Origin of the sequence: Candidatus Enterococcus moelleringii (assembly GCF_017377575.1) — a bacterium.
In the GTDB taxonomy this organism is placed as follows: domain Bacteria; phylum Bacillota; class Bacilli; order Lactobacillales; family Enterococcaceae; genus Enterococcus_A; species Enterococcus_A moelleringii.
On the sequence record NZ_JAFREM010000001.1, the window covers coordinates 1 to 56,620 of the forward strand.

The 56,620-nt window shown below is 43.3% G+C and carries 61 protein-coding genes and 2 pseudogenes (1 of these 63 cut by a window edge); 23 read left to right on the forward strand and 40 right to left on the reverse strand.

Annotated elements, in window-relative coordinates:
* Both JZO70_RS00005 and JZO70_RS00010 read left to right on the forward strand, forming a co-directional pair.
* A partial coding sequence (locus tag JZO70_RS00005) for a hypothetical protein (RefSeq protein WP_207671472.1) occupies window positions 1-567 on the forward strand: 567 nt, incomplete at its 5' end.
* Between the two features lie 469 nt (window positions 568-1,036).
* Window positions 1,037-2,230, forward strand: a complete 1,194-nt coding sequence (locus tag JZO70_RS00010) for a multidrug effflux MFS transporter (protein WP_207671473.1) — start codon at window positions 1,037-1,039, stop codon at window positions 2,228-2,230.
* Window positions 2,231-2,382: 152 nt separating this feature from the next.
* Here JZO70_RS00010 and JZO70_RS00015 read toward each other — a convergent pair whose 3' ends face one another.
* The 3 genes and pseudogenes from JZO70_RS00015 to JZO70_RS22725 all read right to left on the reverse strand — a co-directional run.
* Complete coding sequence (locus tag JZO70_RS00015) at window positions 2,383-2,646, reverse strand: Txe/YoeB family addiction module toxin (protein ID WP_207671474.1); 264 nt, start codon at window positions 2,644-2,646, stop codon at window positions 2,383-2,385.
* A gap of 1 nt (window position 2,647) precedes the next feature.
* Window positions 2,648-2,902, reverse strand: coding sequence for a type II toxin-antitoxin system Phd/YefM family antitoxin (locus JZO70_RS00020; protein ID WP_207671475.1), 255 nt, complete (start codon window positions 2,900-2,902; stop codon window positions 2,648-2,650).
* 225 nt (window positions 2,903-3,127) lie between these two features.
* Window positions 3,128-3,268: pseudogene (locus JZO70_RS22725) on the reverse strand (homing endonuclease associated repeat-containing protein); the annotation flags it as partial.
* Between the two features lie 321 nt (window positions 3,269-3,589).
* Between JZO70_RS22725 and JZO70_RS00025 the strand changes: the two are divergent.
* The gene (locus tag JZO70_RS00025; protein WP_207671476.1) at window positions 3,590-4,093 is read left to right on the forward strand and encodes a helix-turn-helix domain-containing protein; all 504 of its coding nucleotides are present in this window, start codon (window positions 3,590-3,592) and stop codon (window positions 4,091-4,093) included.
* A 145-nt stretch (window positions 4,094-4,238) separates the two neighbouring features.
* Here the strand turns inward: JZO70_RS00025 and citF are convergent, their stop codons facing one another.
* Genes citF through citD form a run of 3 tightly spaced genes read right to left on the reverse strand, consistent with a single transcriptional unit; the run spans window position 4,239 to window position 7,020 of the window.
* Window positions 4,239-5,795, reverse strand: coding sequence for a citrate lyase subunit alpha (gene citF / locus JZO70_RS00030; protein ID WP_207671477.1), 1,557 nt, complete (start codon window positions 5,793-5,795; stop codon window positions 4,239-4,241).
* A 16-nt stretch (window positions 5,796-5,811) separates the two neighbouring features.
* Window positions 5,812-6,723 carry an aldolase/citrate lyase family protein gene (locus JZO70_RS00035; RefSeq protein WP_207671478.1) on the reverse strand — a complete coding sequence of 304 codons (912 nt, stop codon included), beginning with the start codon at window positions 6,721-6,723 and terminating at the stop codon, window positions 5,812-5,814.
* The gene (gene citD, locus JZO70_RS00040; RefSeq protein ID WP_207671479.1) at window positions 6,724-7,020 is read right to left on the reverse strand and encodes a citrate lyase acyl carrier protein; all 297 of its coding nucleotides are present in this window, start codon (window positions 7,018-7,020) and stop codon (window positions 6,724-6,726) included.
* A gap of 258 nt (window positions 7,021-7,278) precedes the next feature.
* Between citD and JZO70_RS00045 the strand changes: the two genes are divergently transcribed.
* Complete coding sequence (locus JZO70_RS00045) at window positions 7,279-8,136, forward strand: LysR family transcriptional regulator (RefSeq protein WP_207671480.1); 858 nt, start codon at window positions 7,279-7,281, stop codon at window positions 8,134-8,136.
* Between the two features lie 17 nt (window positions 8,137-8,153).
* Window positions 8,154-9,200: a [citrate (pro-3S)-lyase] ligase gene (gene citC, locus JZO70_RS00050; RefSeq protein WP_207671481.1), complete on the forward strand. Its 1,047-nt coding sequence runs from the start codon at window positions 8,154-8,156 to the stop codon at window positions 9,198-9,200.
* Window positions 9,201-9,395: 195 nt separating this feature from the next.
* On the opposite strand, the pseudogene JZO70_RS22730 reads toward citC, so the two are convergent.
* The 3 genes and pseudogenes from JZO70_RS22730 to JZO70_RS00065 form a co-directional block, all read right to left on the reverse strand.
* Window positions 9,396-9,539 (reverse strand): annotated as a pseudogene (locus tag JZO70_RS22730) (homing endonuclease associated repeat-containing protein); the annotation flags it as partial.
* A gap of 15 nt (window positions 9,540-9,554) precedes the next feature.
* Window positions 9,555-12,347 carry a homing endonuclease associated repeat-containing protein gene (locus JZO70_RS00060; RefSeq protein WP_207671482.1) on the reverse strand — a complete coding sequence of 931 codons (2,793 nt, stop codon included), beginning with the start codon at window positions 12,345-12,347 and terminating at the stop codon, window positions 9,555-9,557.
* A gap of 399 nt (window positions 12,348-12,746) precedes the next feature.
* Window positions 12,747-14,420: an NlpC/P60 family protein gene (locus JZO70_RS00065; RefSeq protein WP_207671483.1), complete on the reverse strand. Its 1,674-nt coding sequence runs from the start codon at window positions 14,418-14,420 to the stop codon at window positions 12,747-12,749.
* 267 nt (window positions 14,421-14,687) lie between these two features.
* On the opposite strand from JZO70_RS00065, the gene JZO70_RS00070 reads away from it, so the two are divergent.
* Window positions 14,688-15,659 carry a GIY-YIG nuclease family protein gene (locus JZO70_RS00070; RefSeq protein ID WP_207671484.1) on the forward strand — a complete coding sequence of 324 codons (972 nt, stop codon included), beginning with the start codon at window positions 14,688-14,690 and terminating at the stop codon, window positions 15,657-15,659.
* 68 nt (window positions 15,660-15,727) lie between these two features.
* Entirely contained in the window at window positions 15,728-16,222 is a 495-nt protein-coding gene (locus JZO70_RS00075; RefSeq protein WP_207671485.1) for a GyrI-like domain-containing protein, read from the forward strand.
* A 43-nt stretch (window positions 16,223-16,265) separates the two neighbouring features.
* On the opposite strand, the gene JZO70_RS00080 is transcribed toward JZO70_RS00075, so the two are convergent.
* From JZO70_RS00080 to pnuC, 6 genes are all read right to left on the reverse strand, one after another.
* Window positions 16,266-16,688, reverse strand: a complete 423-nt coding sequence (locus JZO70_RS00080) for a methylglyoxal synthase (RefSeq protein WP_207671486.1) — start codon at window positions 16,686-16,688, stop codon at window positions 16,266-16,268.
* A gap of 19 nt (window positions 16,689-16,707) precedes the next feature.
* Entirely contained in the window at window positions 16,708-17,322 is a 615-nt protein-coding gene (locus tag JZO70_RS00085) for a histidine phosphatase family protein (protein WP_207671487.1), read from the reverse strand.
* A 394-nt stretch (window positions 17,323-17,716) separates the two neighbouring features.
* Entirely contained in the window at window positions 17,717-18,739 is a 1,023-nt protein-coding gene (locus tag JZO70_RS00090) for a hypothetical protein (protein ID WP_207671573.1), read from the reverse strand.
* A 31-nt stretch (window positions 18,740-18,770) separates the two neighbouring features.
* Window positions 18,771-20,336: a hypothetical protein gene (locus JZO70_RS00095; protein ID WP_207671488.1), complete on the reverse strand. Its 1,566-nt coding sequence runs from the start codon at window positions 20,334-20,336 to the stop codon at window positions 18,771-18,773.
* Window positions 20,306-20,575: a YkgJ family cysteine cluster protein gene (locus JZO70_RS22735; RefSeq protein ID WP_430748875.1), complete on the reverse strand. Its 270-nt coding sequence runs from the start codon at window positions 20,573-20,575 to the stop codon at window positions 20,306-20,308. Before JZO70_RS22735 ends, JZO70_RS00095 begins: the two co-directional genes overlap by 31 nt.
* A gap of 486 nt (window positions 20,576-21,061) precedes the next feature.
* Complete coding sequence (pnuC, locus tag JZO70_RS00100; RefSeq protein ID WP_207671489.1) at window positions 21,062-21,805, reverse strand: nicotinamide riboside transporter PnuC; 744 nt, start codon at window positions 21,803-21,805, stop codon at window positions 21,062-21,064.
* A 174-nt stretch (window positions 21,806-21,979) separates the two neighbouring features.
* On the opposite strand from pnuC, the gene JZO70_RS00105 reads away from it, so the two are divergent.
* The 3 genes from JZO70_RS00105 to JZO70_RS00115 all read left to right on the forward strand — a co-directional run bounded on the left by JZO70_RS00105 (window position 21,980) and on the right by JZO70_RS00115 (window position 24,488).
* Entirely contained in the window at window positions 21,980-23,239 is a 1,260-nt protein-coding gene (locus tag JZO70_RS00105; protein WP_207671490.1) for a cytochrome P450, read from the forward strand.
* 154 nt (window positions 23,240-23,393) lie between these two features.
* Window positions 23,394-24,077: a YoaK family protein gene (locus tag JZO70_RS00110; RefSeq protein ID WP_207671491.1), complete on the forward strand. Its 684-nt coding sequence runs from the start codon at window positions 23,394-23,396 to the stop codon at window positions 24,075-24,077.
* A 147-nt stretch (window positions 24,078-24,224) separates the two neighbouring features.
* A complete protein-coding gene (locus JZO70_RS00115) occupies window positions 24,225-24,488 on the forward strand; it encodes a hypothetical protein (protein ID WP_207671492.1) in 264 nt (87 codons plus the stop codon).
* 55 nt (window positions 24,489-24,543) lie between these two features.
* Here the strand turns inward: JZO70_RS00115 and JZO70_RS00120 are convergent, their stop codons facing one another.
* Together JZO70_RS00120 and JZO70_RS00125 are read right to left on the reverse strand one after the other, a co-directional pair.
* Entirely contained in the window at window positions 24,544-24,957 is a 414-nt protein-coding gene (locus tag JZO70_RS00120) for a YybH family protein (protein WP_207671493.1), read from the reverse strand.
* A gap of 73 nt (window positions 24,958-25,030) precedes the next feature.
* Window positions 25,031-25,324: a rhodanese-like domain-containing protein gene (locus JZO70_RS00125; RefSeq protein WP_207671494.1), complete on the reverse strand. Its 294-nt coding sequence runs from the start codon at window positions 25,322-25,324 to the stop codon at window positions 25,031-25,033.
* Window positions 25,325-25,397: 73 nt separating this feature from the next.
* Between JZO70_RS00125 and JZO70_RS00130 the strand changes: the two genes are divergently transcribed.
* Complete coding sequence (locus tag JZO70_RS00130) at window positions 25,398-26,144, forward strand: YdcF family protein (protein ID WP_207671495.1); 747 nt, start codon at window positions 25,398-25,400, stop codon at window positions 26,142-26,144.
* A 54-nt stretch (window positions 26,145-26,198) separates the two neighbouring features.
* Here the strand turns inward: JZO70_RS00130 and emtC are convergent, their stop codons facing one another.
* The 4 genes from emtC to JZO70_RS00150 form a co-directional block, all read right to left on the reverse strand.
* Window positions 26,199-27,017 carry a metal family ABC transporter substrate-binding protein EmtC gene (gene emtC / locus JZO70_RS00135; protein WP_207671496.1) on the reverse strand — a complete coding sequence of 273 codons (819 nt, stop codon included), beginning with the start codon at window positions 27,015-27,017 and terminating at the stop codon, window positions 26,199-26,201.
* Between the two features lie 30 nt (window positions 27,018-27,047).
* A complete protein-coding gene (gene emtB, locus JZO70_RS00140; protein ID WP_207671497.1) occupies window positions 27,048-27,719 on the reverse strand; it encodes a metal ABC transporter permease EmtB in 672 nt (223 codons plus the stop codon).
* On the reverse strand, window positions 27,716-28,438 hold the full coding sequence (gene emtA / locus JZO70_RS00145) for a metal ABC transporter ATP-binding protein EmtA (protein WP_207671498.1): 723 nt from the start codon (window positions 28,436-28,438) through the stop codon (window positions 27,716-27,718). Before emtA ends, emtB begins: the two co-directional genes overlap by 4 nt.
* A 404-nt stretch (window positions 28,439-28,842) precedes the next feature.
* Window positions 28,843-29,088: a hypothetical protein gene (locus JZO70_RS00150; protein WP_207671499.1), complete on the reverse strand. Its 246-nt coding sequence runs from the start codon at window positions 29,086-29,088 to the stop codon at window positions 28,843-28,845.
* Between the two features lie 205 nt (window positions 29,089-29,293).
* Here JZO70_RS00150 and JZO70_RS00155 point away from each other — a divergent pair, with 205 nt between their 5' ends.
* From JZO70_RS00155 to JZO70_RS00180, 6 genes are all read left to right on the forward strand, one after another.
* Window positions 29,294-29,725, forward strand: a complete 432-nt coding sequence (locus JZO70_RS00155; RefSeq protein WP_207671500.1) for a GNAT family N-acetyltransferase — start codon at window positions 29,294-29,296, stop codon at window positions 29,723-29,725.
* Between the two features lie 128 nt (window positions 29,726-29,853).
* Complete coding sequence (gene aspD / locus JZO70_RS00160; RefSeq protein WP_207671501.1) at window positions 29,854-31,452, forward strand: aspartate 4-decarboxylase; 1,599 nt, start codon at window positions 29,854-29,856, stop codon at window positions 31,450-31,452.
* Window positions 31,453-31,599: 147 nt separating this feature from the next.
* The gene (gene thiD / locus JZO70_RS00165) at window positions 31,600-32,427 is read left to right on the forward strand and encodes a bifunctional hydroxymethylpyrimidine kinase/phosphomethylpyrimidine kinase (RefSeq protein WP_207671502.1); all 828 of its coding nucleotides are present in this window, start codon (window positions 31,600-31,602) and stop codon (window positions 32,425-32,427) included.
* On the forward strand, window positions 32,414-32,974 hold the full coding sequence (locus tag JZO70_RS00170; protein WP_207671503.1) for an ECF transporter S component: 561 nt from the start codon (window positions 32,414-32,416) through the stop codon (window positions 32,972-32,974). Before thiD ends, JZO70_RS00170 begins: the two co-directional genes overlap by 14 nt.
* Before the next feature lie 59 nt (window positions 32,975-33,033).
* Window positions 33,034-33,702: an HAD family hydrolase gene (locus JZO70_RS00175; protein ID WP_207671504.1), complete on the forward strand. Its 669-nt coding sequence runs from the start codon at window positions 33,034-33,036 to the stop codon at window positions 33,700-33,702.
* A 75-nt stretch (window positions 33,703-33,777) separates the two neighbouring features.
* Window positions 33,778-34,551, forward strand: a complete 774-nt coding sequence (locus tag JZO70_RS00180) for a DeoR family transcriptional regulator (RefSeq protein ID WP_207671505.1) — start codon at window positions 33,778-33,780, stop codon at window positions 34,549-34,551.
* Between the two features lie 95 nt (window positions 34,552-34,646).
* Here JZO70_RS00180 and JZO70_RS00185 read toward each other — a convergent pair whose 3' ends face one another.
* Window positions 34,647-35,363, reverse strand: a complete 717-nt coding sequence (locus JZO70_RS00185; protein WP_207671506.1) for a DUF5131 family protein — start codon at window positions 35,361-35,363, stop codon at window positions 34,647-34,649.
* A 4-nt stretch (window positions 35,364-35,367) separates the two neighbouring features.
* On the reverse strand, window positions 35,368-35,946 hold the full coding sequence (locus JZO70_RS00190; RefSeq protein ID WP_207671507.1) for a DUF6434 domain-containing protein: 579 nt from the start codon (window positions 35,944-35,946) through the stop codon (window positions 35,368-35,370).
* Between the two features lie 155 nt (window positions 35,947-36,101).
* Between JZO70_RS00190 and JZO70_RS00195 the strand changes: the two genes are divergently transcribed.
* The 5 genes from JZO70_RS00195 to JZO70_RS00215 all read left to right on the forward strand — a co-directional run bounded on the left by JZO70_RS00195 (window position 36,102) and on the right by JZO70_RS00215 (window position 39,370).
* Window positions 36,102-36,590: a prolyl-tRNA synthetase associated domain-containing protein gene (locus JZO70_RS00195; RefSeq protein WP_207671508.1), complete on the forward strand. Its 489-nt coding sequence runs from the start codon at window positions 36,102-36,104 to the stop codon at window positions 36,588-36,590.
* A 167-nt stretch (window positions 36,591-36,757) separates the two neighbouring features.
* Complete coding sequence (locus JZO70_RS00200) at window positions 36,758-37,081, forward strand: PadR family transcriptional regulator (protein WP_207671509.1); 324 nt, start codon at window positions 36,758-36,760, stop codon at window positions 37,079-37,081.
* Window positions 37,068-37,652 carry a DUF1700 domain-containing protein gene (locus tag JZO70_RS00205; RefSeq protein WP_207671510.1) on the forward strand — a complete coding sequence of 195 codons (585 nt, stop codon included), beginning with the start codon at window positions 37,068-37,070 and terminating at the stop codon, window positions 37,650-37,652. The genes JZO70_RS00200 and JZO70_RS00205 overlap by 14 nt, the downstream gene beginning before the upstream one ends.
* A complete protein-coding gene (locus JZO70_RS00210) occupies window positions 37,649-37,807 on the forward strand; it encodes a hypothetical protein (RefSeq protein WP_207671511.1) in 159 nt (52 codons plus the stop codon). Before JZO70_RS00205 ends, JZO70_RS00210 begins: the two co-directional genes overlap by 4 nt.
* Before the next feature lie 219 nt (window positions 37,808-38,026).
* Window positions 38,027-39,370 carry a TerB N-terminal domain-containing protein gene (locus tag JZO70_RS00215; protein WP_207671512.1) on the forward strand — a complete coding sequence of 448 codons (1,344 nt, stop codon included), beginning with the start codon at window positions 38,027-38,029 and terminating at the stop codon, window positions 39,368-39,370.
* 30 nt (window positions 39,371-39,400) lie between these two features.
* Here JZO70_RS00215 and JZO70_RS00220 read toward each other — a convergent pair whose 3' ends face one another.
* Both JZO70_RS00220 and JZO70_RS00225 read right to left on the reverse strand, forming a co-directional pair.
* Window positions 39,401-40,357 carry a Gfo/Idh/MocA family protein gene (locus tag JZO70_RS00220; protein ID WP_207671513.1) on the reverse strand — a complete coding sequence of 319 codons (957 nt, stop codon included), beginning with the start codon at window positions 40,355-40,357 and terminating at the stop codon, window positions 39,401-39,403.
* A gap of 11 nt (window positions 40,358-40,368) precedes the next feature.
* Window positions 40,369-41,394: a Gfo/Idh/MocA family oxidoreductase gene (locus JZO70_RS00225; protein ID WP_207671514.1), complete on the reverse strand. Its 1,026-nt coding sequence runs from the start codon at window positions 41,392-41,394 to the stop codon at window positions 40,369-40,371.
* Window positions 41,395-41,560: 166 nt separating this feature from the next.
* Here JZO70_RS00225 and JZO70_RS00230 point away from each other — a divergent pair, with 166 nt between their 5' ends.
* Window positions 41,561-42,430: a MurR/RpiR family transcriptional regulator gene (locus tag JZO70_RS00230; RefSeq protein ID WP_207671515.1), complete on the forward strand. Its 870-nt coding sequence runs from the start codon at window positions 41,561-41,563 to the stop codon at window positions 42,428-42,430.
* A 104-nt stretch (window positions 42,431-42,534) separates the two neighbouring features.
* Here the strand turns inward: JZO70_RS00230 and JZO70_RS00235 are convergent, their stop codons facing one another.
* From JZO70_RS00235 to JZO70_RS00305, 15 genes are all read right to left on the reverse strand, one after another.
* The gene (locus JZO70_RS00235; RefSeq protein WP_207671516.1) at window positions 42,535-43,470 is read right to left on the reverse strand and encodes an ABC transporter substrate-binding protein; all 936 of its coding nucleotides are present in this window, start codon (window positions 43,468-43,470) and stop codon (window positions 42,535-42,537) included.
* Between the two features lie 12 nt (window positions 43,471-43,482).
* Complete coding sequence (locus JZO70_RS00240) at window positions 43,483-44,271, reverse strand: ABC transporter ATP-binding protein (protein WP_207671517.1); 789 nt, start codon at window positions 44,269-44,271, stop codon at window positions 43,483-43,485.
* Between the two features lie 10 nt (window positions 44,272-44,281).
* The gene (locus JZO70_RS00245) at window positions 44,282-45,364 is read right to left on the reverse strand and encodes a FecCD family ABC transporter permease (protein WP_207671518.1); all 1,083 of its coding nucleotides are present in this window, start codon (window positions 45,362-45,364) and stop codon (window positions 44,282-44,284) included.
* Window positions 45,365-45,370: 6 nt separating this feature from the next.
* Window positions 45,371-46,285, reverse strand: a complete 915-nt coding sequence (locus JZO70_RS00250; protein ID WP_207671519.1) for an urea transporter — start codon at window positions 46,283-46,285, stop codon at window positions 45,371-45,373.
* 13 nt (window positions 46,286-46,298) lie between these two features.
* Window positions 46,299-47,123 carry an urease accessory protein UreD gene (locus JZO70_RS00255; RefSeq protein ID WP_207671520.1) on the reverse strand — a complete coding sequence of 275 codons (825 nt, stop codon included), beginning with the start codon at window positions 47,121-47,123 and terminating at the stop codon, window positions 46,299-46,301.
* A gap of 2 nt (window positions 47,124-47,125) precedes the next feature.
* The gene (ureG, locus tag JZO70_RS00260) at window positions 47,126-47,731 is read right to left on the reverse strand and encodes an urease accessory protein UreG (protein WP_207671521.1); all 606 of its coding nucleotides are present in this window, start codon (window positions 47,729-47,731) and stop codon (window positions 47,126-47,128) included.
* A gap of 20 nt (window positions 47,732-47,751) precedes the next feature.
* Window positions 47,752-48,435: an urease accessory protein UreF gene (locus tag JZO70_RS00265; RefSeq protein ID WP_207671522.1), complete on the reverse strand. Its 684-nt coding sequence runs from the start codon at window positions 48,433-48,435 to the stop codon at window positions 47,752-47,754.
* Window positions 48,425-48,874, reverse strand: coding sequence for an urease accessory protein UreE (locus JZO70_RS00270; protein WP_207671523.1), 450 nt, complete (start codon window positions 48,872-48,874; stop codon window positions 48,425-48,427). The genes JZO70_RS00265 and JZO70_RS00270 overlap by 11 nt, the downstream gene beginning before the upstream one ends.
* A 29-nt stretch (window positions 48,875-48,903) precedes the next feature.
* Entirely contained in the window at window positions 48,904-50,613 is a 1,710-nt protein-coding gene (ureC, locus tag JZO70_RS00275; protein ID WP_207671524.1) for an urease subunit alpha, read from the reverse strand.
* Window positions 50,614-50,934: an urease subunit beta gene (locus tag JZO70_RS00280; protein WP_207671525.1), complete on the reverse strand. Its 321-nt coding sequence runs from the start codon at window positions 50,932-50,934 to the stop codon at window positions 50,614-50,616. It lies immediately after the preceding gene.
* 51 nt (window positions 50,935-50,985) lie between these two features.
* Window positions 50,986-51,288: an urease subunit gamma gene (locus tag JZO70_RS00285; RefSeq protein WP_207671526.1), complete on the reverse strand. Its 303-nt coding sequence runs from the start codon at window positions 51,286-51,288 to the stop codon at window positions 50,986-50,988.
* A 301-nt stretch (window positions 51,289-51,589) separates the two neighbouring features.
* Window positions 51,590-53,086 (reverse strand): ribosomal protection-like ABC-F family protein, encoded by a 1,497-nt coding sequence (abc-f, locus tag JZO70_RS00290; protein ID WP_207671527.1) that lies wholly within the window; start codon window positions 53,084-53,086, stop codon window positions 51,590-51,592.
* Window positions 53,087-53,788: 702 nt separating this feature from the next.
* A complete protein-coding gene (locus JZO70_RS00295; protein ID WP_207671528.1) occupies window positions 53,789-54,475 on the reverse strand; it encodes a hydrolase in 687 nt (228 codons plus the stop codon).
* Between the two features lie 162 nt (window positions 54,476-54,637).
* A complete protein-coding gene (locus JZO70_RS00300; RefSeq protein WP_207671529.1) occupies window positions 54,638-55,663 on the reverse strand; it encodes a LacI family DNA-binding transcriptional regulator in 1,026 nt (341 codons plus the stop codon).
* A gap of 97 nt (window positions 55,664-55,760) precedes the next feature.
* On the reverse strand, window positions 55,761-56,620 hold the 3' portion of the coding sequence (locus tag JZO70_RS00305) for an MFS transporter (protein ID WP_207671530.1). 346 nt of this gene lie beyond the right edge of the window; only the last 860 of its 1,206 coding nucleotides appear in the window; its start codon lies beyond the right edge, outside the window; its stop codon occupies window positions 55,761-55,763.

A 56,620-nucleotide genomic window follows, 5' to 3' on the forward strand; every position in this document is an offset into this window, starting at 1 on the left:
GAGGCCTTTCGCAGTACGCTGGGTAATCAAGAGATGGCGGATTTTATCAATAGCAACAATTTTTCCGCCCTGCGTCCGGCTTACGGAATTAATATCCTGGATTTCCACTTGTTCGAAAAAGATGGGCCAGCGATTCGCAAGTTCGGCATACTGGATTTGGACACCTTTAAGTTAATGCGCTCCCACAATGGGGAGGAAATTATTATTCTTTGCTTCATGAGTTTAAAGAATAAGAATATTGACCGAAATAGCGCAGCCTATCTTTGGCAGCAGTTTTTCAAGACTGGTGAAGTGCCCGATGACGCCCCGGATTATTTGAAGGAAGCTCAGAAGAAAACCGATTTTTATTCGTTAGCAGAGGAGGAACAGAAATTGATTATGGATATGAATAAAGCGAAGATGGTGAATGATGCGGTGATTTCTACGGTGGATAGAAAGGCTAGAGAAGAAGGAAAAATAGAGGTAGCTTTAAACATGCTGGAGGAAAATGAACCCATTGATAAAATTTTAAAATACACAGGTCTGACTGTTGAGCAGATCGAAGAGATACAGGATCGTTTACTGTAGCAACTAAGAGACCCTTTATGAACTAATATCTTCTTTTTCGTACTGTTAAGGAGGTTTGAGTGGTTATGGATACGAACAAGGCGAAGAAAAAATTGCGGAATAAATAATATTAGGATAAAAGAGCATCTGGTAGTTTTCGTTCAGGGTAACTTACTGAACAGAAAATTCTGATGTTCTTTTTTCTTGAGAACTCCTGCCCGGCTTCACATTAGCAATGACTTTTCAATCTTTTATGGCCGCTTCCCTCTCGGCTCTTTATCTTTTGGTACGAATATTGTAGAATGGAGAACGATTCAGCATTTATTCAGAGCTGGTTGCGATTGATAAACCAGTATTTGTTCGATTCTATAAATCAAGTACAGAAAGAGGTGACCTCGTGAATTTTTACAATTGGATAAAGATCATGATCCCACCGTTTCCCGGCCAAGGATGTTTTTTTCCCAGATTTTAACTAATTAGGAGCATTTACATGGAGAAAAACATCGCATCAACCGAAAACAAAAAAATTAATCTAGCCTTGCTGGTTTGTCTTGTGGGCTTTCCACAAATTAGCGAGACTATTTATACACCTTCTTTAACCGAAATTGCCAGCAGCTATCACATCACGCTGAACCTGGCGCAAATGACGTTGAGTATCTATTTCCTGGCCTTTGCTTTGGGCGTGTTCTTTTGGGGAATTAGTTCGGATTATATCGGACGTCGCAAAGCGATGAACTTTGGCATCGGGATTTATATCCTTGGTTCTTTTCTTTGCTTCAGTTCCAGCAGCGTGGCGCTGCTATTTGTCGGGAGGTTCATCCAGGCGTTTGGTGCGAGTACCGGTTCAGTTACCACTCAAACGATTTTGCGGGATAACTATCAAGGGACGGAGCGGCATCAGCTGTTCGCCAAAATTTCGGCAGCCTTGGCTTTTTCACCAGCCATTGGACCTTTGATTGGCGGCTTCTTGGGACAATATCAAGGATTCCGTGCAGTCTTTCTGTTTTTAGTCTTGATGGGCTTGGTGTTGCTGTTTTGGAGTTTGAAAAGTTTGCCGGAAACTGGTGCCATTAAGTCTGGTGCGTTTGCGGCGAAAAGAATCTTGATGATTGGCAGAAGTATGTTAACGGATCGTTATACGATTGCTTTTGGCATGCTGATTGGGATTTTTAACGGGATTCTTTTCAGTTATCATGCCGAAGCGCCGACTATTTTTATCCAGCAATTTGGTTTTAGCCAAAGTCAGTATGGCTTTATGGGCTGCGTGGTTGCTTTGGCGGCTATTTTAGGCGCATGGCTTTCTAATCGAGCACTGAAGCAAAAATCACCGAATAAAATTATCGAGCAAGGGATTAGATTGGCCTTGCTGGGTACGCTGCTGTTAAGTGGCATTTCGTTCTTAGCTTTGCCTTTATCCTTGCAGGTGATCTTTTATACCCTTGGGATTTTTGTTGTCTTGGCAGGAATAGGAATGGCTTTGCCCAATTGCTTAAGCTTGGCGTTGGCGAAGTTTTCTGACGCGGCTGGTACAGCGGGGGCATTTTTGAGCTTAGGGTATTACATCATCGTGAGTATCTGTACCTTTTTGATCGGCCTGCTTCACACGGGTTCAATTATGGTCTTTCCCCTGTTTTGTATCGTCCTGCTATCGCTAGCCTTTGGTTGCATTCGAGTGGCAAAATAATCATTAGAATAAAAAACTCATCTGACAGAAGTTTTATATCTGTTAGATGAGTTTTTCTTCTACTGTTGTATGTTAGAAAAAGAACCAAAAATCTATTTGCTTTTGTTGGGTAAAATGAATACTAGCGGGGATAATCCTGACTAGGATTCGAGTTAATCCTTGTTATAGTGGAAGCGACACGCTGCAATTTCAATGTATTGGTCAGTATATTTATAGATTAATCTATGTTCGCTGTTAATTCTTCTAGACCAGTAACCACTCCATTGAAATTTTAAGGGCTCTGGTTTACCAATTCCTTCATAAGGTGTTTCCATTATATTTTCTATAAGTTTTTTTATGCGCTTCACTTTCGTAACATCATTTTTCTTCCAATAATTTAGATCTTCAATTGCTTTTGGCGACCATCTAAGCTCCATATTAGAGATCCTCTAACGATAAGGTTGTATAGTTACCTTCTTCCAGTTGTTTTATGGATGCATCTAGATGTTCTCTATTAGATTCGCTTGACAAGAGATACATGGTTTCCATAAGATTCTCATAATCTGATAATGACATAACGACAATATCCTTTTTGTTTTGTGAGGTAACAATTAGGGAATCCGAATCATCATTGACTTGTTCCATATAACCTTTCAGATTTTTTCTGAAGTTTGTGTAACTTACTGCTTCCATAATAAAACCCCGCTTTCCACATTTATTGTACAACTTCAAGTACACAAATTCAAGTGAACGTGCTGTTTATAAAATAGTTGCTTTTTTGAAATTCGAGGTAAGGCTTCCATTCTTGTACTAATCATTGATAAAAAATCGAAATCAGCTAGGTGATTTTTTTCCCGTTGAACTTTTTTCGATGGTTAGAAACGATAACACTCATTTGTTCCGTCCAGTTCAGGAAGATTATCTAGACTTTCGCCCGGCTTTTTCTAGAAACTTGTTCCAGCTGCCATAATGCTTGTCTGATGCCGCCTGTTCAAACTTTGCATTAACCAGTGAACGCTCCAATTCCACGGCTTGTTTTTGGATGAGTGAAAACAGCGGCTCGTTGCTGAACTAATTCGATCAGTTGTTCGTCGCTAATAAATAGACAATATCGCTGTGACTCAAGATCGGCGCTTTCGGAAAAATTTGCCTTCTTTTGCCTATCATAAGTTACAAGCACATTTTGAAGTCGGTTATGCTGCCGTGATATACTAATGGGGAAAAATTCTCTAGCCACTGAAGGTAGAGAAAATGGTATTTAATCAACATTTATTTACTAGACACAGGATGTCTAACATAGAAATCGCGGCATTTCTCGCTTTGTGTCGTGTTTTTATGTCTGGATATCCAGTAATCTGAATTTGAAAGGAGGGCGACTGAGTGGATCAAGCAAAGATTGGCAAATTTTTTAAAGTTCTTCGTATGGAGAAGCAGCTGACGCAGGAACAGTTTGCTGAAATTATGTCGGTATCTAATCGAACGGTTTCGAGATGGGAGACCGGGGCTAATATGCCTGATCTAGATGTTCTTATTCAAATTGCCGATTACTACGAAGTGGAAATTGCAGAAATTATTGATGGAGAAAGGAAGAGCGAGAAAATGAATGAAGAATTAAAAGAAACCACACTCAAGGTGGCGGATTACAGTAATGAGGAAAGAAAAAAGCTGACGAAAAGAATGCATATTCTGTTTTTATTGGGCGCAATCGCCTCTGCTTTGTTTATTATTCTTGACCTGATGGGTGTTGCTGATACTGGTTTTACAGAAACGATTGCTAGTTTTGCTCTAGGCTTTTCGTTTGGCATGTTGGTTGTTGGCGTAATAGTCACCAGTCAATATATGATAAAAATCCGCAAGTTTAAACAGAGATTGTTGAATCGGTGAACGCACATCGGACTGTAACGCAGCCATCACCCAGATCAGTAAGTGAGCTGGGTGATGGCTGTATTAATGAAAAACTGGTTTGTCTTCGGTCCGAATTATTTTACGATAGGAATGGTTTTTTCAACACAAACTCCTTGTTCAAACATTAAAAACTAAAGGGTTTGACTTGTTTCACAACATCCAAAATAGTTCCATCTCTTGATTCAACAACCGCAATCACCTTATCTTCCCAATCAAGCTTATCTGGTACGCCCACCAGTTCATAGGCTTTTTCCTTCAGTTCTTGGATGGTTACATGGGGAATTCCCGCCTCATCCAGGTTTGCGATTAAATCTTGTCTTAACGGGTTCACCGCAATGCCATAATCGGTGACAAGAACATCGACGCAATCCCCTGGTGTCGCCACGGTTACTACTTCATCACAGACTGTTGCCATGCGGCCGCGGGTTAATGGGGTAACAATGATGCAGCATTTACTGCCGGCGGCTGTGTCGGGATGCCCACCGGGAGCGCCCCGAAGAACACCATCAGAGCCTGTGATGACATTTACGTTAAAGCTGGTGTCAATTTCCAGCGCTGAAAGAACCACAAAGTCCAAATTATTTACATAGGCACCTTTATTAGCAGGGTTTGCATACTCGCTTAGATCAATTTCGTGATGATTAGGATGCTTGAAAATATGATTAATCGCCCCTTGATCAAAATCCTGCGTATCTAAAATGTGGTCAACTAAGCCTTTGTCTTGCAGTTCGCAAATGGCGCTGCTGGTTCCACCTAAAGCAAAGCTCATTCGAATGTTGCGATCCACCATGTATTTTTCCAAGAAACGATTCACAGCTAGTGACGGTCCGCCTACTCCCGTTTGGAATGAAAAACCGTCCTTGAAATAAGGTGTCGCAGCAATTACTTTCGCCACATTTTCAGCCATCATCAGTTCCCTAGGATTATCAGTCATGCGGGCTTCTTTGGTGGAAATTTTCGCCGCATCGCCAATATTGTCCACTACACATACACAATCCACGTCGATGGCAGAAATCGAGGATGGCAGGTTAGGAAAGCCTACTAACGTATCGGTAATCACTACCGTATGATCGGCGTAATGGGAGTCATGCACCGCAAAGCCCATTGATCCGCAATTGTTTTTACCGCCTACTCCCTTGGCATTGCCAAAAATATCTGAAGTGGAGGCTGCGAGAAAGGCAATATCAATATGAACCTCCCCTGCTTCTACAGCTCTCGGTCTTCCGCCGTGGCTGCGAATGATTGCAGGGCTCGCCAGCTTTCCAGCAGAGATCACTTCCCCGATCTTCCCACGGACGCCAGAGGTTTGAACCCCAATTATTTTTCCTTCTTCAATGTAAGTGGCGATGACTTCCTGGGCATTCCCTAAGGATGTAGCTGCCACAGTAATATCTTTTAGTCCCATTTCTTCAACTAAGACTTTGGCCACCATACTTGCAACATAATCCCCATCACGAAATTCAGTATGGAAAGAAAACGTCATGCCGTCATGGGCACCGCATCGTTCGCAGGCCTCGCGAATACTTTGGCAAAGTTTGGTTTCCTGCGGCTTCACCTGGCGTTTGCTTTTCGGTGAATCCTTTTTGACGTATTTTCCATCCATATAATATTTACCTTGATAAACTTCTTTGCCGTTTTTCAGCAGTTCATCTAGAATGTCTCGATTTACAGCATTTTTCATTGCTTCTTTCCCCCTCTTATAGGTCACCTTGGTAGACGCCGGTTGCTTTAGCTAAATCCAGTACCCGTCGTGCATCTTCAAAAAATGGAATATCCACCATTTTTCCGTCAACGGTATAAACACCTACCCCTGAATCGGCTTGTTCATTAAAGGAACGGATTAACTTTTCGGCATAGGCAATTTCTTTAGCCGTCGGAGCAAAGGTGTCATGGACAAATTGAATCTGCTTAGGATTCACGATACTCTTGCCATCAAAGCCCATTCTTCTATTTTGTATTACTTCTGCTTTGAAGGTTTCCATGTCATCAATATTCGGGAACATGGTATCAAAACACTGGACGCCGGCTGCTCGAGCGGCTAACAGCATTTGACCGCGGGCCGTCAGCATCTCAATGCCGTCTTTTTCAATTTGAACATGCATGCTTTTGCGGAAATCACCGCCGGATATGGCACAGCCAAACATGCGATCCGATGCGGTAACAATTTCGTAGGCATTCATGATGCCCAGCGGACTTTCTAGGGCAGCCATCAGCAACGTACGGCCCACTTCAACCCCGAATTCCTTTTCCGCTTTTTCTACATGTTCTTCAACCAGTTTTACATCTACGGCACTTTCACATTTGGCTATCCGAATACCGTCTGCTCCGCCAGCCACCACACAGCGAATATCTTCTTCCCAATGAGGGGTATCCAGACCGTTGATTCGCACCAACACTTCTGTCTTACCATAATCGATATTTTTCAAGGCTTGGTATAAAGAAAAACGGGCGGCATCCTTTTGGTTTTCTGCCACAGCATCTTCTAAATCTAAAATAATGCTGTCGCTCCCGTAAATATAGGCATCTTTGATTAAGCCTGGCTTTTGGGCATTCATAAACATCATGGTTCTGCGCAAACGGAATTTTTGCGGTGCTGGTCGTTGTCCCATTTATAATACCTCCCAAGAAACGTTTTTATGTGAAGCATCCCCACTGCGAAATACCGCGCACTCTACTCTGGCTTTAAGCGTGCACTCCAGCGCACCTTTATCAATCACAATTACTGCCGCATCCTTCACCTGCAAGTTCTCTAAAGTTTCCAAGACTACTTTTTGAATTTGCCGACCATATTGGTTCATTACACTACTTTGGATCGTCAGCTCTAATCCATTAGTTGAAGGTTCAATCGTTACCTGTGCATCACTGGACTCCAGCGTTCCGGCCACGGCGCTTTTTTTAATTTCCATCTGCTCTCATTCCTTCCTTGTCTTTACACTCTTAAGTAAACAGCAATCTCCCCATCCTGTAAAAGTCCGATTTTTCCTAGTAAGACATTCCCAAAATGAATCGATAGATGGTCTCTATTTTTCCAGCTTTACTGTATAATCAAAGCAAAGAGAGCGTTTATTATCTACTTTCTCAACCATATCCAAAAGGAATGGTCTGAAGTATTTTTGATACTGTCTAAGAATAATACAATCAAATTTAGGAGGGAGAGTTGTTCTATGGATGAGAGAGACTTTGAAGTCTTGCTGGCTTTAGATAAGACCCGAAACATTACCCATGCGGCTAAATTATTGTATGTTTCTCAATCCTCACTTTCAAAAAGGATCAATGCAATTGAGAGTGAACTTCAGATAAAAATCCTCATTCGCTCACGAAAAGGCGTCTATTTTACGCCAGAGGGGGAAGAAGTTTTAACGAGCATTCGTCAAGTTTCCAAGGAGCTTCAGACTATGCGGGAGAAGCTTGATTTATCCAAAAATATAGTATCAGGGCATTTAAAGGCTGGAATTTCATTAAACTTTTCCCTATTCAAACTGCCGGAAGTCTTATCAGAATACAGAAAACAGTTTCCTCATGTAAACATGCATGTCATAACGGACCATAGCCGGAAATTGTACAACCAATTACTGGAAGGAACGATTGATATTGCGGTGGTTCGGGGCGATTATCCTTGGAAGGGTGAGAAAATATTGCTGGACCGGGAAAATATTTGCGCCATCAAGAGTAAGAATAATCAGGGAAAGTCCTTTAGCGAGCTGCCTTATATAGGAAGAAAAACCGATCTGGCCTTTGAAAGAGAGCTGCTGCAATGGATGCATGAAAATGGTTATTCCGATCAAAGTAACGGACTTTATGTCGATAACATCACCACCTGTGTCGAGATGGTTAAGCTGGATGGCGGTTGGGCAATCGTGCCGGAAATCTGCTTGAAAGACTTCGAAGGAGATATTGTCCCGCTAAAATTTGCCAACGGTGAGCCCTTCGTTCGTCCCACCTATCTAATGTTTTCAGATATTGTACTGGAATTACCACAAATAAAAGCCTTTATCGACCAGCTTCGCAGCGGCCCGCTATAAATTTCAAGGAGGAACTTATGACCGAATATTCAGTCAGCACCATTTATGCTTCGGACAAAATTGCCCAGGAAGAGGTCAACCGTCTGCTTAAGCAAGAAGGCATTCGCAGAGATGACAATCTTGATTATACGTGCGGAATTTATGACTCAAACAATAAACTTGTTGGCACAGGTAGTTGCTTCAAAAGTACTCTGCGCTGTTTGGCAATCGACAAGGAGTACCAAGGCGAAGGATTAATGAATCTGCTGGTGACCCATCTAATTGATTACCAGCAAGGCCGGGGAAATGCTCACCTGTTTGTCTATACAAAAACCGAATCTGTGCGCTTTTTTACTGATCTAGGCTTTTTTGAAATTGCCAGAGTCGGCGAAACATTAGTTTTTATGGAGAATCGGCCCAATGGATTCCGCAAATACTTGAACAATTTGGAGAAAGGCTCTGCCCAGCATTCCAACATTGCCAGTGTAGTAATCAATGCCAATCCATTTACTTTGGGCCATCGTCATTTGATTGAAGAAGCTAGCCGGAGCAGCGATCTTCTTCACTTGTTCATGGTTAGCGAGGATGCCAGCCTGTTCCCCTTTTCGGTCAGGAAAAAGCTGATTCAAGAAGGAACCGCTGATTTCAGCAACATTATTTATCACGAAACTGGCCCTTATATGATCAGCACCTCCACGTTTCCCAGCTATTTCTTAAAAGATGACCAAACGGTGATTGAGACGCAGGCTTTATTGGATATCGAAATATTCACGAAAATAGCCGAAGAACTAGCGATTACCAGCCGTTTTGTAGGGGAAGAACCCTTCAGTACCGTGACAAATATTTACAATACTGTGATGAAAAACCGATTACCCTTTTCTGGAATATCCTGTTTTGAAATCCCGCGTTTTACTATCGATGGCGAGATCATTAGTGCTTCAAAAATTAGACAACTCATTCAAAGGGATCAATTGAACTTGGTGAAAGAACTAGTACCTTCCAGCACCTTTGAGTTTTTACATTCTGCCGAAGGAAAAGAAATTATCGCAAGAATACGGGATAGTGACAATGTTATCCATTATTAGAAGGTTGAGCTCACACAAAATGCATGGTGGTTGAATTTTTATGAACTGCTTTATTTTGTCTTTAGAATCTTAGTCGCGAATTCAAAGGAAGAACCAAAAATTGCCTTTAAATCCTAGGCAATTTTTGGTTCTTTAACCCTTTTCTTCGAAGGTAAGAGGATATGCCTCTCCTAAACTCCATACAGTTTAGGAAGACTATCTAATCTCTAGCCCTGCTTGTTCTAAAAACTGATTCCTGTTGCCATAGCGGATAGCCGCTCTTTGACTCTGTTTGAACTCTCTGGCACTAGGTGTGTGACCTAATTCAAGGGTTCGTTTGCGGACTTTTTCAATTAAATATTCGTCACTGACGAGTTACACTGATTTGCGCTTTCGCGGCTCTAAACCCGCTTGTTCTAAAAATTTATTCCAACTGCCAAAGTGGGCTACCGCTTGTGAATGGTAATCGAACTCTTTAGTCTTCGGCGTTTGGCCCAGTGCTGCGGCTTGTTCTTGGATTGCTTCAATCAGCTCTTCACCGCTAAGTTGCCGTTTTCTTTTGCGTTTCGTTTTATTTCTTGGCTCTAAGCCAGCACTTTCTAAAAATCGGTTCCAACTGCCATAGCGATACGTGGCTAATGCGGCATGTTCAAATTCTGTATTAATCGGTGAACGGCCCAATTCTGCGGCTTGTTTTTGGACCAAGGAAAACAGCATCTCCTCACTGATGGGTCCGAGTTTTCGTGGCGGTAACTCTAGGCCGGCACTGTTTATAAATTGCTTCCAATTACCAAAGCGTCTGGATGCAGGGGCACGATGTCTAAACTCTTCCCTAGTCGGTGTACGACCTAGTTCTGCGGCTTGTTGCTGAACTAATTCGATCAGCTCTTCGTCACTAATAAATAGACGGTATCGCTGAGGATCAAGACCCGCGTTTTCTAAAAACTGGTTCCAGCTGCCAAAACGCCAAGCCGCAATCCCACCATATTCAAACTCGTGAATACTCGGCGGAGAGCCTAATTGAGCTGCATGTTCTTGAACTTTTTGAAACAACTCTTCGTCAGTGATTGGGTTTTTCGATCCAGTCGGTTCCAAGCCGGCTAGTTTCAAAAACTTTACCCAGCCGCCAAAACGTTTGATCACAAGCTCATTATTTGTGAACTCAGCGAAAACCGGTGTACGGCCCAGCTCTGCGGCTAGTTTTTGAACCTGTTCAATCAGCTCTTCGTCACTGAAATGTATGACGATACGCTCTAGTTCTAACTCTGCACTTTGCAAAAAGGCTTCCCAGCTGCCATACATGATTCTGGCCAGTTCACCATACTTAAATTCTTTTTTCAACGGCGTTCGTTCTAGTTCAGCCGCCTGCTCTTGGACTAACTTGATCAACTCTTCCTTGCTTATCTCTTGTTCACTCTCGTCAAAGCCTAAGCCTACATGCTGCAAAAACTTGAGCCACGTACCATAGCGATAAACTGCCGCCGTGCTATGCTGAAATTCATTTCGAGTTGGTATACAGGCTAATTCTGCTGTTTTTTCCTGAAACGCTTTGATTAATTCTTCATCACTAATAATTGGTTTGCGTCGGCCTGGCTCTAAGCCGGCATAGTTCAAAAATTTCTTCCAACCGCCATAACGCTTGGCGGCAATATCACTATATCTAAACTCTTTCATAATCGGCGTTCGACCCAGCTCTTCAGCCCGTTCACGAACCCAATCGGTCAGCTGTTCACCGGTTATCCAATCACTAGGTTTGGTGCGGACCCCCGATTTGAGCGGTTTTAACCCGACCGTCTTCAGAAAATTAGTCCAGGTACCATAGCGATAAATAGCTATACCCTCATATTCAAATTCCCTTCTTGCTGGTGAGCGCTTTAATTTTAAGGCTAGTTTAACGACTGAATTCTTTAACTCTTCATCGGTGATCGCATCCTTATGTTCCCCCACCGCTCTTGGCTCTAATTTGGCACTGGATAGAAACTGTCCCCAGCCGCCAAATCGACTGATGGCAAGTGGACTATACTTGAACTCTCGGATGATTGGTGACCGACCTAATTCAGCCGCTTTTTCTTGTACTAGTTTGATTAACTCTTCATTGCTAATCGAATGCATAGGCACGCTGGATTTTCCCGGATCTAGACCGGCTTCTATAAGAAATTTTTTCCATGTACCTATTCGGCCTCTTGCTATATGAGCATATTCGAATTCATCTACCGTAGGAGGGCGGCCCAATTCAGCGGCTTTTTCCTGCACTCGTTTCACCAGCTCTTCATTGGTTATCGCGATTTTGTATCTTTTCGCTTTCGTTAAGCCAGCACTTTTTAAAAATTCCTCCCAGCTGTCAAAGCGATAGCTGACTAATGAAGCATATTCAAACTCATCTTTTAAAGGGGTGTGGCCTAATTCGTCCGCTCTTTTTTGCACAGATTGGATTAACTCTTCATTGGTGATTGTGCTTCTGCGCATCGCAAGTGAGGCTGGCTCCAGACCTGCACGCTGTAAAAAGTTACCCCAGTTACCGAATCTGGTCTGTATTAATATGCCATGCTCAAATTCTTTTTTGAAAGGTGTACGACCTAGTTCAGCTGCCTGCTTCCGGATTAATGCGATTAACTCTTCGTTGGTAATGCTCTTTTTATGTAGCGTCAGCTCCAAGCCAGCATTTTTTATAAATGCTCCCCAGCTGCCAAACCGATTCTTGGCTAAAAAATGATGCTGGAACTCCTGTGTTTTCGGCACTCGGCCTAGTTTTTTGGTCTCCAGCTTGATTAATTCGATCAGCTCTTGGTTGGTGATCGCTTTTTGGCTCCGTTTATTTTCCGCTGGCTTTAGCCCGGCACTTTTTAAGAAGATGCTCCATTTACCAAATCGTAGTTTTGCAAGAAAACCCTGCTGGAACTCGATCATTCCTGGGGTTCGGCCTAATTCACCCGCTCTTTCTTGGACTAATTTGATCAGCTCTTCATTGGTTATTTCTTTTTTGCGGCTAGTCGGCTTTAGACCGGCGCTTGCCAAAAAGCCCTCCCAACTTCCAAATCTTTTGTAGGCTAAATCTCCATACTGAAACGCTCTTTTTGTTGGGGTCCGACCTAACTTGGCGGCCTCCTGCTGGATTAGTGCGATTAACTCTTCGTTGCTTGGTTTGTCTTTATTGGGATTTCTGCTCACCTATTCACGCTCCTTGCTGCGTAAGTATTGTCGTTGTAAGTTTTCTATTTGTCAGATAGATAGTTGTTCGTTTCATTAGAAAGGACTCATTGAATCGGCCGCCGTCCTTTGAAGGCGGATACACGAACGTTTCAAGATATTTTCTCATTCATAAAGCGAAGTGTTCGAGCCTTTTTTACCTCTGGAGGAGATTAAGGAATCTTCAATTATTATACTGAATAGCTGGAGTTGAGAAAATAGTAAAATACATGATTGCTCTATTTTCTTGAAATTTATCCTCATTTGATAAAAAATATAGCTTCGGTAGTTAAGATCGTAACGAAGAAAAGCTTATTCTCAATAGGCAAAAAAACAGCCAAGAAGCGCGCAATTGCGTTTCTTGGCTGTATCTCTGTTAGATTAGTATACTTGAACACCGAAGTCTGGTGTGTAGTATTGAGTTGAACCGTATTTCACGTCTTCGCCTGGTTGAGAGGCATGGATATAGCCGTCTCCGCCGGTTGAGATTGCTACATGGTAAGTCGCTCCTTGGTCGCCCCAGAATAATAGGTCCCCTTGGCGTGCTTGGTCAACAGAAATCTGGGTACCGGCTGATTCTTGCGGTACCGTCCAAGCGCCGATGTCTTCACCGGTTACTTGTTTGTATACATATTGAGTGAAGCCTGAGCAGTCAAAGCCATCTGGCGTTCTGCCGCCCCATTCGTAAGGCGTACCCAAATATTTTTCTGCTTCTTGAACAATCGCTTCACCAGTTGCATTGGTTTGCCCTTGGTCAGTTGCTGGTTGCTCTGGCGCAGGTGTTGTTTCAGTCGGAGCTGGAGCCGGTGTTTCTGGCTGCGGCGTTTCCGCTGGTGTCTCCGGTTGAACAACTTCTGGCGTTGTTGGTGCTGGCGCTTTATCGGCCGTATCGTCAGCTGCTGGTGTTTCGATTGGATCTGCGGCTGGCGTGTCTGCTTCTTTATTTTCTTCCGGTGCTGGTTTTACAACATCCGGTGTTACTGTATTATCAACGACCGGTGCTGGATCTGGCTGAGCCGGTGTTTCTGGCACTGCTGGTGTGTCCACGACAACAGGTGCTTCCGGTGTTGCCGTATCTTCCACGACTGGTGCTGCTTCTGGTTCAGCTGGTGCTACCGTGTAAACAACGGGTGCAGGCGCTGGTGTTGGTGTAACGGCTTCTGCTCCTGTGCCTACGATCACCGTTTGACCTGAATAGATCACGTTGTCTTGCAGGCCATTCCATTCTGAAAATTGCTGCGGCGTGATGCCGAAGTTTTCAGTGATGGATGCTACAGTGTCCCCTGATTGAACCACGTATTGGGTTACTTGTTCAGGTGCTTGGGCCACTGGTGCTGCCGCTGCAACGGGTGCAGGTGTTTGTTGAACAGCTGGTGTCGCTGCCACTGCCGTTTGGTCATATTTGATTAACTCATTTTCTTCGATCGTGTTAATTAGCGCTTGGGCATAATCCGGCTGTTGATTGAAACGGCCTTCTAATGCTTTGGCAGCTGTTTGGTAATCGCCGGCATTGCTCTTCCAGCTATTAGCGAAATACAAGTCTTGACCATCTTTTTCAGTGGTCTTCATGATTTCTACGTAGTCTTGGGCTGCTTCTTTGTAGGAATTGTAGATCTTTAATTCTTTCTTGGAAGTAACAGAAGCCCCGTTTGAAAAGTCTTCTTTGTCCAGCATAGCTGATTGGCCTTGATATTGGCCTTCGAAACCGAACAAGTTATTGTATGGTGCTTGCGCGAAACTATTTTGTCCCCAATTACTTTCTACAATTGCTTGAGCCATCATTACTGAGGCGAATAAGTCATTTTTGTCTGCTAAAGGTTCAACAACCTTAGCAATTTCGTTGATAAACGCTGCTTTGTCAACATTGGATGCGGAGACTGTATTGTCGTTACTTACAGCTTCTACTTGATTCACTCCAAATAACGGCGCTGCCACCGAACAAGTTACTAATGCGGTTCCGACTACTGCCGACCCCTTTTTCAAGTATTGATAATTATTAGTAAACCGTCGCTTTTGCTGGCGCAGTTCTCTACGAGTGAGTACTTTCTTCTCCATTAACACCTCTCCATTCATATAAATATTCCTACGTTTCCAATTATAGCATATTTGGTGAAACAAGGTTACCAAAAGCTTAGATTTTTTTCAACTTTTCTGAGTATAATTGTCAATTCCTGGCAGTTTCATGAATTAATTCTTCAGCCAAAACGATGTTTTATTCTTCAAATTAATAAATCATAAAGTTAACGGATTAATTCTTTTTAGGACTTCTCCATCGAATTTTTACCTCCAAACGTTTACAATAGACATAGATGGGAGGTTATTATGTCAACACTTAAAGAAAAAGTGAAGCAGCTTCCGGAAACTCCAGGAATTTATTACATGAAAAATACGCAAAAACAAGTGATCTATGTGGGAAAAGCAAAAAAACTTAAGCAGCGAGTGAGTTCCTATTTCGTAAATAGTAAAGCACATGCCAACAAGACAAAGCAAATGATCCGCTTGATCGCTGATTTTGATTTCCAGCTGGTGGACACCGAATTCGATGCGTTGGTTTTGGAATGTGAAACGATCCATGAGCTGCGTCCGCCTTATAATCGCTTGATGAATCACTATGAAGAATACGGCTATTTCCAGTTCTTAGATCAGCCGCCTTATTTTCGCGTCCTAGATGATTGGTCGGATAACGGCTTTGTCATAGGCCCCTTCTATCGCAAAAGTAAAATGATTGATTTCAAGGATACGATGAACAGTGTCTATCATTTGGATGGACCTTTGCGTTACGCAAAAGGGATTGTCGCAGATTATCAGGATGTTCAGCCTGAGGAAGAATTTCTTCAGCGCTTGGAGGAGATCAAGCAAACCTTGCTGGGGCGTTCTACCCAGGTGCTGAATCGGATCGAAGAACGGGTGGAAGCAGCCAGCGATCGCAAGGATTTCGAAACAGCCCAACGCTGGTGGGGCAATTATTTATTAGTGGAACGCTTTTTGCGACGTAATCGCCAGCTGCTGCAGGCTACTAATGATTCGGTTTTTGTGGGGATTTTGCCGGAAGATAAAAAGTACTACTGCTACTTGTACGCCAAAGGTCAATTGATTGGACGAACAGTCTATCAAAGAAAGCCGCAGCCGGATCAAGCTTATCGTCGATTATTGAAGCAGGTGCCTGCTAAAAAGTGGCAAAGCTTGCAGGAAAAAAAGTATTTGGATAAGCAGGATGTCGATCTTTTCCCGATTTTCTTCAATTATTTACAGCGCCATGGTCAAGTACTGCGTTTTTCTTGGCCGGAGGAGTGAAAAGAATTTGTATTCGCTTTCGAAGATTGCTACAATAAACTCACAACACCTCAGATTGGAGCCCTTACATGCAGATTGAACAGATTCTAAAGCCTGAACAATGGGTGGTCACCATGTCTACCCATATCTCTTATGAACATTTGCCCCAATATATCGGCAATGCCTTCGCGGAGCTGTCAAATTATCTTCTAAAAAACGATGCTCAGCTAGTGGGGACGCCTTTTATTTCTTATATGAATTTAGACGAAAATGGTCAGGCCAAGGATGAGCTGCAGTTTGTCGAAATTGGTTTTCCAGTGGAGCGTCTGCTGCCGTCAACACCTAAATTCCAAGCGTATCTGCAGGAACCTTACCATGCGGTACGCACTGTTTTTATCGGAGATTATGATGTCCTGACGGAGCCTTACCAGGAATTATTGAAGGCAATTAAAGAAATTAATGGCGTCTTTGGTCAACGCAGCTATGAGTATTTCCTGACGGATACCAGCGTGCCTTTAGAGCAGCAGGAAACCATGATTGAATTAGCCTATATGCCGAAGGATCGGGAACGAGATTCAGAATAGAAAAACCAGCTTATCCTTTTGATAGGAGAAGCTGGTTTTTGTTTTATAAAGAAATCGGCCGATTATCCCCTTCATGAACGACCTCACGAAAATCTGCTAAACCAACCTGTAAGCCGCGAATTAAAATCTCGGCAGTACCGATGTTGGTAGCAAGTGGAATCTCATACACGTCACTAAGACGAATCAAGGCGTTTACGTCCGGTTCATGCGGCTGAGCCGCCAGAGGATCACGGAGAAAAAGTACCATGTCCATCTGATCTTCCGAAATCATCGCACCGATTTGCTGGTCGCCGCCTAATGGGCCTGACTTGAAGCGATGCACCTTCAGCTGTGTAGCCTCCATAATCCGAGTTCCAGTCGTACCTGTGGCATACAGCTCATGCTCCTGCAAAATTACTTCATAAGCAGTTACCAGTTTTACCATCAAATCCTTCTTACGGTCGTGGGCAATCAAAGCAATCTTCACGTAATCTCTCCTTTCAAATTTAAAACGTCTCTCCCCAGGTATCAAACACTAAATCATCGCCATCCGTATGGGCAATCGTCACACTGGCGTTAGCAAAAGGCGCGCCTTCGCGGGTCTTCCCTAAAGGAATTCCCTGCAACGTTTTTAGCAAAGTCCGCAGCACGATGCCATGACTGACAATTAACACCGTTCCGTCAGGGTACTGCTTACGCAAATCTTGTAATACTTCGTTGGTACGTTCCAGCAAGCTGTCATAGGTTTCCGCACCAATTGATTCAGCATCAAATAAATCTGGCCGATTCATGTAATTGTCAATTTGCGGATGGTCCGAGACACTGTCAATCTCTACCCCTTCCCACTCACCAAGATTCAACTCAATTAAGCGGCTGTCAGTGGTTAACACGCTCGGGTCCAGCAGATTGTGATGAGCCAAAAGAATCTCAGCTGTGGTTTGCGCTCGTTGCTGGGTGGATGAAACCACCAGATCAAAAGGCACATCCTTCAACTGTTCAGCTAAACGCTCGGTAGCTTCCGCCCCTTCTTTGGTTAACGGCGAATCCACCGTTGCTCCATTGAAACGACGCTGGCGATTGATTTCCGTTTCCCCGTGACGCACAAAGTAAAATGTAGTCATTAACCTTATCCCTCTATTCATTGATATATCTTTGTAATTGCAGAAATTCCGTTCCTTTTCAGTATACCGAACTTTTAGACCAATTGAAAATAAGTTAGAGAATTTGAAAAAAATACTTTATTAAACTCGATCGTAATATACTGGGATCTAATAACAATGATTTCGAAAAACACCCACATCCTGAATTTCTTTCGAATTATACGAACAATTTGAAGGCTAAATATTTCAGTCGGTAATTCTTAGAACACGAAGATGATTACTAATAATTATATGCCAAAAAAAGAATCCAGATAGAAAATGAAATCTATCTGGATTCTTCTAGTTTTATAATTTAAAGGAGTAGACGCCTTGCGGATAACACTAATTATAAGCAAAATGTCCATTCATTGTTTTCTCATTTTGTATTATTTTGCTTATTTACGTCTGCAATAAAACTTGTTACTTTTTCAGCAGATTCTTTTGATTCCTCAGTTAACTCGCCATCACTTGTTAGAATTGGTGTATCCAGTATTGATTTTATAGCAGAGGCAACAGAAGCACTCATAGCAATCTTTTCTTTGGCTGTTTGATTATACTTACTAAAGTCAGTTCCCTCAGTCTCAACGATATAACTCATCGTAGAATTAAGAGGTGTTAGAAGATTATCTAACTTGCTAAGTAATTTGTAAAACATCTTAGATCGCTGAGCAATACCCGTACACAAATCAGTTACGATGAGTAACTCTTCTTCAATCTTTTTAGCTTCAGCTAAATTAGCATATGCCTTGTCAAGATTTGCTGAAGCTTTGGCATCGAGAGCAAAACCTAAAACAGCCAGCGCTGGTCCCGCTACAAGGCCACCCAAGACCATTGATCCACCTGCGATACCTAATCCACCAGAAGCAATGGCACCGCCTCCAAAGAAAGCTAATGTTGCATTGGTTGCGGCTGCACCACTTAAAGTAGCAATAGCAGTACCAGTAGACGCTGCTCCTAAAGCCATTGCTGCATTATACGCTCCAAAGGCTGTTAGTGCTCCGCCAAGTGTGCCACCGGCAAGTCCTCCAAGCATTGAAGTCGCCATCGTACCTAACTCTTTCATCTCAGCAATACTTTGTTCATCCAAAGAGAAGACTTTTAATTCATCTAATCCCACCGAATTTTCCAACTCGACGTTCTTTATCTGGCTGAAAGTTTCTACAAAGGTTGAGATATTCCCATCAAGTATGTTTAGTTTCTTTCTTCCTAAGCTTTCTAAAGAATTACTTGAAGCTTTTCGGGCCTTTTCTGCTTTTGTTTTTGCTTCTTCATAGAGATTTTGAGCATGAGAATTTAGTTCTTTTGCTTTTTTGTTCTGAGCAACAGAATGTGCTCCTTTTCCAACTCCGGCGGCTGCGGCTGCGGCTGCAGCGGCTCCTAAAAATAAAGGTAATGGCATAATAAAAACTTCCTTTCTACATTTTTAAATTTTATAAAACAAAAGGTTTTTCATCATCAATCATTTGTTCGAATTCATCCATTGTTTCAAATTGAACATTCCCATTAAGCTGTTTAGTTATTGAATTAACATTGGATATAAAGCCGTCCACATCACCTATTTGCAATGAATCTTTAATACCTGAGAAAGCACTATCAAAAACTTGTTTGTGGCTACTCAAATATTCATTGATTATCTCATTCATCTCTTTACGATATGCGCGCATCGCTTTTATGGCTTCCTCGCATTCAGCCTCAATTCTTTGCCGATCTTCTTTTGCAAGCTTTGCTTCATTTAAACAGACGACAAAATCATGATACATCGAACTGGATAATGTGTAGCCAACCATACCTCCAATTAATGCTCCTACAACAGGTATCGGTATCATAACTTGTCCCACTGTGGCGAACATGGTTGACGAAAGCATACCTGTCCCTTTTTCACCTAATTCTGTTATACATTCAGTTCCATCGATTTCACCCTGAATATATTTGGATAATGTTTTTGTAGTTTCTAAAGCTACATTTACGACTTGAGTAGGCAAACCAGTATGCGATAAGGTTCGGATAAATTCTTTTTGCGAGTTTTGCATACCACCTTTTAGGCAACTCCCTGCAAAAGCAACTGTGTAAGAATAAGCTCCTGCTTTAGTCGCGTCTTTTGTGACATCAACAACTGCAGAGCTCGCGTTTTTTTCTCCTTTTGCAACGGCGATCATATTGGTCAATCCTGAAACGGAACCGCCTACAATCGCACCCACCTTGGCTTGTTCCAAACCAGCACGGTGGCCTAGCTTAACTATATCCTTTCCAGTAGATAACTTTGGATGTAGTCTAGCTTGTATGCTATCATCAGTACTCACAGTACTTTTTTCTAAACTATTATCAATCTTATTCAGCTTTTTTATTTCGGCTTCATGTTTTTTTGCAAGCGCTGTATTTCCCTTGCCCTTGGCGTTAATAAGTTGTTGCTCCTTTTTCTCAAGTTGAACCTGAATTTCTTCTTTAAGTCCATCATAACGATCTGAAGCGACCTTTATTTTCACATCATTCTCAAAGTATTTTTCATATTTGCGAGACTTCAATTTGCCTAAAGTTTCTTCTGGCGTTTTCCCTACAAATTTCATCTGAGATTCAGTGCCTGCTATAACCTTACCATTCATATCTAATTCTACAGTATCAGCTAAAGGGTCATTAACTCTTCCTATATCATCTGTCCTAGACATGCTACCTTTTTTTCCAGCTATCTTCTTTTCAGCATTTTGTCGGGCAACTTCTTTCACTTCTGCAGAATAGCCAGCTTGTTGTTTGATATTTTGTTCTCGATAATGCGGATCTGAATTTAACTTACCCTCTGAGATACCTTTTAAGCTTTGATGTAGTTGCTTACCAGTCTCATTATCAACTCCACTATAAGCTACTCCATGCTCTTTGACCGCAGAACCAAACCGTTGTACTGTGTCATTTCCCGCCCCAGCTAGCCCCGCCCTTAAGATCTCACTTTTTTTGTCTTTCTTTTCTTGAGAATTTACTTGTTTATCATCTTCGCTTCTCTCCATAAACTCCTACACCCCTCCATATTCAAATAATAATATTCATCCAGACTCAATTTATCTGAAAAATATTTATAACTCTCATCTACACGACACAATTCTGGCCTATTATCATAAATGGTGCAAAGATTACTTGATTCATCAAAGTATTTACAACAACCATTTTTTTCTGCCAAGTATGATAGATAGGAGATCGAACCCACTTTTCTACAACACAATCCGCATTTGATACAAGAAAAAGTCAAGATATTTCACCTTCGATCAGATTAATGTTTACGTTTCCAATTAATGCATGAGTCTTTGTCTTTATGAACTAATAAACAAAATAAAGCAAATCGCTAGTTTTTTTAATCATCTTTCATCACTTTATTTCCAGTGTCTATGTTTTCCCATTTGCCTGATAAATTTTTACAAACTTGAATATTTATAATTATACCAAATGTTCTGATAAAAATTCTGAATTTTTCCAAAAAAACCAAAATATTTGTAACATGGTCTAATTAGATACAATAGATAGTTCAAGATTAGAACAATTCTCTCTTTCCACAATCAAAATGAAAGGTGCTGAAAAGGCTAATCTGTTGCCTTTCCAGCACCTTTCGCATTATGCTCCTTAAATAAGAGATAGTAAGAAATTACCCTGCTATGAACTTTTGATACTGAGATTATGAAACACTATTCTTCCCCAATCTATTTCAAACCAACAATACTTTACCTAGACCATTCAAAACTTACCCATGTTGATTCGCATATTCCTGTTCTTGCTCCTGCATCCGTTGGCGTTCCTTTTCATTGTACCAAGGAGAAATCGTGAAGGCCAATACATCGTTTATCAAATACACCGAACTGTTGATAAACATCGCCAAGCTGGCTGAGCCGTGTCGGAAGGAAATAAACCACAGAACCATCTGAGCCAATCCTGAAGCTAACCACCAGAAATACTGATTGTTGTAACGCAAGAAGCTGATAATGCCTGCGGATAAACTAATCGCAAATGCAATCGCATCAATCCAAGGACGGGGATCATCGGTAAAGCGTTGAATCAGCGTGCCGGAAATAAAGTACACAATCACTGTTCCGACAATCGCAACGATCCAGCTCTTGCCGGTAAACTGGCGAATCTTGCTGGCCATGTTGCTGTTCCATTCTTTACTCAAAAGGACCGGAATATCCAAAGTTACCATGTAAGCAATTTGTTCGCCGATGCTCAAATAATTCTTAGCAGAAAAACCGACTACAATAAAACAAATCGCTGATAAAATACCCAACACACCATTGACAGACTTGGCTGCGCTAATCGATAAAATACATAAAACACCTAAATTAGTCCCAATAAAAGCCACGATCGACAGCCAAGTAATCGGACTGTTCACCAGCGTCATAATCTGACAGCCTAAGCTGAAATAGAATAAGTAATAATTTTGTTGCGGCCAGCCTTTTAGTTGATGACCTAAAAAATGCAAATAAGAACCCATGAAAAAACCTCCAATTTATTTTTGTGCTGGAGCTATCCTAACTTATTTTTTTCGATAGGTTAACTGATACGTTTGGTTCCCCTTACTTACTAGTTTCGAGGTGTTTTTTTTGTTTAATTTGACGAAAAAAGTTACGATTATTTTAGAGCAAAATTCAGAAAGAAGGATGTCAAAATGAAACAAGCACCAGAAATCAAAATTAAAGTCACCGATGTTACTGAACGATTGGAGGAAGGCTATCTGCTGTTAACCGAATTGCGTAAGGAAGCTGACGCACCAGTGGTGAAGGCTCATCTGCTAAATCAGGAAATCACAGCGATTTATGGCCAAGAGGCGGCGAAGATTTTCTATGATCCTCGCAATTTCAAACGAGAAGGTGCGATGCCGAAGCTGGTGTTGAAAACCTTGTTCGGTGAAGACGGCGTTCAAACCTTGGATGGACAAGACCACACTCACCGCAAAACGATTTTCATGGATCTGATGAGTCCGAAACGGATGGAGGAATACCATCGCATTCTTGATCGTCGCCTGACTGAGAAGCTGGATCAGCAGCATGGGGAATTCACTTTATTTGATGTGGCAAAGGATGTTTTGTTCCGTTCAATCTGTGAATGGTCCGGCATTAATTTAGCGGATTACAGCCCAGAGGAAATCGAAGAACTCACCGACTATCAAATTTCTATGATCAGCTCAGCGATTACCAGTCCTACTGCCCACCTTAAAGGGGTTAAAAATCGTGAGAAATCCGAAAAATGGGCGCAAGGATTGATTGAGCAGGCCCGGACCCATCCGGTGGCGGGCAAAGAAGACGTGGCACTTTATGCCTTTGCTAACGCGACAGATAACAATGGCGACTTGCTGCCGATTGATACTGCGGCGGTGGAGTTGTTAAATATTGTCCGCCCAACTGTTGCGTTAACTGTTTGGATTGCCTTAATGGGTCACGCATTGTTCAGCCGTCCAGATATTTATCAACGTCTGAAAGCAGAATTTAGTGAATTGCAGGATTCCTTTATTCAAGAAATGCGCCGTTATTACCCATTCTTCCCGATGCTGCCAGCCTTTGCGGTTCGAGATGTAGGAGTTGACGGCTACTTGATTCCGAAAGACAGCTGGGTAGTACTGGATATTTATGGCACCAACCACGATGAACGCACGATTGAAACACCGGATGTTTTTCGTTTGAAACGCTATGTTGGCAAGGAAAAACATATCTCCTATGATGAAGAATATGAAATGATCGCCCAAGGCGGTGGGAAATTCAACGAGATGCATCGTTGTGCTGGCGAATGGATTACCTTGCACACGATGCGAGTATTCTCTGATCAGTTGGTTAATAAATATAGTTTCTCCGTACCGGAGCAGGATTGGGAAATTCCGATGGACAGCTTCCCAACCTTCCCTAACAGTAAAGCCCTGCTGTTTAAGGATTAAATTGTGTTTTCAGTGCCTTTTTCTTTGTGAAGCTAGACAGCCATAAGCCTGTTGTGATAAGCTATATACTTGTGAAAAATAATCTTTTCAAGTGAAAAGCAAAATAAAAAAGCTGGGAGTTTTACCAGCAATATAGAAAAAAGGGCGAATGGACATGTCAACGACAGAAAACAAAGTTCCAATACACGAAACGCTGCTGGTTGGTGCCTTGTTGGCAGTTTCTGCTGGTGGGCTAGATGCGTATTCGTATTTAATTCACGGGAAGGTCTTTGCCGGGCTGCAAACCGGAAATCTGATACTGCTGGGAATTCATTCATTTTCAGCTGATGGTCCCGGTATTAGCCGCTACATCATTTCAATTAGCGCTTTTATGCTGGGAACCATCCTAGTGCGGCTTTTTCAGCAGCATCATCCTAATCAGCACACGCCAAGACAGCAGCTGTTTATTCTAGGCTGGGAATTATTTTTTATCTTTCTGGTGTCGATTTTTTCTTCTCGGCTAGCCGATCATTGGTCCAGTGCCGTCTTGTCGATGGTAGCCGCGGCACAGCTGCAGGAATTTCGTAAGCTGAAGGGCGACCCCTTCACTTCTTTGATGATGACAGGGAATTTCCGGACATTGGCAGCCAACGTAGCTGATGGTCTGTTTCTAAAGGATCGCCAAGCTTGGGGAAAAGCCGTTGATATCGGTGTGATTTTAGTGAGCTTCTTCGTTGGGGCTGCCTTGACCGGTATCTTGACGCCTCACCTGCAGGATCTGACTATATTGGTTTCCGGCGGCTGGCTGGTGTTGGCGATGCTGGTATTGGTAATCTATAGTAAAAGAACCAATAGCTGACAAAGAGAGAATGGAACATCGTCAAATGTGAGGATGTTCCATTCTCTTTCGTATTTCTCTTAGTTAAATTCCGGTTAGAAAAACAAGTGACATTGAAAGCGGAATCACGTATAATGGTACCACGGGGTTTGATGAGGAGCGAAAAAGATGGAAAAAAGACAACCAAAAATTAACAGTACTGAGTTCGCTATGAGCACAGCCGCGGCCTTCAGCATGATACTAATGAGCATTTTATTGATTTCTCGGATCGTAACCGATCATGAAGCGATGGATATTTTGAGCTTAATCACCGGAGCAATTGGAGCGTTTTGCTACGGAAAATTTATTATTAAAAAACAACTAGTTTGGCTGATTATATCAGGCGTCTTCTTTGCAGGCTGTATATTTTTCTTTATGAAGTATATTATGTAAGTGAATGGAAAGCAAAACGAGAGATGAACAGGATAAACTGTTCACCTCTCGTTTTTTAGTTCTCTAATAATGTAGTCCCGTATGAATTATCAATCGCGCACAACCAACGACCATCTACTTGCTTGAAAACATAGGTAGCTCTGCGTTCCATTGAAAATTCCGAGTTTTCCACCGCTGCTTCGCTGGCTTCTAAAAAGGTTTGGGCCAACACTAAGACCGTATCGCCGGCAATTAAGTAGACCATTTCCCCTTCAATCGGTTTGATGGAGTTGTCAAAGTAAGCCGCGATTTTGATAAAGGCCTGTTTGATTTGTTCCCGGCCATGGGCTTCCATCCCTGGCTTGACCACTAGCACTGCGTCTTCGGTATAGAACTCTACCAGTTCGTCGAATTTTTCTGCTTGAATGAGACGATCGCAGGTGTCAATAATCTGCTTGATCTCTCTTTCAGTTTGATTTTGTTCCTGCATAGTATCGCCTCCATTAGATTTTTATCGATTATATCATAAAAAAGAGCGGATTTCTCCGCCCTAATTTCATAAGCTATTCAGCTACTGTCTCACCTGTCCAGACATTCATGCCGCCCAGTACATTGACTGTTTGATAACCGCGAGCTTCTAAAATAGCTGCGGCTTGGCGGCTGCGGTTGCCGCTGGTACAAATCAAGTAGACCTTCTCAGCTTGATCTCCATCAAAGGTATCAATTTGGGATAAAGGCAGGCTTTGCGCTTGGGCAATATGCCGCGCTTCAAAGTCTCCGCGATCGCGAACGTCTACTAGAGTAATTGTATTTTGAGCCAATGTTTCTTCTAATTGATCAGTTGTCATTTGTTCCATCTTTTTGCTCCTTTAAGAAACGTGATACAATACATAATAACGCTTTTAACTGACACGTCAAGGAGGTTTTACTATGTTGCAGGATTTGGCACGTTTGGTAGACTACCTAACCACTTTTCCTGAGAATCATGCATTTGAATCAGAGACCCTATTAATCGCGGGCAACAGTATCCCCGAATTAACAGAGGCTGCCGCACATTTTTGCCAGCAGCACCCGACGATTACACAAATTATTTTCGCCGGCGGCATCGGTCACGGGACACAGCGTTTGGTCGACAGCATTAAGTCGCGAGGGCCGGAAATGAGTTTGCCGGATTGGGAAAATAAATCTGAAGCTGAAATTACAGCAGCCTTATTCGAAATTTACTACCCGGATCACGGATTAACTTTTCACCTGGACACGCAATCGACAAATACTGGGGAAAATGCACGTTTTTCTCGGGACTTATTTACTACAGCTGAACGACCGCAAAGTTTTTGGCTGGTGCAGGACCCATTGCTGCAGCTGAGAAGTCAGGTGACTTTAGTTCAGGAGTGGGCGCTACCATCTGAGGCGATTCAGCCCGTACCTTTTGAGCAGCCCGTGCTAATCGGCTATGATGAGGCACCCCATTTTGCCAACTCGTCGATGGATCAATGGTGGAGTAATGAGTATTTTCTTTCTTTAGTGATTGGCGAAGTTCGCCGGTTGCAGGACAATGAAGAAGGTTACGGACCAAAGGGTGCTGGCTTCATCCCACATGTAGATGTGCCGGAAGAAATAGTTGCAAGCTATCAGCGTTGTCAACGACTGCTTCAAGAAGATGTGCGCAAGGTCTAACTTCAAACAAAAAACGACCCCTGAATGAAAATTCTCAGGGGTCTGTATCTGTTTCTAAAAGGCCGGAATATTGGCACCTTCTGAACTATTCTTAATGTAATCAGCTACTTCTTCAGTCGTCATCGCTTTTTTCAAAACATCAATTTTTTCACTGTCTTTTTCATCTTCACGGGTAACCAGTTGCAATGCGTAGTGTTTACTTGCAGCTTCATCCTCTAACAAAATAGCATCCTTAGTAGTCAGATCAATCGGTTTTAAATAAGCCGGATAGCAAAAGACCATTGCGATATCCTTTTCATCGTAGGCTTTTGCCAAGTTCAACAAATCGACACTTTCAAAAGTCAGGTTTTTCGGATTTTCAACCACGTCCGCAACCGTACCGTCAAAGCCCACGCCTTCCTTCAGCTTAAGCACACCGTTAGCATTTAAGATAGCTAACGCCCGACCTTCATTAGTTGGATCGCTGGGAATCCCCACCTTCGCACCTTCCGGTAGATCCGTTGCATCATCATATTCCTTCGAGTAGAATCCGCCCGCAAAATAATAAATCGGTTGAACCGCTACTAGATTGGCATCCTTTTCTTGATTGAACATCTTCATAAAAGGCTCGTGCTGAGCAAAGTTGGCATCCGCCTCTTCGTGCTGCACCGCATCGTTGTAAGCCACATTGTCGCTGACTTCCATGATGTTAATAGTGTAACCCTCTTTTTCAGCTTCTTTTTTGGCGATTTCTAGAATGTCCTTGGAGGACTCCAATTGAACCCCCACGGTGATTTCTTTGTTTTCCTTGCTTGCTGCGGAATCATTTCCTCCACATGCTGCTAAAGTAAGTGTCGCTACTACTGCCAAGCTGGCTAAAAAGATCTTTTTCATTTTGTTCCTCCACTACTATATTTTTATAAATTATTTCCGTTTATCCAATTTTTGTGCTGTAAAGTTCCCCAGCATTTGCAAAATGAAGACCAGTGCGATCATAATCACGATGGCGACATACATAATGCCGTACTCATACCGCTGATAACCGACGCGAACGGCAAAGTCACCAATCCCGCCGCCACCAACAACGCCCATCACGGTTGAATAAGAAACCATGCTGACGGTGGTAGTGGTGTAGGCCAACACTAAACCGCTGCGGGCCTCAACCAATAGAAAATTCCAGATATATTGCAGCCTGGAGGTTCCCAAAGAGTTGGCTAGAAAATAAATTTCCTCCGGCACATCCAGTAAAACCTGCTCCACCAGACGGGCGAAAATCGCGGTCGCCACAATGCTTAAGGGAACCGATGATGGAATCGGACCAAAGGCTTTTCCTAAAACGGATCGCGTCACTGGAATTAAGGCGATTACGAATAATAAATAAGGAAACGAGCGTACCACCGTGACCACAAAATTTAACAGCCAATAAAGAGCTGGATGACTCCCCTTGACTTTGGGATTGGCTAAAAACAAACCTAATCCCAACGGCAATCCCACCAACAAACAAATAATCATGGAAATCGTCATCATAATTCCGGTTTCCTTTAGGCCGATTAAGAGTGACGGCCAGTATTCAACAAAACTTTGCGAAAAGGTCATGCTTGCAGACTCCTTTCCACTTTTTCTAAGTAAGAAAGTTTTTTATCTAAAAACTGTTTAGGATTATTTTGGAACTCTCCCACCAGCTGACCATTTTCCATCACTAAAATCCGTTCACACAGACTCTTTACCGTTTCCAATTCATGGCTGACAAAGAAAATAGTTGGACGCAGCTCCTGGTGAGTCTTATGAAGCAGCCGCACCACACTTTCGGTATTTTCTTCATCCAGCGAGCTGGTCGCCTCGTCACACAGCAGCCACTTCGGATCTCGGCTTAAGGCCCGGGCAATCGACACCCGCTGCTTTTCCCCACCAGAAAGCTGAGCCGGATAAGCATCCGCTTTGTGGCTCATCCCGACAAATTCTAATAAATCCCGAACTTTTTCCGGCTGTTTTTCTTTTAACAGTTTCAAAGGCAAAGCCACATTGTCAAATACTTTCAGGTTCTCCAGCAGATTGTAGTTCTGGAAAATCATCCCCATTTTCTGCTGCTGATGGCGGATAGCTGTTTTGGATAATGTCTGCTGATCGATTCCGTCAATCATGATTTGTCCCTCACTGGGCTGCTCCATCAAGTTCAACAGCCGCAGCAATGTTGTTTTTCCCGATCCACTTTTGCCGACAATGCCGACAATTTCTCCTGGCTCCACCGAGAATTGGATATTTTTCAAGGCTTGCGTCTTACTATAGAACTTCGACACATTTTTCAACTCAAGCATAGCTGCCTCCTAGAATAAAGTAACACAATATAACAACTGTTTTATCTGTACTAATAATGAAGATTTAATCGTCTAAAAACACGAAAGATTACTGATCAGTAATCGCGGGAGAAAACTCTCTATCTATATAATCACTTAAAACGAAATGGATTTCAAGCTTTTTGTTTAAATCGTCAAATATTTCTGTTTTTATACCTGTATCATTTTTAACGATAGCTGTCATTCAAAAGATAACGATTTGATTTTATATTTCTAACTCCGGCAACTGGTTGCAAAAATTGATAATAAATATTTTGCCGCATCGTTGTGTTTATAATTTTCTCAAAGACACTCCTAAAAACACAAAAAAACCAGACATAAAAAAGCTGCCTGGCAAGTCGTTTATTCCTATTGATTGATTGGCATTAGATGGAAATGAATCCGACGACCTTTTGCCAAAGATTGCTGACGAAATTCGTGGCCTGCTGCCACAGCCCGCCGAAATCTGGCGAAGACATGAAGGATTGCAAGTTTGAAATCATTTGATCCTTGTATGTATATAAGATGAACAGTAAAAACAAGACCCCGGCGATGCGCCACAGAAACGAGCCAACTTTCACGACGAAGTACACTAATAAGCCAATAAATACTAAAGCGATGATCTGATCCATGTCGATCCCTCCTATAAAATTCATTATCCATCATTTCAGGATTTTTTGCATGGGTCTTGGGTCCGATATGTTTACCGGACTTTGGGGATACTTGTATTTTAGGTAAAACGCGTGAAGGTTTTGCGAAGCCTTCTTTAAATAGGATATAAATCTGGTTTTAATTTGCTGCCTGTGAGAAAATGTTTTCAAAGAAAGGGTGATCAATATGTACAATCGGATGGCTGAAGAGACAGATTACCCGGTAATGGTGGCGTTGTGGGAGCGTTCCGTGCGGGCGACCCATGATTTTCTGGCAGAGCCGGATCTATTGGCATTGAAGAAAGCTATGCCTGACTACTTCGTTGATTTGGATATGAAGCTGTGGTACGACTACGATCAGATTGTCGGCTTTAGCGGTACGGCTGAAGAAAAGCTGGAGATGCTTTTTGTGGAGCCGCGGCATCGGCAAAAGGGTATGGGCAGCAAAATTATCAAACAGCTGATTCAAGAAGACGGGATTCACACAGTGGACGTGAACACACAAAACATCGCTGGCTTGAATTTTTACTTGAAGCAGGGCTTTGTTGTGACGGGGGAAAGTCCGCTGGATGGACAAGGACGACCATATCCCTTAACCCACCTAACCCTAAGAAAATAGCAAGAAAAGGCCATCAGTTTATTAGTACCCTCTCACCTAGATTCTTTGGCAGCTCTTAGCGGATTATCGGTAACCTCAAACACTGCCGCGTTATCATAAAGATAACAATCGTAAAGTGAGGGGAAATTATGCCAATTGCTACTGATAACAATTTAGAAGAGTTAAGTCCCTTTGAATTAAGTTTATTTTTAGAGAAAAAAATCCATGAAAACAATGACGGTAAAAACCTATTAAATGCCGGTCGCGGTAATCCTAACTGGACCGCACCTACCCCACGGGAGGCTTTCTTTTTACTAGGACAATTTGCGACCCAAGAAACGCTGCATGACAGCGGTGAACTAACAGCTGGTATGATTACCGCCAAAGCCGGCCGCAGTCAACGCTTTGTTGAATTTTTACAGCAGCACCCAGGAAAAGGCGCCGACTTTTTGAAAAAGATTTGGTTTTCTGACAACAATTATCTAGGTCTAACCAAGGATGATTGGCTGACAGAAATGCTGGATCACATCATTGGCGACAATTATCCCAACCCAGTGCGTTGTCTGACCGCCTGCGAAGGACCGATTAAAGCCTATTTGAATCAAGAGCTGTTTGCCAATTCAGCGATTCCCTTTGATATTTTCGCTGTCGAAGGCGGAACGGCGGGAATCTGCTACATATTTGATACTTTAATAAATAATTTTCTGCTGCACCGAGGAGATAAGATTGCCTTGATGCTACCGACCTTTGCGCCTTATTTGGAAATTCCTGAGTTGCCGCAATACGATTTTGACGTAGTAAAGATCCAGGCTAAGCAAACGGTGCTGGACGGCAAATCCAGCTATCAATTTCCTGACAGCGAGATTAACAAATTGCGGGATAAAAGTATTAAGGCGGTATTTGTAGTGAATCCAAGCAACCCGACTGCCAATGCGATTTGTTCTTCAACCGTTGATTTGATTAAGGAAATTGTCACCAACGACCATAAGAACTTGATGATCTTAACCGATGACGTTTATGGCACTTTTGTTCCCGAGTTTACTTCTTTGTTTGCGGAGCTGCCTTACAACACGGCGTGCATCTATTCTTATTCTAAATATTTTGGTGCAACCGGCTGGCGTGTGGGTACGATTGCCGTTGCGAAAGCCTCGGTTTTCGACCAATTAATTGCTGAACTGCCGGAAGAATATCAAGCCAGATTAGCTGAACGGTACGCTTCTGTTTCTAGCGATCCAAGTGAGATTTCTTTCATCGATCGAATCGTAGCGGATAGTCGCGACGTAGCTTTGAACCACGCAGCCGGACTTTCTTCTCCACAGCAAGTGATGATGACCTTGTTCAGTTTGTATTCTCTATTGGATGAAGGACAGGCCTACAAGGATGAAGTCATGGCGATTTGTCACGAGCGGGAAAAATTATTGTTCCACACGCTGGGCTTAGAAGAACCCTTAGCTTCTTTGGATACCGCTTATTATTGCGAAATCAATTATGAGGATTGGGTCCAAAAACGCTACGGCAAAGAATTCACCGCTTATTTGAAAAAATCGTGGACTGTAACCAAAATTTTAACTATCCTGGCGGAAAAAGAACAACTAATGCTGTTGAAAGCCAACGCCTTTGGCAGCGGCGAGTGGGCTGTGCGGGTTTCGCTAGCCAATCTATCCACCAGCCAATACGCTGAAGTGGGCAAACGGATCATCCATTTAACCGAATCGATTCGTGACGAATGGTTGAAAGAAACCAAATAATGACGTTCAAAGCAGGCACTTAGTTGTCTGCTTTTTTGCGTTCTAATCTATTTCTCAAAATTGGATGAGGAAAAACAAAGCCAATTGGCTGTTTTCAGGCTTGCTTCTTTGCTGTATTCTTGAAAAAAATGTGAAAGGAGTCATTTTATGAAAAAAGCAGTAACTATCGCCGGTTCAGATGCGACTGGCGGGGCTGGTTTGGAAGCAGATTTAAAAACCTTCCAGGAATTCGGTGTTTTTGGCTTGGCTGCGATCACTTCGATTGTCACCATGAATCCAGAAACAGGCAGTCATGCAATGAGTCCTTTAGATACCGGACTGATCAAAAGTCAAATCGATTCAGTCTTCGCTGGACCCATCGATACGATTAAAACCGGCTTGCTGCCTAGCAAGGAAGTCATTGAATTAGTCAGCCAGACCTTGAGCCAACGAACAGAAAAAATTGTGGTTGATCCCGTGCTGGGCGGAAAAAGCACCGTTGATTTTATCCAAGCAGAACCGGTTCAGGCAATGCGGCAGCACTTATTGCCACTGGCTTTTATTACCACGCCAAATTTACGCGAGGCAGGAATTTTATCTAAGCTGGGAGAACTGACCAGCAAGGAGGACATGAAAAAAGCGGCAGCGATTATTCATTCCTTCGGCGCCAAACATGTGGTGATCAAAGGCGGGGCGCGATTAGGGCTGGAACAAGCCTATGATCTGCATTACGACGGGGAGAATTTTACCTTCTACCCTCACCCATTAATTGATACGCCCTACAATCATGGGGCCGGCTGTACCTTTGCGGCCGCTATCACGGCAGCTTTAGCTAAAAATTACTCGCCGGAACAAGCCATTGACCTAGCGATTCGCTTTGTGGAAGCAGCGATTAAAGGCGGCAGCTTGATTAATCCTTTCACCGGACATGTCTGGCACGGCGCCTATAACCAAGCAGAAAAACGATTGGAGCTGAAGAACGATGAACAGTGCTAACAAAACACGAACGATTGTCTTAATTGCCCTTTTTACGGCTTTGACAATTGCCGGTACTATGATTAAAATCCCTTTACCAACTGGAGCCTTTATCCACTTTGGCAATGCCGTGGTCTTATTAGCGGTTTTATTAACCGGCTATTGGCAAGGTTCCTTGGCGGGCGGAATGGGCTTTTTCATTTTTGATATGTTGAATGGTTTTGCTAATGAGGCCCCCTACTTTTTATTGGAAAGCTTTGCGGTAGGCGCGGCCGCTTATCTAGGCTTCATGATTTTCAAAAAGCAGCCGAAAGCTGTTTGGCAAATTGTAATCATCGGCATCCTGGCGGGAATTGCCAAGTTTATCATGTCGGTGATCAAAGCAACAGTAATGAGTATGATCGCCGGCGCTCAACTGAGACCTGCATTCTTTGCTGCCCTGGCTACCATGCCAGCGACAGTCATCAACATTTTTTCTACTATTATAATAGTCAGTCTGATGTATTTTCCTTTGCGTAAAGCCATGCAAACCATTTTCCATAATCAGCCAAATTACTCCAAGTCGTAAAATCAATGATTTTACGACTTCTTTTTATGGTAAGATTAAAAGAAAACGGAGGCCAAGCTATGAAGTGCGGGATTTTTGATATGGACGGAACACTGATTAATTCTGAGAAGAAATATTTTGCTTGCTGGCAGAGCTTCATGCAGTGCGAAGGCTACGCCTTGACTACTGATTTTTATCGCGGGGTTTTAGGTACACCGATTGACGCTATTAAGCCATTATTTCTGGCAGAATATGGAAGCGATTTCCCCTTTGACACTTTGCTGGAACAGATCTTGCGTCGGCGAGAATGCTTCGTTGCTAATGCACGTTTTGAATTGAATCCAGGAGCACTAACCTTTCTGAAGGCTTGCCAAACTGCCGGAATCACTTGCGGTTTAGCCACCTCCTCTCCTGCTGCCGAAGCTAAGTCCATTTTAGAAGCTTTAGAGGTGTGGGATTATTTTACATTCACCGCTTTTGGCGACGAGGTCTCCAAAGGCAAACCCGACCCCGAAATTTTTCACTTGGCGGCGGAACGCTCTGGCCATCCCAAAGCTGAGATCGTCGTTTTTGAAGACTCCACGAATGGGTTATTGGCTGCCGCCGGTGCTGATTTGGCAGTTTATCACTTAAATGATTTTATCCCGCTTGCTGAAGAAATCAATCAGATTCCCCTTGGCAGCTACCAAGACTTTGATCAACTCTTAGCGGCCTGTCAGGGTCATCCTGAATTATTAACAACAAATTAATGGTTAGCTTTCCCTTTTTGGGTATTTTATACTACAATAGAGTGAAGGTAAAAAGCGCAAAGTGAGGTTAAAATCGTGCTAACGGAAGAACGAAGAACGAAAATATTGAATAAAATCGAAGAGAATCAGTTTATTTCTGTTAATGAATTGGCTAGAATATTTGCCGTTCATGAAACAACCATTCGGCGGGACTTAGATGAGCTGGAGGAACAGGGCTTGGTTTCTCGCATTCACGGCGGGGTGGTACCGGTTAGTATCAAACGGGATGAACCGGATTTTGAAGATCGAGCGACTGAGTGTCTCGATGAAAAGAACCGCATCGGTGAGTTTGCGGCGACTTTGGTGAAGGATGGCGAATGTATTATTTTAGATTCAGGAACTACCACCCTTCAGCTTGCGAAGGCTTTGAACGAAGGCGGCCACTATCAGACTTTGACAGTGGTGACGAATGACGTAAATATTGCATCAGTGCTGCGGCAAAACCGCCGGATCACCACCATTGTTACTGGCGGCACTTTGTTTCATGACAGCTTTATGCTGAATGGTCAGATCACCAATGAAACCTTGGAGAAGCTGGATGTTGACAAGGTATTTTTAGCAACTCCCGCCTTGAACATTGATAAAGGCTTGACGCATTTCAACGAACTGCTAGTGCCAGCCAAGGTGAACATGATTAAAGCAGCCAAGATCCGAATCGTGGTAACTGACCACACGAAAATCGGTCATCGTGCGCTTTACACCTTTCTGCCCATTAATAAGATGGACATCCTGGTTACAGATGTTGGACTAGACCTGACAATTGAAGAACAGCTGCTGGAGAATGGCTTAAAGAAAATTTTCAAAGTTTAAAAAACTAGAATTCGCTGGGGAATGTTTCCTGTTTGCGAGTTCTAGTTTTTGTTTTTTATGCACTTATTTTGTTTGCGATATTATTAGCTCTAATTTCACAAAGTAGGATACCAATTAATTCCGGCCTTTTTCGCCTGGCTAAATAGTTGGCGGTAACTTAGCTGGTACTCCTGCCCCTCCTTGATGAAGTGAGTCCCACACTGACGAAACTCAAAGGCCACCTGATGAGCGATACATTCTTCTCGCAACGCCAAAATCCAGTTATAGTTTAACGGCCGGGCTTGCTTATGGTACTCTCCACCAGCGACTACCAATTCGATGTCGCTTAAATAGCGGCTCAAGCAGATAGGTTCCAGTAACGGCTGACAGGCGATGGTTTTATGCTTGATCGGAAGCGTTTGAAAATAGTTCAAGCGCTGATCGGCCATTTGCTGGTTCTCTACCGACACCCCGATACTGACGTTGTCGTAGCCGTCACCCCAATCGGCCGGCATCACCTCTTCAAAGCGCTGAATTCGTTTGGTTAGAAAGAAAAAGTTTAGATCAGAGCGTTCCTTGATCATTTCCCAGCATTCTGGACGCCAGGCATCCGCCTCCTCCACTAAGAAATCACTGGAGAAGCACACGAACACCTGCTGCTGGGGCTTCATTTTGTAGTCCTGCTTCGTTCGCTTAATCGGTGCATCGAATTGCGGCGTCTTCGCAATAATCCCAGTGTCCTGCTTACGCTTTTTATCCCCTTCATGAATAAAGCAATAACGGCAACCATCACTGACTCGATGACAGCCCCGCCAAGGATTCCAAATGGCCACCCTACTACTCCCCTTCCCTGCTCAACACCGCCAAATCCGCCGGTTCGTAAACATTCGGTCCTGCTTGCGCCTTCTTGTATTTCCAACAGGCAATCGCTTCGGGCAGTTTGCGCCCCTGATTTGCCGTAAAAAATGCGCGAATATAGGTATTGTACTCAAACTGCTGCCCAATCGTTGTCGGTCGCTTCTTCTTTTCTTCCAAAATTGCTTGATAAGCCAACAATGCCTCTTGATAGGTTTTGCCGGTATTCGCTTTTAACCAATTTTGAAAAGCAACATTGAAAGAAAATTGCTGGCCTAAATGCTTCTTGAAAAAAGCTCGATGAATTTCTGAACAAACCAGATCGGCTTCAATTGGTGTATTTAGTGCGATCGCCACCCGGGTGTTCTTTCGCGTCGTTTTCTTGGTGATTTTTCTTTCACCGGTGGCTAGATAGTGACTGATACGCTGAGTCAGTTCCTGTTTGCTGCCGGTTGTTTGCAGCTGTTCCTGCCGACAAAAACTGACTAGTTCTTCCTTTAAATAGTAAAACTGATGAAAAGTATCCTCCGTTAATTGGTTGGTTAATTCCGATCGCTTCATCTGCTGCCTCCAGTTTTTTTTAATTATACCACAAAAAGAACACGCGTTCGCCTCTGTTTTGACTACCTATAAATAATTTTTCCACTGTTTCTATTATCTCCCCTTCTCAATGTGATATAATTTAAAAAATATGAATGGTTGTGAGGGGGATTTTTATGAATAAGGAGCAAGTGTTAAATTTTTTAAGTGAAGGAAATTTTTGGCATGAGGTAACTGAGCATGAAGCGGTCTATAATATGGAAGAACTGGACGCGGTGGATCTTCCCTATCCGGAAGCCGATGCGAAAAATCTGTTTGTACGGGATGACAAAAAACGCAATTATTATCTGATCAGTGTCAAAGGCGACAAACGGGTTGACCTGAAAGAATTCAAGGCGAAACACGAAACCCGCCGCTTATCCTTTGCCTCAGCGGATGACTTAATGAAGGTGATGGGATTAATTCCAGGAGCAGTATCGCCTTTTGGTATGTTAAATGATGCGGAGTGTATCGTACAATTTTACATCGACGAGGACTTCATGCAAGATCCTGGTCTGATTGGTGTTCATCCCAATGATAATACAGCAACCGTCTGGGTAAAAACCAAAGACTTGGTGGCGATTATCAAAGAGCATGGCAATCAGGTGCATGTTACCCAAATTTAATGTTGGATCGAAGCTGCGACTTTTGATGGTCGCAGCTTTTTTATTTTGGTAAAAATAAACCCGTGTGTTGAACCAATTTTTTCAGCAATTTCTAATAATCGGACTTAAGTCCTATAGTCCCCTTATACTATGTCATGTATAGTATAAGGTGTAGAGGGGTGATGCGCATGAATAGCCAATTGAAAAAAGGGCTGATTGAGTATTGCGTTCTAGCCGCACTGTCTCCTCAAGACTCTTACGGCTACGAAATTGTTAAACAAATCAGTCATCAAATTGAAATTACCGAATCCACGCTTTATCCGATTTTAAAACGGCTGGAAACCAGCCAACGCGTGACTACCTACTCAAAAATCCACAATGGGCGGTTACGGAAATATTATCATCTAACCGACGCGGGATTTGAAAGTATCCAGCAATTTTTACAGGATTGGACTCAGGTAGAGGCCATCCAACAATACATTAAAGGAAGTGTCGAAAATGCAGCGAGTTGAGTTTATTAAAGAATTGAGCAATTATTTAGCCTATGAGGTCCGACCAAGTGAAGTACAGCGTTTGATTGAGTATTACGATGAAATGATTATGGATTTGATGGAGGACGGCTATTCCGAGGAAGAAGCGGTGGCCAAAATGGGGGATCCGCAAGCCTTGGCCTATGAAGCAGCGGGAATTCCGCAAGAAATCAAAGTGCCTAGACGTTTTAGTCCGATCATTTTACTGTTATTGCTCATTGGTTTCCCGCTTTGGGGCAGCCTGGCGCTTGCAGCGTTTCTATTGATTCTTAGTTTTTATATTGTCGTTTGGTGTATTCCTTTTTCCTTTGCCTGCTTAGGCGGCGGACTTTTACTAGGCGGACTTCTTGCAACCTTAACTAGTCCATTAGCGATTATGGATTCTTTCTTCATCGGTGTGACCCAATTAGGTGTCGGCATGCTGCTGTTTGGTCTTGGACTGTTGATTATGTGGGGCACTTACCGCTGCAGCGCCTTGTTTATTAATTGCCACCGCTGGATGACCCGCAAAGTTCGTCAATTGGTATTCCAAAGAAAGGTGGTCAATGTATGAGATCCAAATATATCATGCCAAAAATCGGCAGCTGGCTAGTGTTGTTTGGGATTATTTTCACTATGATCGGTTTTGCTCTTTCCGGCTTTTCACTGGAAAACTATGACGATCACGAACGCCGCTGGTTCAATGTGGTCGATGTTTATTCTGAATAAACGAAACGACCCTGGCACTTTCAGCAGCAAATAGTATAAATATCCACTGGAATCAGTCAACTGATTCCAGTTTTTTTGGCTTGCTTGTAAGCAACAGCTTCCCGATTCATTTGCTTAACATTTTTTCTAAGAATCTGAATCGATTATTTTTTATTTTACTTAGTGGTGATTTTCTTTTTCGGTATAATAAAAATAAAAACAACCAATACAGGAGGAACAATGGATTTTAATAGTTTTATCGACAAAAAATATGGGGTAACTGGGGCAAAAATGCCGAAAAGATCCAAACTTGATATCTGTCTCAGTTATATCCCCCCTGCTATTCGCAATTCATTGTTTATCTCAAAAGAACCGACTTTGTGGAATAAAGCGAGTTATGCGAAATACGGGGTTATCCTCTCAGAAGGTATCGAAGGCACCTATGAGCCATCAGAAATTATCGTCGCGGAAAAGCTGGGCCCCGGGAAAACGAAACAAATCAAAAAAAACGTCTCCTACTCCGAAATGACTGAAGGTGAGCGTCAAGGCTATTTATCCTTCTTAAGTGATATTGTTCAAGAAGACGCCGGCTACTTGCGTTACCTTATTTATGCTTTAGAGCGCAACGTATTTTTGAATCGAAACATTGTATCGACTGTCAGAACGTTGACAATACTCAGCAATCCTAAAAAATTTCCAGCATATAGTTACGAGTGTTCTCAGCTGATGGCTGTCGCAGCGCTGAAATCGAAAGATCCAAAGGTGCTCAAGCTCTTACCGCTTTATAAGATTCATCCTGAACTGATGTTTCTATTGAAGATCACTTGCCAACAAGCGTTTTCCGCGGCAGATTTGATCTATTTGGCAAATTCGGCGGGCTATGAGTTGGAAGAACACCAGATGAGAAATCTAGAGAGCTTTGAAGAAAATTTGGAAAAAGCGATCACGGAGACTTATGGCAGCTCGACTATCCAGTTCAAGCTGGATAAATCATTGAACACAGATGAAGCAATCGTCATTTCGCTGCTGAATCCTTCATTGCCAATCACTGAGTTTAAATTCATCAACCTGCTGAGTGATCCTAAATTCAAATCAGCCATTCTTCCATTATTCAATCAAGCTGCGCTTCAGCCTTGTGCTGCTGAAAATAAGAGACGCCGAAACCAATTGATGCGTATGCTGGAGGGCCGACCTAAAAACATCGACATTCCCAACGATGGCTTGTCCGTACAGCAACGCTTAGACAAAATTCGCGGTGTCTATAAAATAGACGTCGTTTCCGAAGAAGCGTTAGGTATCGATTGCTGCATCCGTGAACGCTATGAACAGGCCGAAAAGCACCTGCTGCGGGCCGTGCGAAAAAGGAGCTCGTCTGTTAAACCGTACCAATGCTTGGCGCATATGTATCAAAAACAAAATCGTTACGTTGATGCTTTAGACATTCTAAACCTGGGACTAACCCGATTACCAAAGCATTCGATATTAGCCAATCAATTGAAATACGTCCATCGTTTAATAAGAGCAGAAAAACACCAAAATAATAAGCTGGAAAAAAAGAGACCGGCTAGCGCGCAAAAAAAGTGATGAAGGTTCCCATTCATCACTTTTTTTCTATCAGCTTTTGGCTTGTTCTAATACCCGCATCACTGCCAAGGTGTGGGCCATTTTTTCGTCAGCAAAGTCTGTATCATGCTCGTGGATTGCTTGGGCCATCCGTTGGAATTCTTCATACATACGATGAGGATGGGCATTTGCCTCCAGCTCGTATTGTTGCCCATTTCTCAGCTTCACCACGCCCGAAATCAAGGTGCTGCTTGGGCTGTTGATAATAATTTCCCCCAATTCCCCTTGTATCTGGACGTAGCTTTCAGCACCGGTGTCCTTAGAACCAATGCAGATTGCCTTGGCTTGATCGTAATCCATTACCACCACGCCTGAGGTATCCACTTCCCGCTGGATATTTGGATAATAATTGACCGTTTTGGGAGCGCCAAACAGTCCCACCACCAAGTGCAAGTTGTAAATGTTGATGTCCATCAAGGCTCCACCACCAGCACTTGGGTCAAAAGCTGGCAGTATTTCCCCTTTTTGGAAGGCATCATACCGAGAAGAATATTGGGAATAATTGCCGGAAATCATATGAACTGTACCGATTTCTGGCAGATACTCCTTAATCTTCTGGAAATTCCCCAAATACTGATTGGTAATCGCCTCAAAAATCAGCAAATCTCTTTCCTTTGCTAAAGCCTCCAGCTCAAGCGCCTCTTCCAATTCTAAGGTGAAGGGCTTCTCGCAAATCACATGCTTATCCGCCAGTAAAGCTTCCTTGGCATACTGAAAATGCAAGTGATTAGGTAGCGCAACGTAGATGGTATCCACATCTCCGGCCTGCAGCAACTCTTGATAATCGGTGAACACCGCTCCGATATTATGGGCCGCCTGCAGCTCTTTGGTTTTCGCCAAACTGCGCTCCGAAGAAAGAATCGCCGCTAATTCAATTTGCGGCAGCTCCGGTGACAAACTCAAAAACTCTTTGGCAATCATCCCTGCCCCAACAATTCCTAATTTCATTTCGTTTCCTCCTATTGGTTTGCTTCCATCGCTGCAATTCCAGCTTCTAAAATCTCCACTTGCAGAATTGTTTCTTCATCTTTGACAATTTTTTCCTTGCCGTTGATGATAGCTTGATAGACCCCTTCATAAATCCGGCTGTAATCCCCTACTTCAGAGACCACCTTTTCTTCATGGTAAACATTGTCTTCATCCAAGTAAGTGAGGATGCCATAGTGCTCCGGCAAATCGATGCCAAAGTCGGCATTTTCTGGCATGTGGAATAATTTCAAATGTTCCTCTTGACGGTCTTTGGTATGTTTAACAAACGAACCCTTCTTACCATAAACCACAAAGCTTGGGCGTTCTTTTAGACGGAAATAGCTGGATTTGACAGATACCTTCAACTTGCCGTAGTAAAAATCCAGATCGAAGTAATCGTTCATGCGATCTTGGCCTAATAACTGGCGGACATCATAGCGAATATTGTCCGGCTCGCCAAAGTAACTTAAGACTTGATCGATGGTGTGGCAGCCGTGACCGTACAGATAGCTGTCATCTCGCGAAAAATGCTCGGCACTTTCAGGAACTTCTGGTCGAAAATAATCGTAATGCATTTCTACTTCCAACAAATCCCCCAGTTTGCCGCTTTCAATCACCTTTTGTACCGTTAAGAAATCAGAGTCAAAGCGGCGATTTTGGTAACATTGCAGGAATAAACTTTTTTCCTTCGCTAAGGCGAACAATTCCTTGGCCTCGTCAGACGTTTCAGTAAATGGCTTTTCCAACAGGACGTTTTTGCCGGCTTCCAGCGCCTGTTTGGCGTATTGATAATGGAATTTCAACGGTGTCGTGATCACCACTAATTGAATTTCTGAGTCAGTCAAAATATCCGCTAAATCAGTGGTATAATTAGTCCCATCAAGAGGTGTCCAGGCTTGACGACCAGAGGGGGAATAGATGGTTTTCACCTTGATCTTCTCTCCTAATTTGGTAGAAAATGGCAGGTGGTAACGATTGGTACTTTTTCCATTGCCTAAATATGCGATGGTTAACATGAACAATCAGCTCGCTTTCTTATTATTACCTTGATTATAACCAGTTTCGCCAGCAAATACATAAAAGCGCGCCACTTAGCAACTCATGTTCAGCCTTTTTCGCTTTACCGCCTAATTCATGAACATCATGTTCATCAAAAAACACACTAAGAAAGGAACCAACGCTATGTTAATTATCGAACGCTTGAAGCAGCAGGAAAATTTCAGTATGGCGGAAAAGCGCATCGCCGCATATATTTTAGAACACTTAACCGATATTCCTACCATTTTTATTCAGGACTTGGCGGAGAAGACTTTTTCTTCCCACTCCACGATTGTCCGTTTAGCCCAGAAGCTGGGCTATTCCGGCTTTCGGGAATTCAAGGATGCGATTGCGGAAGTAGTTTATGCCCAGCTGCATTCCTCTGATGAGGTCAATGCCAATTTCCCTTTCCATCCTTTAGACACACCTGGTAAGATTGCGAAAAAAATGGCCGATTTAACCATTAGCACGATTCGCCGCTCGCTGATCCAACTAGATGAAGATCAGTTAACCGCCGCTGTCGATGCACTGATGCAAGCCGAGCGAATTTTTCTATTTGCCCGCGGGGATACCCAGCTGCGAGCTCGCAGCTTTCAAAACAAATTAATCAAAATCAACAAATTTGCCATCCAAGCCGAAGAATACGTGGATACCGAATGGAATGCCGTCAGCATCACCGAAAAAGACTGTGCTTTCATCATGTCCTACAGTGGTATTTTGCATCCCTATAATAAAATCATGCAATACTTAAAGGAAAAAGGCGTTCCTATTATCTTTTTGACTGGCAATCCCGATTCGTCGATGGTGCCTTTCGCTACCCATTTATTGCTGATGATGCAGGAAGAGTACGATTTTGCTAAAATCGCAACTTTCTCATCTCAAGCGGCCTTTGAGTATGTCTTGAACACTATCTATTCGGTGATGTACACCAAAGATTACGAAACCAACCTCCGCAACCTGAAGGGAAATCAAGAATTGATGAAGACTGGCCTTTTGGCTGATGAAGAAGAATAAAAAATGACCCGTCTAGTTAGTTGATAACTGGGCGGGCCATTGTTTTGTTCTATTCTAGTTGATTACAACAAATGATTACTGACCATTTAATTTCCAATCACTCACTACTCATTCCTTTGAAACCCTTCAGCTAATAGCTCGACGGTTTCCGCCAAACGAGGTCCTGGCAAAGCATTTTCCAAACTCATGGAGACAATTCGATCATTTTTAACCGCCTCCATCTGAGACAAGGCTGGATCAGCTTTGATGGCGGCGATTTTTTCTTCAAGCTCCGGTTGATCATAATCATGAACTAAAATGACATCCGGTTGCCGCGCGAGAACTTCTTCGCTGCTGACGGTAATCCAATCTTTGTCGGTTTGATCCTCAAAAAGATTCACTCCGCCAGCGGCTTCGATTAGACGTGATTCAAAATTGCTGCCGCTAGCCGTAAATATTCCACTGTCGCCACTGTCATACACCAAGACTTTAACAGGTTCTGCAGCTGCATTATCTTCTACCGCCTGCAAACGATCCTGTTGTTCCTGGACAAAGCTTTCAGCCTGATCCTCTACTTGAAAAATCTTGCCGATATCCGCGATTTCTTGATAGACCTCATCAATGGTTTTGGCACTATTTTGATAAACGGTGATGCCGTTCTCCTCCAGCTCCTGCAAATCAAGTCCTTCAGAACCGAATTCCCAGTCAATGCCGTAAATAAAATCAGCACCGCTGGACAATACCGCTTCCCGAGTTGCTGAACCATGATTCAGTTCTGGAATTTTTTCGTAATCCTCTTTATACTCTGGCAACGGCCCGCGGCTGTGATTGTTCAAGGTACTCCCCACCACTTTATCTGATAAGCCCAACTCACAAAATAGTTCAGTTGTGTTGGGACCCATCGTTATGACATTTTCGGGAACTCCGGATATCGTAATGGTACGATCATAGTTAGTTACCGTTTGTTGATTTTCGTTACTGGTATTGGTTTGGTCGGCATTGGAATCGCTGCAGCCAGCCAAGGTCATCAGCAGCATTGATGCAAGAAGGAACTTTTTCACGTAAACACTCCTTTATTTTGAGCCCGCCATAAGATAATTTTTTGGCAAGTAAGTAATCGTTGGTCGTTTTAAAATTGGATGAAGCTGGATTTCGGCATTTACTTGAAAAACCTGCTTTAAAATCGCCGGAGTTAAAACTTCTGTCGGCGTGCCGCTGGTTAAAATCTCCCCTTCTTCCATAATATACAAATAATCGCAGTACATAGCAGCGATGTTCAAATCATGAATCGCCGAAACAACTGTCAGCGGCAGTCGATTTAACAATTCGAAGATTTCCAGCTGGTAATGAATATCCAAGTGATTGGTAGGTTCATCTAAAATCAACAAATCAGTATTTTGAGCTAAGGCACGAGCAATCAGCACCCGCTGCTTTTCGCCGCCTGATAAGTGCTGGAAATTTCGTTGAGCTAAATGAGTAATTCCCAACTGCTCCAAAGCTTTGGCTACCAATTCGGCATCTTCCGAGGTTTCGTTGTCGAAAAACCGTTTTGCCGGATAGCGCCCCATTTGCACAATTTCCTCCACCCGAAAGTCAAAGGGCAGCTCGTTTTCCTGACCGACTGCAGCCATTTTTTGGGCACTTTCTTTATAGGACATCACCTTTAGCGGCGTATCATCGATCTTGATTTCACCGCTTTCCGGTTTCAGCGCTCGATAAATGACCTTTAACAAAGTTGATTTTCCGCTGCCATTGGGTCCGATAATACCGACAAACTGCTGATTTTCCGCCAGCAGCGACAAGTCCGTCAGTACCGGCTGTTTTTCATAGCTGCAGCACAGGTCTTCAACCGATAATTTCATGGGTTCCCTCCTAATGTTTTCTATTTTTCTTTAACAGCAGAATAAAGAAGGGACCACCTAAAATAGAGGTCAGAATCCCCAGTGGCAATTCTTCAGGAGCCAATACCATACGAGCCACCACATCCGTCCAAACTACCAAAATTCCGCCGATTAAACTCGCAACCGGCAAGACCTTGCGATGATCACCGCCAACTAACAGCCGAGCAAAATGGGGACAAATTAACCCAATAAAACCGATGGTTCCGCTGACAGCGATGGTAGTGCCGGCTAGTAAAGAAGTAACAATTAACAGGATCTTTTGAAAGGTCCGTACAGAAATACCTAAAGTTGCGGCTGTTTCTTCCCCCATTACCAGCAGATTCAGCAGCCGATAATTCAGCGTTAGAAAAATTCCGCAAACTAACATCATGATCGTTGGCAGCCCTAAAAAGCTCCATTTTGTATTAGCCAAACTGCCAGACATCCAAAATTCCGCATTATGTAGACCTAAAGCATTGGGGGCACTTAAGACAATTACCCGGGTGATACCTTGAAAAATCATCGCAACCACCACACCTGAAAGCAGCAGCTGGGTAATCACGATTTTATTTTGCACCCGACTGAGGGTATAAACCAGCAGTAAAGAAAAAGCTGCACCTAAAAAAGCTGATAGCGACAAGGCATAGGTTCCTAAGAAGCCAAAGACCCCGAACAACATGCCTAAGGTGCCGAACATTTCCGCCCCCGAAGACACTCCTAATAAGAAGGGATCGGCCAGCTGATTGCGCACCAATGCTTGCATCGCCACTCCGGAAATCGCCAAGGAAGCGCCCACCACAAATCCCAGCAGGACTCGAGGCAATCTCAAATTCCAGACAATGTTCTGCTGCAGCAACGTGCCGCTAGTGGGATAAAGACCTTGAGTCAGCCGATTGAGTACCACGTCTAATGTGACATTTGCGGGTACATTTACTGCTCCTAAACCAGTAGCCACCACTAGCGAAGTGAGAGCCAGTAGAATTAAGACAATTAACAATGGTTTCAACTTAGCCCGCCGGCGGATGCCGGCTTTGAACCAAGCAACCGATCGAGGGATATCAATTCGATGGAGCATTTACAATCACGTCCTTACCAACAGCTTTTCTAAATATAAAGTGAACCAGGTTGCTGCCACGAAGGAGAAGGTTAACACTGGCAAACCAGCAATTCCCAACACCGTTGGCAAAGCAAAATCTAGGCAGACAGTCAAAACGCCGCCTACTCCCAGCAGCAAACCACTCAGCTGAGGATTTCTTTTAGTCAAAAATAGATCCAATGCTAAAAAAGTTAAGATACAGTTATAGCTGTATAATCCAAGTGACAAAGTATCCAGATTGCCTCCCAATATAAAAGCCCCAACTAGACTAAAAGCTATCGCGCCAATCGCCAAGCAGCCCCAGCGGACACTTGCCACAAAAATCGCGGCTAAAATCAATAGCGAACTGATGGAATTATCTAGTAAAAAGATTTCTCCCACACCTTTAATCAAAATATCTGGAAAAACCAAACTGCCATCGCCAATTGCTGCTTGAGGCAGCTGAGCGATCCGACTAGTAGTAATCCAGCGACTGCTGAAGCTGAGGAGCAAAAAGAACCAAGTGGTTAAAATAAAAGGAAACGTTAACCCCGGCAAATCTTGCTGGCTGAATAGATGATTAATGACCAGCGTGATCAGTACACACATGGCACTTCCCACTAATGTAATCGGCCAAGCCGCTAAACCCTCCACGAATGTGCCTGCTGCAATCCCCACCAAAACCGGACTGAAGCCAATTAATCCCCCTTCAATTTGGGCATGATCCACCTGCAGCATATGGGCCGTAAAGTTCGCAACGAGACACCCGCACAAAGCCAGCGCGGCAATTTGCAAATCCGCTACCACTAAGGCCAGAAAAATTAAGGCGCCGCTAATTGGATGTTCAATTAACACGACTTGCGAAAAACTAGGAAGAACTCCTTTCAGCCACGCCATTTTCGTTTCTTTTGTCATTTCCATCTCCTGATCCCTCCTAATATTTCCGTGTATGCAGGATTCGCTCTTGGCAAAAAGCCTGATTATAATGTAGGTAGCATTGCTGAATGAGCTGCTCCAATTCTTGGGTGTTGTCGCCTAAGGCCCGCAGGCTGTAGCCGTTAATCGGCAGCATCGACAGCCCAAAGCGCAAGTCAGGGAACTTATCCTGCAAAACTTGATGCAGCTGGCTGATGTATTCCTGATCAATTTCCGGATGAACCCCTAGTAAAGAAGCTACCTTTTTAAGTCCCTCCAGCATCCCAATCCCAGAAAGATCTTGGCTGGCTGGCTGTAGCAGCACTCGATCCATTACCGCCAAACGCTGATCCACAAACAACTTCGTCAGCAAATTCACTTCCCGATACGTAAAGCCTCGTTCCGACGAATCCCAGCCGGGGGTCACAATTTCTGATGAAAAATAGCGAGCGTCTTCAGCCAGATATACCCATTGCTCCTGACAATAGACACTGTTTTCGTAAGGAATTATCGGATCCGGCAGATTGATGCACTCCCCTTGGTTTCCGATGGTAATGCGGTTAATCTGCCGCACATAATCCTTGGGTGTCTGATAAATTTTCGTAGCCGATTGAGTCGTCAAATACAAACTCGCTTCAGGAGCAACCTCCACCGTCAGCGCATAGCGATCCCCGTCTAAATAACCGCCGCCAGGATTTAAAATGAAGTAGGTCACCTGGCCGCTGTCGTCTAAGTACTGCGGGCGCATCACCTTCAGCGCCCCTTGATAAAAAATATGTCCTGGTACCGTGCGGTTGTCCCGCTGCTTGACGGATAATTCTAAAGTTCCTGTCATCATCTCCATGGCTATACTCCAATGAAGGCGTGCTTTTTGATCCAAGCCACCACTTCATCCAAGCCGGTACCGTCCTGTAAATTGGTGAAGATCGTTGGTTTTTCTAAGCGGTATTGTTTGGCGTCACTAGCCATAATACTCAAGTCGGCATGAACAAACGGTGCCAAATCGATTTTGTTAATCACAAATAAATCTGATTTGATCATCCCTTGACCACCTTTGCGGGGAATTTTTTCTCCTTGCGCCACATCAATGATATAAATCGACAAATCCACCAATTCTGGACTAAAGGTTGCTGCTAAATTATCGCCGCCGCTTTCCACGAAAATTACTTCCAAGTCCGGAAATTTCTCCTCCAGCTCTTCAATCGCTGCGGTGTTCATGGAAGTGTCCTCACGAATTGCCGTATGGGGACACCCGCCCGTTTCCACTCCAATGATTCGAGCCGGATCAAGAATGCCGGTATTAATCAGGTATTTCGCATCCTCTTTCGTGTAAATATCGTTGGTCACCACGGCGATCTCTACATCGTTTTGAATTTGACGCACGATTTGTTCGATAAGAAAGGTCTTGCCAGCACCAACTGGTCCGCCTACTCCAATTTTGATTGTATCCATTAAGCTCCTCCTAAAATTATCTAAGACATAAAATTACGGGCAAACAGAAATTCATGCTGCATCTGGGCGATTTCGATTCCCGGAGCGGTTGCCCCGAAATGATCGATAGGCAGCTCACAAACTCTTTCTGTCATTTCAGGAATTTGCTGGGACAGCCCATAAATAATTTTTTGCCCAGCTACTTGTCCAATCGGCACACCCCGCACCGCGTTTTGTACCATTGAAATGGTGGTGTTTAGTAAATACACTGATAAGGTTTCCTTTAGCTCAGCTTGTGAACAATAGGCCAACAAACCAAAAACGATGGCTGGATGAGGCGCCAGCTGCTGCTCCTTTAGTTGCGCCTGATAATTCAACAGCAACGGATGCTCCAGCAAGCTTTTGCCAATATTCAAAAATTGCTGCCCCATCTTTTGATTCGCCTGTCGCATTTCGCTAGGCAAAAGAAGAGCATTTAATTCAGTATTGATTTCCAATATATCTGCTAAGCTTTCCCGCTCTAGCGCTTCAAAGGCGCGACAAATCGCCATCGCATCCGTCGTTAAAACCTGGTTATTGAGAAATTGAATCAGCCATTCTTCAAAGGCATCAGCAGTTTGGATCCGCTGCTGATGCAAATAGGTTTCAAAGCCATAGGAATGGCTGAAAGACCCAATGGGAAAATTGGAATCGTTCATTTGAAATAAAAACAGGTTAGTGGTCATGGCTGTGCCCTATGTGCCGGAAGGGATGAGGCATTTTGATCTGTTGGCGTTCAAAGGCGATTCCCTTGTCCCCCAGCAACTTTTCAATTAAGTAATCGAATTGAACCACCATCGTGTCGTCGATAAATTGCGCCGGCAGATGACGATTCCCCAGCTCGTGAGCGATCACACCCATTTGATTGATGGACTCCGGTGAAATCACCAGCACGTCTTCTGGCAAAACGTCCACTACTACTAGCGAATCTTCAGTTTCAGCCAAAATGTCTCCTACATGCAAGTGTTTGCCGGGAGCCAGGCGAACGCTAACCTCGCCGCCAGACGTGTTCAAGTGATGAACACGTTTGGCTAAAGCTTCGTTTTCCAAGGCTACCCAATCTTTAGTTTTGCTTTCGGCAGCCGGATAGCTGTTAATGTTGCCGATAATTTCTTTTACGATCATGGAAATCTCTCCTATTTTTTATGATTGAGTTAGAATAAAAAGTATTTTTGCGCCATCGGAAGAACTTCAGCGGCCTCACTAGTAACAATTTCACCGTCTACTTTTACTTCATAAGTTTGCGGATCCACCGTGATTTCAGGTGTCGCATCATTGAACTTCATGTCCTTTTTGGTCAGCTTGCGTACCCCTCTAACTGGCAGTGTTTCTTTTTTCAGCTGATATTTTTCTTTGACATTGTTGTCCTGAGCTGCTTGAGAAACAAAGGTAAATGAGCTTTTCTCCAAAGCAGTCCCGATGCTGCCAAACATTTCCCGATAAAAGACTGGCTGCGGTGTTGGGATGGAGGCATTAGGATCGCCCATCTGAGCTACCGCGATCATGCCGTTTTTAATGATTTTAGTAGGTTTTACTCCGAAAAAGGCTGGGTCCCACAAGACTAAATCCGCAATTTTTCCAACTTCTACCGAACCGACATAGTCAGAAATACCGTGAGTGATCGCCGGGTTGATGGTGTATTTTGCGATATAACGCTTCACCCGGAAATTATCGTTGTTCTCGCCTTCTTCCAAAGACCCCCGTTGTTTTTTCATTTTGTCGGCAGTTTGCCAAGTACGGGTTACCACTTCACCAACCCGGCCCATCGCTTGAGAATCTGAGCTCATCATACTGAAAATCCCCATATCATGAAGTACGTCTTCGGCGGCAATGGTTTCTTTCCGAATCCGGGAGTCAGCGAAGGCTAAGTCTTCAGGAATATCCGGGTTCAGGTGATGACAAACCATCAGCATATCTAAATGTTCGTCCACCGTATTAACGGTGTAAGGCATCGTCGGGTTAGTAGAAGAAGGCAATACATTCGGCTGCCCCGCGATTTTAATAATATCTGGTGCGTGTCCGCCCCCGGCACCCTCCGTATGATAGGTATGAATCACCCGATCTCCAAAGGCTTCAATCGTCCGTTCCACAAAGCCGGTTTCATTCAAGGTATCCGTGTGAATCGCCACTTGCACATCGTATTTGTCGGCCACTTCCAGAGATTGCTGAATCGCTGAAAAAGTGGTTCCCCAGTCTTCATGGATCTTCAAGCCAATTGCTCCAGCTTCGATTTGTTCAGCCAAAGGAGCTTCAATCGCTGCTTGACCTTTTCCTAGGAAACCTAAGTTGACTGGCAGACCGTCTGCTGCCTGCATCATCCGTTCCAAGTTCCAAGCACCAGGTGTTACTGTTGTCGCATTAGTTCCTTCGGCAGGACCTGTTCCCCCACCGATCATCGTAGTGATTCCGTTGTGTAGAGCCGAATCTACCTGCTGCGGGGAGATAAAGTGAATATGCGTATCAATTCCGCCAGCGGTAATAATTTTATTTTCTCCAGCAATAATTTCAGTCGCTGCACCAATCGGAACGTCGATATTGTCCATAATTAATGGATTTCCAGCTTTGCCGATTGCCAAGATTTTGCCGTCTTTTATGGCTATATCGGCCTTAATTACGCCGCTGTAATCGACAATCGTGGCATTGGTGATCACTAAATCCGGTGCGCCGCCATCGCGAGTTACTAGCGGGTCCATCCCCATGCCTTCACGGATAACTTTCCCGCCGCCGAAGACAACTTCATCGCCATAAGTAGTGTAGTCTTTTTCAATTTCCACGAACAAATCAGTATCGGCTAAACGAATTTTATCGCCAACTGTGGGTCCGTATAATTCTGCATATTGTTTGCGAGAGATTTCTAAGCTCATTTAGTTTGCCTCCTTGTCTAATGGGCCATTGGTTTTTTCGTTTAAGCCGTAGACTTCACGTTTTCCTGCCAGAGCGACCAGCTCCACGGTCTTTTCATCCTGTGGTTCAAAACGAACCGCGACTCCGGCTGGAATATTCAAACGAAATCCGTATGCTGCATCCCGATCAAAGCGCAGTGCACTGTTTACTTCATAAAAATGATAATGGGAACCGATTTGGACCGGACGATCCCCTGTATTAGTCACGGTTACTTCCCGCGTTTCTCGACCGACATTGCATTGAATCGGCTCGGTACCTACGATAATTTCTCCTGGTTTCATGGAATTCCTCCTAGTTCATCCTATTATAGTAATTTTAGCTGTTAAAATTTCTTAGCGGATTGGGTTATGAACGGTCACCAGTTTCGTGCCGTCTGGGAAAGTGGCTTCCACTTGGATGTCGTGAATCATATCAGGAATACCCTCCATCACATCGTCAACCGACAAGATTGTAGCCCCATAAGTCATTAACTCAGCGACACTTCTACCGTCACGGGCCCCTTCCATTACTTCATAAGTAATCAAAGCGACTGCTTCGGGATGGTTCAGCTTCAATCCTCGATCTTTTCTGCGCCGGGCAACATCAGCGGCGACAACGATCATTAATTTCTCCTGTTCACGTGCTACTAGATTCATCTGGTTCCTCCTTGGAAAACTTTTTTTGAAATATTCTGTAAATTTAGAATGAGTTTATCATTGAATTCTCATGATTTCTAGTATCCGCGGTAATGTAATGTGAGGTTTAATGACATTCGTTGCTGTAAAGGCGGTTCTTTTGCACCAAAATGAAAAAGCATCTGTCATGAAATGGTAGGAAAATAGGAGTTTCGAACATTCGTAGTAACTTTTTATCACATAGATACGTATGACTAACCCTTAACGCAGCAAAAAAGAAGTCATCGATCAAGATGACTTCCGCTAAGACTACTATTTGATTCTAAAGCGACAGCTGCTTCGTGCTCACTGCCTCAACAAAATGCTGATCGTGTTCGATCACCAGCATGGTCGGACGTACTTTTTGAAGCAGTTGGATGATTTGCTGCTGATTAAAGACATCCAAATAGTTTAATGGTTCATCCCAAAAATATAGATTAGCCGGCTGTGACAAGGATTTGGCTAATTCCACCTTTTTACGCTGACCCATGCTCATGTCCTCAATCCGATTCTCAAACACGTTGCGCTCCATCCCCAGCTTATGCAGATTGCTGAGAAACATCGGATAATCCAGGCCCTCCTGTAAAGCAAAGTCTTGCAGCGTTCCTTGATTGTCTTCGTAACGCTGACGCACATAACTGATCTTGAGTCCCTGGGGCAGAAAAATTTCTCCTTTGGCTGTTCCAGAAAAAGTTCCCAGTAAAGTTTGAACCAGTGCGCTTTTTCCGCTGCCATTCTTTCCTGTAACCGTCAGACACTCACCGCGCTTCAGTTCAAATCCGATGTCTTTGAAAAGAACGTGGTCATCATAAGCTAAACTCAAATTTTCTACTCGAATAACCCGCTGATGATGACTGGGTTCAAAACGCATCGTCAAGCCATCGATGGTTTCGATATTTTTCAGCAATTGTTCCTTCTCAGTAATTTGGCCTTCCACCCGCTGCAAAATGGCTTTCGAGCGTTTCATCATTCTAGCCGCATCCGCCCCAATAGCTCCTGGGCTGACACGACGATATTCAGTGTCGATGAAGCCTTTCGATTTATTGAGCTTGTCGGTTTCCCGTGACGCTGACCAGGCCGCCTTTTCACGGGCCGTTTGCTGGAGTCGATTAATTTCCTTTTTCAGCTTAAGATTCTGCGCCTGTTCAAAGGCATCTTGTCGTGCCTTCTGCTCCTCATAAGTAGAAAAGTTGCCTTGATACAAAACCAGCTGGCTTTTTTCAATCGCCAGAATGTGATCCACCGTCTCATCTAAGAAATTACGATCATGGCTGACTAAAATATAGCCCTGCTTCTTTTTCTGCAAATATTTAGCAACCTGTTGGCGCCCTGAAATGTCTAGATGATTGGTAGGTTCATCTATTAATGGAAAGTTCCCTTCATCAGTAAACAAGCAAGCCAGTAGTACCTTCGTCTGTTCCCCACCAGATAAGGTATTAAAGGGACGCCACAAAATATCCGGATTACAGTCTAATAAATTCAGCTCCCGTTCCAGCTGCCAAAGTTCCTGATCCCCTTGTTCCTGCAACGCATCATAAGTCAATTGAGTTGGATCAATAATTTGATAAGGAAAATACACGAATGGCAAATCATGCAGAATCCTTCCTTGATAAGGCAATTGACCTTGCAACAGCTTCAGCAAAGTCGTCTTCCCTCGTCCATTACGGCCGATGAGTCCCAGCTTCCACTGAGCATCAATGAGCAGCTGGGCATCATCAAATAAATTTGTGCCTAGCTGATCGTAGCCAAAAGTCAGGTGATTAATAGTAATATTTGTCATAATGGATAGCACCTCGCAGTGACTTCTTCCCAGAAGCCAAAAAACCGCCAGTTATTTTCGACAACTGGTGGTTGAGTTGATTCCTATTAAGACAAAATTTCCCAAGACAAATAAACACGTTCTTGGTCATTTTCGTTAAGGATTCCTCACTATTTCACCAATTGTTCGAAAATCTGCACACTGCTCCCTTGGTCAATCCATGGTACAGTCTGAATGCAGCTTCTACTTAGTTGGTGAATGTTCGCATGTGGGTCCCCTCGCTTTCTGTCCTTTAACTATAGCAAGAAAACGATTGCAGGTCAAAGTGTTTATTGAACTGAAAGTTGAAGTGGGTAACTAACGGAGGAGAAGAGCCACCCCGAAAAAAACCTTTAAACGTCTTTTAATAGTTTTTGATCACTCGCACTAAAATCCGTTATCTTTCATTACTGAATATCCATGTTTTAGATAACGCTTTACGAAATAAATATTGCACATTTTTTTGCTTCGATAGAGAATACTCTTTAGATGAAACCAGACAAATGCTGTTGATAAAGCTCGACGACTTTTAAAAGACTCTTTATTCATCTCTGCTGAAAATTATATAAAAACGAATATCGAATAATTAATCGATGCTTATATACTTTGCCCTTAGGATTTTTTAATCAGCAAAAAAAGGCACCTGATCTGCTAACCAGCTGCCTTTTTTCAATAATTTCTGTTTTACATTTTGCGGTATTCTTCCATCTTTTCTTGGAAGTATTCTTCTGTTTTACCATAGGTTGTATAAGTAATTGCATTCGCTCCTGCTTCAATGGTTGCCAGAATCTGTTCATCGGTTCGCCCACCAGAAGCCATAATCGGGAATTCTGGGAACTTTTCTCTGATCCAGCGCACGAGATTGGTTGTTTCTTGTCCTCCAGCGACGTTGAATATGTCCACCCCGTTGTCAATCAGCTCCTGCAGATTCCGTTTATCATTTACTACCGTGTAAATAATTGGAATATCGACATTTTCATTAACCGTTTGAATAGTTTCCAAGTCACACGGACCATTTAAAACCACGCCAAAAGCACCGTGCTCCTCCGCAAACGTCCCTAAACGGGAAGAACGTACGCCAGAAGTCAATCCTCCACCAATTCCGGCTAAGATCGGGACCTGCGCAACTGTCGAAATTGCTGACAAAATTCGCGTATTGGGTGTCCAAGGATAAACAGCTAAAATAGCATCCGCGTCATTATTGGCAATCACTGCCACATCCATTGAATAAATAATGCTCTTGATCAACTTACCGTAAATTTGGATACCGGTGGACTTTTCAATCACTTTCGGCAGCTTGATAATACTTTGTCTAAGTTCCGAATATAACTCTGGGACATAAATATCGGTGTTCTTTTCATTTTTTTCCATTGAAAGTTCCCCCATTCTAATGAATTGATAGTACAAAAGGGCAAAAAACGACCAGCCAAACCAAGACTGGTCAACAGCGCAATGAATGCGTCGGTTTCTTCCCTCATTTTACCCGAAGATTAGTAAGTCGTTGTCTTTTTATGGTAAAGATTGATCAAAAGACTACGACTTTGGAATAAAGCTTTCCCGCACCATCAGCTTGGAAGGAAAGGTCATCACGACATGCTCCTGACGGATTCCTTCAATCCGTTCATTGGCTAAGCGAACAGCAGCTCGTCCAATGGATTGGGCATTAATTTTTACGGTAGTTAAGTTCGGCGTTAAAAATTCAGAAATTTCAATATCATCAAAGCTGGCAATCACTACATCCTTACCGATTTCTTTGCCAGCAGACTGTAGCGAGCGATAAACTCCTACTGATAACGGATCACTGCCGACTAAAATCGCTGTAGGAAACGAATCACATTCCGCTAACAACTCGTCAGCCATGCGTTTGCCTTCCAACGGCTCCCATTGCCCTACCTTGTAGCAAACCTCGGCTTCTAACCCATGCTCCTGCATAAACTGCTTATAAGTGCGCAGTCGTTTTTCGTTTTCGTTAAATTCTTTGTTCCCCTGTTCATCGACATCAATATTGTAGCCGCCGATATAGGCGATTCGACGATGCCCAGCTTCTAGAAACAGTGATAAGATTCGTTGCGTCATGCGTTTGAAATCAGCGTAGACTAGATCCACTTCCTGGGTGATATCGGGATTGTCCACCACAACGATGTTTTTATTTTGCTTCATCAGTTCCTGCAAGGATTTTTCTTTGACAGTGCCGACGACAATTACTGCTCCCAGATGATCGAAATCCTTCCACTCTCGCGGATTTTCAGATAAATTGTACACGCGATTTAAGCCTAGGTGCAGCTTACGAGCCTCTTCTTCGATCCCTGTTCGCAGCTGATTGAAGTAAGGGTCATCTAATTCGCTTTGGCGGCTAATGGTTGAAATGACACCGATTGAAGGTAATTTCTTTTTCTGATACTTGCGTTTATTAATGTCATAGTCAAGCGCTTCCACTGCCTGATAAATTCGTTCTCTGGTGGCGTCTGAGACCGACAACGTCTTATCATTATTCAGCAAGCGGGAAACGGTGCCGGGGCTGACATTCGCCCGCCGTGCAACATCGCGAATTCCTACCATAGTACCCTCTTCCTTAAAACTAATGATATCATTTTTACATAAACACTAACGAACTCTTCTATTTAACAATAATACAGCGACCACAAGTTGTCAAAGGTCAGTTATTCGTTGAAGAGGTTTGGGTTGTTTTTAAGGCTTTTTTGCGAAAAAAGTTGGTTTGATTCACCACAATTGCCGCCAGCATAATCGCAATAATGGCAAATAACAATTGGAACGGTACGAATAGGCTGTCTGAGCCGCCTAAGGTTTGTAATAAACTTAAGCCGAATGGTGCAATAAAATTCCCTAAATTACAGCCGATCAAAATAACTGATGTAGCAAAATTCATCTTGCTGGCGGAAGCGTAATTGTTTAGCGAGTTGTAGATGAATGGGAAAATCAAGCTGCCTGGAATGCCGCTGATAAAGTAGCCCACCAAGAGCAAGTTAAAGTTATTTTCCGAACGACCAATCAATAGAGTTGCTAGGGCTAACAAAGCTAAACCAAGGTATAAGCATTTTCTGCCTAACAAACGATTGACATGACCAAAGGCAGCTCCGGTTGCGATTCCGATAATCGGCATTACCGCTAAAAAGTTGGAGGCATTGTAGTCCGCTCCTCGCATGGTGACTACCATAGCCGGGAAACGAACACCGATCGCCATGAAGGTCATTACTAAGAATGAAGCAAAAATTGCTAATAAGTATACCTGTGGACGAACGTAGGCTCTAGTGTCGGACGACTGATCGTTACTTTCTTCCTGCGTGGCTTGAATTTCCGGTACTGCAATGGTGAACAGAACTAAAATGGGAAAAGCCAGCAAGTATACACCAAAGGAGAATTTCCAACCAAATGCCAATAACGCACCGGCTAATAAAGTCATGGCTGCACTACCGATATTTTCAGCAGCTCCGCGGTAGCCTAATAAAGTGGCCCGTTTGTTGGGCACTTCGCGATATAGCAGATTAATAACTGAAA

Coding starts and splice junctions, on each gene's coding strand:
- citF (WP_207671477.1), bottom strand. CDS start 5,795: ATGAAAAATGCTGTAAATCGAGACATTCTAGATGAACTGCTGAAAAAC.
- JZO70_RS00120 (WP_207671493.1), bottom strand. CDS start 24,957: ATGCAGGAACAAAATCAAACTGAAAGAGAGATCAAGCAGATTATTGAC.
- abc-f (WP_207671527.1), bottom strand. CDS start 53,086: ATGACAAATATTACTATTAATCACCTGACTTTTGGCTACGATCAGCTA.
- JZO70_RS00210 (WP_207671511.1), top strand. CDS start 37,649: ATGAGATCCAAATATATCATGCCAAAAATCGGCAGCTGGCTAGTGTTG.
- JZO70_RS00115 (WP_207671492.1), top strand. CDS start 24,225: ATGGAAAAAAGACAACCAAAAATTAACAGTACTGAGTTCGCTATGAGC.
- emtB (WP_207671497.1), bottom strand. CDS start 27,719: ATGACCTTTTCGCAAAGTTTTGTTGAATACTGGCCGTCACTCTTAATC.
- JZO70_RS00070 (WP_207671484.1), top strand. CDS start 14,688: ATGTCAACACTTAAAGAAAAAGTGAAGCAGCTTCCGGAAACTCCAGGA.
- JZO70_RS00195 (WP_207671508.1), top strand. CDS start 36,102: ATGAATAAGGAGCAAGTGTTAAATTTTTTAAGTGAAGGAAATTTTTGG.
- JZO70_RS00240 (WP_207671517.1), bottom strand. CDS start 44,271: ATGAAATTATCGGTTGAAGACCTGTGCTGCAGCTATGAAAAACAGCCG.
- ureG (WP_207671521.1), bottom strand. CDS start 47,731: ATGGATACAATCAAAATTGGAGTAGGCGGACCAGTTGGTGCTGGCAAG.
- JZO70_RS00175 (WP_207671504.1), top strand. CDS start 33,034: ATGAAGTGCGGGATTTTTGATATGGACGGAACACTGATTAATTCTGAG.
- emtC (WP_207671496.1), bottom strand. CDS start 27,017: ATGAAAAAGATCTTTTTAGCCAGCTTGGCAGTAGTAGCGACACTTACT.
- JZO70_RS00015 (WP_207671474.1), bottom strand. CDS start 2,646: ATGGAGCTTAGATGGTCGCCAAAAGCAATTGAAGATCTAAATTATTGG.
- JZO70_RS00220 (WP_207671513.1), bottom strand. CDS start 40,357: ATGAAATTAGGAATTGTTGGGGCAGGGATGATTGCCAAAGAGTTTTTG.
- JZO70_RS00250 (WP_207671519.1), bottom strand. CDS start 46,285: ATGGAAATGACAAAAGAAACGAAAATGGCGTGGCTGAAAGGAGTTCTT.
- JZO70_RS00020 (WP_207671475.1), bottom strand. CDS start 2,902: ATGGAAGCAGTAAGTTACACAAACTTCAGAAAAAATCTGAAAGGTTAT.
- JZO70_RS00285 (WP_207671526.1), bottom strand. CDS start 51,288: ATGAATCTAGTAGCACGTGAACAGGAGAAATTAATGATCGTTGTCGCC.
- JZO70_RS00265 (WP_207671522.1), bottom strand. CDS start 48,435: ATGACCACTAACCTGTTTTTATTTCAAATGAACGATTCCAATTTTCCC.
- aspD (WP_207671501.1), top strand. CDS start 29,854: ATGCCAATTGCTACTGATAACAATTTAGAAGAGTTAAGTCCCTTTGAA.
- JZO70_RS00295 (WP_207671528.1), bottom strand. CDS start 54,475: ATGGAAAAAAATGAAAAGAACACCGATATTTATGTCCCAGAGTTATAT.
- JZO70_RS00200 (WP_207671509.1), top strand. CDS start 36,758: ATGAATAGCCAATTGAAAAAAGGGCTGATTGAGTATTGCGTTCTAGCC.
- JZO70_RS00085 (WP_207671487.1), bottom strand. CDS start 17,322: ATGACTACATTTTACTTTGTGCGTCACGGGGAAACGGAAATCAATCGC.
- pnuC (WP_207671489.1), bottom strand. CDS start 21,805: ATGGGTTCTTATTTGCATTTTTTAGGTCATCAACTAAAAGGCTGGCCG.
- JZO70_RS00130 (WP_207671495.1), top strand. CDS start 25,398: ATGTTGCAGGATTTGGCACGTTTGGTAGACTACCTAACCACTTTTCCT.
- JZO70_RS00245 (WP_207671518.1), bottom strand. CDS start 45,364: ATGCTCCATCGAATTGATATCCCTCGATCGGTTGCTTGGTTCAAAGCC.
- JZO70_RS00170 (WP_207671503.1), top strand. CDS start 32,414: ATGAACAGTGCTAACAAAACACGAACGATTGTCTTAATTGCCCTTTTT.
- JZO70_RS00280 (WP_207671525.1), bottom strand. CDS start 50,934: ATGAAACCAGGAGAAATTATCGTAGGTACCGAGCCGATTCAATGCAAT.
- citD (WP_207671479.1), bottom strand. CDS start 7,020: ATGGAAATTAAAAAAAGCGCCGTGGCCGGAACGCTGGAGTCCAGTGAT.
- thiD (WP_207671502.1), top strand. CDS start 31,600: ATGAAAAAAGCAGTAACTATCGCCGGTTCAGATGCGACTGGCGGGGCT.
- emtA (WP_207671498.1), bottom strand. CDS start 28,438: ATGCTTGAGTTGAAAAATGTGTCGAAGTTCTATAGTAAGACGCAAGCC.
- JZO70_RS00065 (WP_207671483.1), bottom strand. CDS start 14,420: ATGGAGAAGAAAGTACTCACTCGTAGAGAACTGCGCCAGCAAAAGCGA.
- citC (WP_207671481.1), top strand. CDS start 8,154: ATGACCGAATATTCAGTCAGCACCATTTATGCTTCGGACAAAATTGCC.
- JZO70_RS00150 (WP_207671499.1), bottom strand. CDS start 29,088: ATGGATCAGATCATCGCTTTAGTATTTATTGGCTTATTAGTGTACTTC.
- JZO70_RS00215 (WP_207671512.1), top strand. CDS start 38,027: ATGGATTTTAATAGTTTTATCGACAAAAAATATGGGGTAACTGGGGCA.
- JZO70_RS00075 (WP_207671485.1), top strand. CDS start 15,728: ATGCAGATTGAACAGATTCTAAAGCCTGAACAATGGGTGGTCACCATG.
- JZO70_RS00155 (WP_207671500.1), top strand. CDS start 29,294: ATGTACAATCGGATGGCTGAAGAGACAGATTACCCGGTAATGGTGGCG.
- JZO70_RS00090 (WP_207671573.1), bottom strand. CDS start 18,739: ATGCCATTACCTTTATTTTTAGGAGCCGCTGCAGCCGCAGCCGCAGCC.
- JZO70_RS00105 (WP_207671490.1), top strand. CDS start 21,980: ATGAAACAAGCACCAGAAATCAAAATTAAAGTCACCGATGTTACTGAA.
- JZO70_RS00010 (WP_207671473.1), top strand. CDS start 1,037: ATGGAGAAAAACATCGCATCAACCGAAAACAAAAAAATTAATCTAGCC.
- JZO70_RS00225 (WP_207671514.1), bottom strand. CDS start 41,394: ATGTTAACCATCGCATATTTAGGCAATGGAAAAAGTACCAATCGTTAC.
- JZO70_RS00190 (WP_207671507.1), bottom strand. CDS start 35,946: ATGAAGCGATCGGAATTAACCAACCAATTAACGGAGGATACTTTTCAT.
- ureC (WP_207671524.1), bottom strand. CDS start 50,613: ATGAGCTTAGAAATCTCTCGCAAACAATATGCAGAATTATACGGACCC.
- JZO70_RS00205 (WP_207671510.1), top strand. CDS start 37,068: ATGCAGCGAGTTGAGTTTATTAAAGAATTGAGCAATTATTTAGCCTAT.
- JZO70_RS00300 (WP_207671529.1), bottom strand. CDS start 55,663: ATGGTAGGAATTCGCGATGTTGCACGGCGGGCGAATGTCAGCCCCGGC.
- JZO70_RS00110 (WP_207671491.1), top strand. CDS start 23,394: ATGTCAACGACAGAAAACAAAGTTCCAATACACGAAACGCTGCTGGTT.
- JZO70_RS00255 (WP_207671520.1), bottom strand. CDS start 47,123: ATGGAGATGATGACAGGAACTTTAGAATTATCCGTCAAGCAGCGGGAC.
- JZO70_RS00045 (WP_207671480.1), top strand. CDS start 7,279: ATGGATGAGAGAGACTTTGAAGTCTTGCTGGCTTTAGATAAGACCCGA.
- JZO70_RS00125 (WP_207671494.1), bottom strand. CDS start 25,324: ATGGAACAAATGACAACTGATCAATTAGAAGAAACATTGGCTCAAAAT.
- JZO70_RS00035 (WP_207671478.1), bottom strand. CDS start 6,723: ATGGGACAACGACCAGCACCGCAAAAATTCCGTTTGCGCAGAACCATG.
- JZO70_RS00230 (WP_207671515.1), top strand. CDS start 41,561: ATGTTAATTATCGAACGCTTGAAGCAGCAGGAAAATTTCAGTATGGCG.
- JZO70_RS00270 (WP_207671523.1), bottom strand. CDS start 48,874: ATGATCGTAAAAGAAATTATCGGCAACATTAACAGCTATCCGGCTGCC.
- JZO70_RS00095 (WP_207671488.1), bottom strand. CDS start 20,336: ATGGAGAGAAGCGAAGATGATAAACAAGTAAATTCTCAAGAAAAGAAA.